Genomic DNA, 44679 nt, shown 5'->3' with positions numbered 1-44679 from the left:
CGCCGAATTTTTTCGACAAGACTGTTGCAATCGCTGCTGTCAGTGTGGTTTTGCCGTGATCAACGTGACCAATTGTGCCAACGTTTACGTGCGGCTTGGTGCGCTCGAACTTACCTTTTGCCATTTTGGACTCCTAACGATTTTGATGAGAATGCTCAGGCACGCGCCCGACAAATCAGACTTGAAAACACCAGACTAAATGGTGCCCTTGACGTGGATTGAACACGTGGCCTCTCCCTTACCAAGGGAGTGCTCTACCACTGAGCTACAAGGGCAGCTTGCTGCGCAAAACCCCGCGCAAGTAAAACTGGAGCGGGTGAAGGGAATCGAACCCTCGTCATAAGCTTGGAAGGCTTCAGCTCTACCATTGAGCTACACCCGCAAAGGCCACCACTTCAGCCGCTAATTTCTTAATTCAATTCTTTACCTGTGGTGGAGAGGGCTGGATTCGAACCAGCGTACTCGTAAGAGAACAGATTTACAGTCTGTCGCCTTTAACCACTCGGCCACCCCTCCGCAGGGAACCCCGGATTATGGAGATACTCCCTCCATCTGTCAACACCTATTTGCAAATTCCTTCTCATGATGCCTGAAGCATTCGCCAAAAACAACAATAAGTGCTTGATTTTATTCAATATTATTAAAATGATATGAATGAAGTAGCTCAACTGGAATTTCAAGCGCAATAAAAAAATGTCTTCTTGCACTCACGTGTTTGTTGTAATTTTCCCTACAGGCGCCAACACGAATAAGATCAAGCTATGATGCAGGCAACTATCGAAAACTGACAATATGGCCCGCACCCTCGCATCCGACTATCAATTGCAGCGCGACGATATCCTGGAAAAGGCGGCCACCGCCTTTGCCAACCATAGCTACCCCGGCACGTCCATGAGCTTGCTGGCGCAAACCTGTGGCACTTCCAAGGCCAGGCTCTACCATTACTACCCCAGCAAAGAGGCGATCCTGTTCGATTTACTGGATCGCTATACCAGAGTCTTGATCAGCCTGGCAGAAAGCCATGCTGACTTGCCTGCCTTGATCGCAGCCTTCCTGGCCGAATATGAACATTCCCAGACCCGGCATATCGCTTTGCTGAATGATGTGAAATTCCTGGAAGCACCGCAACGCCAGTTGATACTCGATGCACAGAGAAAAATTGTTGATTTGTTTGCCGCCGCCATACAGCGCAGCTTTCCCGAACGCACCACGGCACAAAACCGCAGCGCCATCACCATGCTTTTGTTTGGCATGATCAACTGGACTTTTACCTGGCTAAAACCACATCAGGATGCCGATAAAATTTCCTATGCCGACTTTGCTGTGCTGGTAACGCAGATTTTCATGCAGGGCATGTTGGGATTGCCTGCGACGACAGAAAAAAATCCTTAAGCAGCCTGCCTTTTTGTGGTCATGGCTTAATTACGGGCATGCGCAATCTGGTAGAACTCCATCCCCTCAAACGCGCCCAGTTCCAGCGACAATTCGCTGATGCGAGTGGCCAGTTTACGGCTCAGGCCCACAGCGACAAAACGCCATTCTGCGCGCCCGTCGCGGCAACTGATGTTCAAAGTACCAGTAGCAATTTCATAACCGCGCTCCAAAGCCATTTTGCGCAAGGCATCTTCTCTGGGTATGTAGCCTTGCTTGAATTGCATGGTGATGGCTACTGCGGGCCGTGACGGCAACCACGACTCCAGCCTGGATACCCAGATCATGCAGGCGGCGGATAAAAATGCCAGCAAAATGGCGGCCGCATAAAAGCCCACGCCGACCATGACCCCGATCGCTGAAGAAGCCCACAAAGAAGCGGCAGTGGTCAGGCCGCTGATGGTAAAACCCTCACGCATGATGACGCCAGCACCAAGAAAACCTATGCCTGTGACTATGCCCTGTATGGTGCGGGAAGGATCAAGATTGACGGGGTAAAGTGCCCGCGCACCAAACCAGAAATCCGGGTAACCGGAAATCACTACCAGTGCCGCCGAAGCCATGCAGACCAGACCATAAGTACGCATGCCAGCCGCACGGCCATGATAAGAGCGCTCATAGCCAACCACAAATCCCAGCAGCATGGCACCGGCCAGATTCAAGAAGATAATGGCATTGGCGTGCAATTCAGAAGCTGACCAAAAACTCATGAAATAACTGGAGAGAGATACGCTCATAAGTCCGCCCTGAAATTAACTAACTTGAACATCATTTAAAATGTTAGAAACATTGAAAATAGAAGCGCATAAATAAATTGAGGCTCGTTAGTTTATACACTTAAGCAGGCAGCAGATGGAAAAAATCATCAAAAAAATTGAAAAGAAATTCGGCAAATTACCAGAGGCATATCGCCAATGGATTTTACTTGGCGTGACCAGCGACGAAAGATTTACCTTGTGTTCTGTCGACTGGATAGAAGCTGCCTCTGTACTGGACGTGCATGTCGTGCAAGAGCCGGAACAAGGATTACCAGGTATTTTCCCCATCGCCTCGTTTTATAGTGTTTGCCTTTGGTGTATTGATAATCACATGGGTGGGCGCGTCATTCTTTGCCCGCATGATGAGGTGATGGCGAAGCTGTATGCGCCTTCCGTTGTCGCATGGGCATACAGAATGGGTCTTGAAGAGGCCGCCAATTTTACCGATGAGGACGATATCGTCAGGGGAAAGCTGGTACTTTGGGCTGGCTTGATACAAGACAGTCAGCCTGAGTGGGCTGCACACATCGTCCAGCTGGCTGGCTTGCCGGAACAGAGATTTGAATATGGCACAGGCGTGATCAGCCGCCAGGAAGTTGACGAGATCATCCTGAAAAGCTTTGGCCAGGTATATCTCGATGGCGAAGTTGAATTTTTGCTGCCGGAAGAGGAAGATGATGAATACAGTGAGGAAGACGATGATTAAGGTCAGCCTGGTGGCATGGCCTGACTCCCGGGCAGAATAAACTGAATAAGGCGGGCATCTTAATTGTATGCATGATTTATCTTGATAGTGTAGCAATCAGGACCCTGCAGAACCAGTAAAACATCGTCAAATCAATCGACTGCTGACCTGTCGGTGAGTATGCGTTATAATCGCATCTCTCTTTCATTGGGGAGTAGCCTGCTCCGGTTTAATCCGGGGAAGACGCATCAACATACTTGGCCATCTGGTCATGGTGCGTTTGATACGATGAGCAGCGATGATGCTGACCGTATTGGGCAAGACCTTTGATAGTTATATTTCTGCTGACCAGGGATGGGGCGGGATATGGCTGTCATTGGACAAATCGCCCCATCCCGCCTATATCCATGGAAGCTTTCCTCGTCTCTGCACTCGCTGTCACCGTTGGCGAAATTGGTGATAAAACACAATTACTGGCCCTGTTATTGGCAGCCCGCTATAAAAAGCCCGGCCCCATCATACTTGGCATCCTGGTAGCCACATTGGCCAACCATACTCTGGCTGGTTTGTTAGGGCAATTGGTTGCCACGCATATCGATGCTACAGTCATGCGCTATTTGCTGGGTCTGTCATTTTTGGCAATTGCCGCCTGGACGCTGAAACCGGATGAGATCGATGATGGTGGCATCAGCGAAAGGCCTTATGGCGTTTTCATGCTGACTTGCGTGACTTTTTTCCTGGCAGAAATTGGCGACAAAACCCAGCTGGCAACCGTGGCGCTGGCGGCAAAGTATAGCGACCTGACCATGGTCATCGCTGGCACGACTTTGGGCATGTTGATAGCCGATGTACCGGCAGTCTTCCTGGGCAAGATCGCGGCACCGAATTTCCCTTTCAAATACGTGCGCTGGTGTGCGGCGGCAGTGTTTGCGGTACTCGGCGTGCTGGTATTGTTGGGCATGGAACTCAAATTTTGATAAGTAATGCAAATAAGGTAAATAAGCCATGTTGACATGGCGACACCATAGAATGATGATAGATAGATGATTACGATTTACCACAATCCACGCTGTTCCAAATCGCGCGAAACCCTGGCGCTGGTACAGTCCTATGCCGATCAGGCACAGTTAAACCTGCAAGTGATTGATTATCAAAAAACACCTTTGAATTTTGATGAATTACAAAAACTGCTGACTGCATTGGGGACAGGTGATGACAATGGTGACGTGCAGGCCATGCTGCGCAATAATGAGCCTGAATATGCCAGCCTGAACCTGGCAACTGCCGATACGGCAAGCGCCTTGTCTGCCATCGCAGCCCACCCGCATTTATTGCAAAGACCGATCGTCAGCTATCAAAATAATGCGGCCATAGGACGTCCGCCGGAACACGTCCTCTCTCTGTTCAAGAAAGCCTGAGCCGTCATGTCAGAATTCAAACTTGCCGCTGGCAGTCATATTAAATTTGGTGGCATTTCCACCCAGCTCTACCCTATCTTGCGTCAGGGTTTGGCAGCAGACATGCCACACCAGAATTTCCAGGAAGAAGAACCAGCCGCCCATGGCATCATGGTCGGCGAATTGATGGCTTATTTTGCTGCCTGCGCGGCATTTTGCAAAGCCACCAGCAAGCTGCATCATGAACATCAGCAAGTGCTGGGGGAGTTCGTTAATGCCCTGCAAAATCAGCTGGGTGAAAAACCACAGATGCCAGAACTGGAAAACATCGCTGTGGGTGCGGGCTTGCCGGTGATACTGGAAATAGAACTGCAAGAAGATTGCGTGCTGCTGGCAGATACGCACTTTGTGGCCGACAATGAAGCAGAAAAAAGCTGGAAGCTGTGGCGTAGCGGGATCTTGCTGCGGGAAGGCGGTATACCGGCAAGCTGGATCAATAAGTTTTACTTCCCGCGCCTGCTGGATTATCGTGACGTTGCCAGCTCACGCAGCCCGCGCTCGCTGGAACAAACGACCGATACCGCCTTGATGGTGGGTGGCCTCATGCAATCCTGGCATAAGGATACGCCAGCCGATTTACTGCATGCCTTCCGCAAGCAGTATGGACGCATCAACTTTTCTCAGCATAGCAATTTTGATGAAACGGCTCTTGAGCGTTTCTTCAATTTAAATCCCATGCTGGATCCGGCAACACGCCTGTTGAATCAAATGACGATCTGGCAAGACATTGATGCCCTGGCCAAGAAACAGCAGATACCTCTGGCTTAAGAAGCGGAAAAAATGCCGCCGTGAGTTTTTTCACAGCGGCATTTTTTAACTGGCTGGATTGCGCTTGACGAAGAACAAGGCTGTGCCTATTGCCATCAAGATTCCGCCAAAAAAACGGTTCTGGCTCTTCAGCCATTTGGGGTCGCGAAAATAACGCTGCATGCTGGATGCTGCAAAGGCTTAGCCATGCATGACCACCAGGTCTATCGCGCACATGGTCACGCCCAGTATCAATAACTGCGGCAAGAGCGGTGCATCGTGCGAGATAAATTGCGGTAATACCGCCACCATGAAGATGATGCCTTTGGGATTGGTGGCGTTCGTCAAAAAGCCCGTCAAAAAACGTTTGGACATGCTGGGCACCGGATTACCGGCCATCTGAGTGGCATCATTTTCTGCCTTGACTTCCACCCTGGCACGCCATTGATTGATGCCCAGATAGATCAGGTACAGTGCACCTACGGTTTTAACCACACTGAAGGCCATTTCCGAAGCCATCAGGATAGAACCCACCCCGGCACCAGCAATCGCCAGTATCAGCAATAAACCTGCCTGCAAACCCATGATGGTGCCGCTGGCTTTTTTAAGTCCATAGTTCAAACCATGCGACATGGATAGCACGGCACCGGAACCGGGTGAAATAGCGATGACGCAAGCGGCAAAGAAGAAAGTGAGCCAGGTAGTGAAGTGCATGGAACATCCTTTAAGCATGAGGTGAAAACATTGTAAGCCACCCACCTCATTCTTGCAGTGCGGCTATCACTTAACCTCGCATCATGGCTGCCAGCAATTGGCTTTTCAGGGTCTTGATGAGCGCGGTTTCATCTGGTGGCACGCCTTCATCGGCATTAACCGCTCGGTCTGCATAAAACAGGCCCAGGGGTTTTTTCTGTATCACCAGGGGCAGGATGATGAAGCTGCGTGCATCCGGCAATAATTGCTTATGCCAGTCAGGTAACAGGTTTTGTATCTTGGGGACAGAGGCATCGGAGATCATCAGGTCGACATTATTGCTCATCGCCAGATGGAACAGGTTTTGGTCAGGCTTACCGCTGAAGGCAAAGCCTCTTTGCCTTTCCTGGTAATTTTCACCTATGGCCAGCCTGGCCACATAGCGTACCGTTTGCAGGTCGCGCAGGCAGACGGTGGCAAAGCGAAAGCCCATGCTGCTGTACAGGGTTTCCAGTACCAGCAGGATCAGGTCATTCAGTTTGAAACTGTCAGATGCCAGCATTTGCGTGACATCCTGCACACCCGCCAGCAAAAGATCACGCGCATGCTTGGGCTTGCCACTGGCATGTCGCTCATCATTCTGGATTTCACCCGCTTCATAATTCTTGAGCAAGAGGTCATTCGGCACACCATTGGTAGTATTCGCATCGGCGTCACCGATATGAATATCCCCCATGGCGATATCCATGCTCTTGGCTAATTGCCTGGTCTCGGTTTCCACCTTGCTGAGCATCTCATCGAGGATAGCCTGGTCGAAATCCAGTGCCTTGCCATAACGCTGCAACAAGGTTTTGGCTTTTTCATTGAGATTGCCACCACTGGAACTCATGATCATGGTCGCCATCGCATCGCTGAAGCTGGCGACCTGCCGTAGCCACTCGGCACGGGTATTCACCTTCTTCAATTCACCAGCGGGCAGAGGGACCAGCGATTGTATGATGGTGTCCGGTATCTTCCATTCCTGCAAAGCCATTTCACCAAAGCGTTCATAGCTGCAGCCCAACAGTGTGGAGGCAGCTTCCTGCGAGGTGGTCTGCCCAGTCTGCAGCATGGCTTGTACGCGGCTGTACAGGGGATGATCAAAGGAAGCCACCAATATCTTGCCGACATTCTTGAACAAGGCCGCCACTGCCGCTTCTTCGCCATCCTGGAAACGTCCGCGCTGGGCCATTTCGCGGCCGACTATGCTGGCGCACAGTGCTTGCACCAACTCGCGCCTGACGCTATTGGCGTGGCTTTTATCCTTAAAACAATCGACCAGCAACATGGCCATGGCACTGGTCTTGATGCTGTTAAAACCCAGCAGGAATATCGCCCTGGAAATAGTAGTGACGGGAGCGCCAGAACTGGTGCGGTAGTGGATAGTATTGGAGAGTCTGAGTATTTTTTGCGTCAGGGCAACATCGGCCAGTACAAAATGCGCAAGCTTGGCCACCGGATCTTCGCTGGAAGAAGTAATTTCCACCACCTTGGTAATCGACACCCCCAAAGTCGGCAAATTACTTTCTTCATTGATTTGCTTGATCAAACGGTCACGCGGCAGTTCTGGCGCGTGTTGATCCAGGTGTACTGATGATTGTATGGCCATGGTCTCCGCAACTACAAATTTATACTAAGGAACCTCTGATTAAGTTACTGCGCGACGCTATTTTGAGCCTGCGATGCTCGCCGTACAGTCGTACGACTGCGCTTCCGGGTTGTCAATGCGTCAAACTAACGCCGCTCGCTACACTTAATCAGAGATTCCATAATCCATATTTGAACCTGATGATTGATGTTTTATTTTGTTACACGGGCGGTATTGATACCGTATTTTTTCTGCAATTCATCATACAGGCCGCGTATCGCTTTCAGGCGTGGGTTCATGGGGTCCAGGCGACGGGCAGATTCAATCAAATTGCGCGCCAGCTCACCGGTCGCATGATCCCAACCCATGTTTTCCAGGCATTTCAAGGCGGCCAGTGCCGCATTCAAGATCACTTGCGGATTATCCGGTGACTTGCGTGCCGCTGCCGCCATCAATTCTACCGAGCCACGGAAATCGCCCTGCTTGGCTTTTTGCACACCCATGGCCACCAGATCCATGACTTCTTTCTGGCTGCGTTGTGCCAATTCCTTGCCCAGGTGGCCTTTACCAGCGCTCTCAAATACCCCCAGTGCCTTATTCATGACTTGCTGGTTGCTGGCGTTTTTCATGACGTCGAGAATAATCTCGGAAGCATTGTCTTCCTGGTCATTTTCAAGACAACTTTTAGCCAGGCCCAGCTTGGCATCGGTAGACAGGCCTATATCTTCGCGCGAAGCCGCCACGGCATTACCCAGTTCTTCCCCCAACCTGGCATCACCCGTCTTGGCATGGATCATGGCAGCAGAAATGGCGCGCACCGCCGCCGTTTTCTTGAGGCCGGACATATTCTTTTCCAGGTCACGCACAACGGACTTGGCTTGTTCCATATCGCCTTTTTTAACCAGAGCATCGACCAGGTTCAAATGATCTTCAGGGTCGCGGAATTCAGAAAACTTGGCCTTGCTGACGACTTTTTTCAAGACATTTTCAGCCGTTTCTATGTCACCGGTTTCCAGCGCGATCTTGCCCAGTTTGCGCAAGCGCCTGACTGCATGCGGCGAAACGCTGACAGCAACATCCAGCACCTCTTTTGCCTCTGGCAGCTCGCCCACCATTTCATGGGTCTTGGCCAGCCAGTCATAGGCATCCATATACTTATTGTTTTCTGCCACCAGGTTTTTCAGTATTTCTTCAGCTTCCTGGTATTTGCCCTGCATGAACAGGGTTTTCGCCAGACCCAGGCGGGCCCAGGCGACGGCTTTTAATTCAAATAAATATTTATATAATTCTTCAGCCTCGGGAGCCTCACCCTGCACCACATGTAACTCTGCACGCAGACGCATGAAGTCAATGGCATATTTGGGGTGGTCGCGCTCACCATGATGACAAGCCATGATGGCTTCAGGGATGGAACCCTGCTCCATGAGATTATGGACATCGACAAAGGCCTTGCGCTTTTCCAGGGCGCGGATGACGCGCTCCAGCAACATGTCGGCGGTGAAGGGCTTCAGCAGATAATCGGAAGGGGCCAGTTCGGCAGCGCTGACTACCTTGGCGTAAGAGCGCTCTGCCGTCACCATGATGAAGATGGTCGACAAGGGGGCCAGCTTATGGTGGCGCATGTCTTCCAGTAATTGCTGGCCATCCTGGCCTACACCCAGATCGTATTCGCACAAGATCAGGTCAAACACCTTGGCTTGTATGGTGCGCACAGCTGTACCGGCCGACAGGCCGTGTTCTATCTTGGTAATGCCGCACAGATTCAGCATATTGTGCAAACTGACCCGCATGCCTGCATGCGGTTCAACGAGCAATGCCCTGATATCGCTGAGTTCGCTCATTTCAACCTTTAGCGTAATTTATTGTTGATCTCGCTGTAGTGCGTACCAACCTGTCATCCCCGGCCGGCAAACCCCGTCAAGCCTGAATTGGCCGATATGACCTTATATGACCATTTCATTATATTAAAGTGACGGCGCATTGATATGGAAACTTTACCCCCTTGCGGCAACAATGTTGCAAGGCTTTAACATATTTAACGGATTTACTTGAATATCCTGGCTAATAACAGCACGAACAGGGAAATCAATATGGTGGAAGCGAAAGGAAAGGAGAAGCTGCGGCCAAACAGTTTAAAACGTACATCACCCGGCAAACGACCTATGCCCAGCTTTTCCAGCCAGGGCAGCAGGCTGGAGAACACCACGACAGCAATAAAGATGGTCAATACCCAGCGTAACAAAGCCTGCTCCTGTTTAATTGCAAAAAGGCAATTTACTATGATTTAAATCAATTCCCCAGCCATCATAAGCGGTGACTGCGGTCCAGGCGCAATAAATTTTCTGGCAATTCCACACCATGTCCCATCACCAGCACTTTGAACAACTCGCCCATTTCTGCTGGCGATACCAGTTTTTGCAGGGCATTTGCCTGTGGAAGATAGGCCATGACTTGTTCTGCCGGGGTGCGTGCCAACAACTCGGCAATGCCTGCCGCCGTCAAGAAACTGGCCTGGCTGGTGTAATTCAATAAGTCCAGCCCCGCTGCCAGGCCTGCCCTGACCATGGCGGTAAAGTCAACATGGGCGGTGATGTCCTGCAAGCCAGGCAAATAGAAAGGATCAGGGTGGGCATGATGGCGGTAGTGGCACATCAAGCTGCCTTGCAGTCGTTGCGGGTGATAATACTCGGCTGCCGGGAAACCATAATCTATCAGTATCGCTGCTGCCGGCTTGCCGCTGGCGAGCAGCATGGATGCCAGGCTATGCATGAAGCCGCTTGCGATCGCATGGACTTCCGTCAGATAACCGGCTGGTAATTCATCGGCATAAGGAATTTGCGCAATCTTGTCAGGACTGCATGCCTGAGTCTGGTCACGGAAAATCAGTCTGGGCATACTATCTTCATCCACCACTGCCACGCCGACTTCATGCCAGCCATCTGCCGTCTTGATGACGAGATCAACGGGCATGGCATCGAGCACCTCATTTCCCAGTACAATGCCAGAAAAAGAGTCTGGCATTTTTTGCAACCATTGCACTTGTGGAAAGTCTTTCAGCAATTCTTCCTGACGTGCGCGCAGTTCGCCGGACAATTCCACGATAAAATAGCGGTCTATCGCGATTCCAGACAATTGACATTCCGACAAAAAATCCAGGGCCAGCTTGCCCGTGCCTGCACCGAACTCCATGACTTCGGCCGCAGTTTGACTGAATAACTGACTTGCCAGCCTGGCCAGGGTGGCAGCAAATAGCGGCGACATTTCCGGTGCGGTTGTAAAATCACCGTCTTTGCCTAATTTTGTGGCACCACCGCTGTAATAGCCAAGGTCGGGCGCATATAGCGCCAGTTCCATGTAGCGCGAAAACGGTATCCAGCCCTGATGTTGGTGGATGTCGTCGATAATCAGTTGTTGCAAAGCAGATGAGGCAGCCAGCGCATCATCGCCAGGCACAGGTAGAGATAATTTATGCATAGCCGCATTGTATTGAAAACGCAGTAATCCTTGTTAAGAATTTCCATGAACGACATAACAGGTAATCAAACCACAAACCGCACAGCACTGATCACAGGTGCCGCCAAACGTATAGGGCGGCATATCGCCCTGCATATGGCGCGGCAGGGTTGGGATATTCTTGTGCATTATGGCAATTCAGCAGCAGAAGCGCAGACCCTGGTGACAGAAATCCAGGCGTTGGGCCGCCGCGCACTTGCCTTGCAGGCCGACCTGGCAAATGAAACAGCAACACATGCCTTGCTACCCGCAGCGATAGCTGCCATGGGCAAGATAGATTGCATCGTCAATAATGCCTCGCTGTTTGCAGAAGATGATGTACACAGCTTCAGCCAGGCCAGCCTGGACAGGCATATGCATGCCAACCTGGCCGCGCCCATCATACTGGCGCAAGCCCTGCATGCAGCAACCGCAGATGGCGAACAGACTTGCGTCATCAATCTGCTGGATCAAAAGCTGTACAACCTGAATCCCGACTTTTTGTCATACACCTTGTCCAAGGCAGCACTGCAATGTGCGACGACGACACTGGCGCAGGCATTGGCCCCTAAAGTGCGGGTCGTTGGTGTTGCGCCAGGCATCACCATGGAATCCGGCCATCAAAGCACGGCAGATTTCCAGCAGGCGCACCAGGTCACGCCGCTGGGCAGGTCCAGCACGCCTGAAGATATTGCCCGTACCGTCTGCTTTCTGGCGGACAGCCCTGCCATGACCGGCACTACCATCCTCGTTGATGGTGGCCAGCACCTTATTCCCTTGCAGCGCGATGTCATGTTTCTGGCGACTGCAAATCAAGCTATTTCACCTTAATCCCGGGACCACCATGTTATCCATCCTGCACCACCCCCAGCTCTCAGACTGCCGCCGCCTGTTCTTGCGCAATTATGAAATCTCCATCAACATCGGCGTGCATGAGTTCGAGAAAAAGGGCGAGCAACGTGTGCTCTTCAATGTGGACCTGTATATTCCGCTGGCCCTGTCTACACCCAAGGATGACCAGCTGGAAGAAGTCGTCGATTATGACTTCATGCGCTGCACGATAGCCGACCGTATTTCCAAAGGCCATGTACACCTGCAGGAAACCCTGTGTGATGATGTCGCAGCTATCATGCTGGCACATCCGAAAGTACGCGCCGTGCGCATCTCTACCATGAAGCCGGATGTCTACGCAGATTGCGAAGGCGTAGGCGTAGAAGTATTCAAGATCAAAACAGATATTTAAACATTATCATGCAAGCCCTTACTGAAACACTCACTGAAACATTGATGGACGCCCCGGCTGACGCAAAAGCCACGGCCACCACTACCGCCAAATCACAGGAAAAAATCACCTACGAAAACAATAAGCTGCACAAGCGCTTATGCCGCCTGGTTGGCCAGGCGATAGGTGATTTCAATATGATAGAAGAAGGCGACAAGGTCATGGTCTGTCTGTCTGGCGGCAAGGATAGCTATGCCCTGCTGGATATCTTGATGACCTTGCGTGAACGTGCGCCCATCAATTTCGATATCGTCGCCGTCAATCTCGATCAGAAGCAGCCTAACTTCCCCGACCATATCCTGCCAGCCTATCTGGAAAAACTGGGCATACCCTACCATATAGAAAATCAGGATACCTATAGCATCGTCAAGCGTCTGATCCCTGAGGGCAAGACAACCTGCTCACTCTGTTCACGCCTGCGCCGTGGTATTTTATACCGCGTGGCCGATGAACTGGGCGCGACCAAGATCGCGCTAGGCCATCACCGTGACGATATCCTGGAAACTTTTTTCCTGAATATGTTCTTTGGTGGCAAACTCAAGGGCATGCCAGCCAAGCTGCAATCTGACGACGGAAAACACATCGTCATCCGCCCCCTGGCCTATGTCAAAGAATCTGATACTGAACGCTATGCCGAAGTCAAAAACTTCCCCATCATCCCCTGCGATTTATGCGGCTCGCAAGAGAATCTGCAACGCAAACAAATCAAGGGTCTGATGCGCGAATGGGACAAAAAATTCCCTGGCCGCGTGGACAATATTTTTGCATCCCTGTCCACCGTCGCACCTTCACATTTGATGGACAAGAACCTGTTCAATTTCACTGATTTGAAAGTTGATGGCGAAGCGAATCCAAATGGCGATATCGCCTTTGATGATGAGCCTTGTGCAACACCTGCTGCGGGTGTGATTTCGCTGCATCTGGATCAGGACTGATTTAATACTTGAAATTAATCGCCATAAAATCTGAGACACAGAATCATTTCAGTTTTTCTCTGAATTTTCTCTGTGTCTCTGTGCCTCTGTGGTGAGAGGTTTTAGGTTTTAATCGATTCAAGCAATCCTGTTACCGGCTTTCCACACACCCATAACCACAGGAATACCGCTCACCACGCGCACACGCATATAGTCAGCCCGCAATCCCACGGCAATCTCACCCCTGTCATGCAGCCCTATCATGCGCGCCGGATTACGCGTCACGGTCGCCACAGCTTTGGGCAAACTGAAGCCTTCATTTTGCAGCAGGAAAGCTGCATGCAAAAGACTGGCTGGTACATAGTCTGAAGACAGTACGTCCAGTAAATCCAGACGCGCCAGTTCTGCTGCAGACACATTGCCGGAATGTGAACCACCGCGCACCATATTTGGTGCGCCCATGATAATGCCCAAGCCCTGTTCACGGGCAGCCCTGGCGGCAGCAACGGTGGTGGGAAATTCAGATATCGTCACACCATCATCGACACCTTCAGCCACATGTTCTACCGTTGTATCATCATGGGTAGCCAGTGGAACTGGCACATCCAGTTCACGGCAACTGGCGACGATGGCGCGGCGGTTTGAGGCGGCATACGCGACTTGCCTGAGTAACAAACGCTCCAGCATGGAATCGACTTTTTCTTCACTCCAGCCACGCTTGCCGGAAACATAGACACGGTAATGCGTCAGGTCTGTCCACTGTCTTTGGCCGGGCGTATGGTCCATCAGGGAAACCAGCTTCAGGCGCTCGTCATGCAGATAAGGGGCGAACATGTCCAGCAAGCCTTCTTCTGCCAGCTCCAGACGCATATGCAAAAAGTGGTCTGCGCGCAAGATGCCTGAGTCTGCTGCCATGCGCAAACCTTGCGTGCATGATTCGAGGCTGTCATTACGCAGACTGTCAGAATCGATATCACCGACTGAAATTGCGTCGAGCACGGTGGTGATGCCGGATGCCGCGATCTGGGCATCATGCGCCAAAATAGCAGGTAGTGTAGGCCAGACCACCTTGGGACGTGGCATCAGGTGTTTTTCCAGATTGTCGGTATGCAGCTCTACCATGCCGGGCAAGAGATAATCTCCCTGCCAGTCATCTGTACCTGTAACACTGGAAGTACGAGCTGCCTCTGTCAAATCAGCTATCCTGCCCTGCTCTACCAGCATGGAGCCGCCGATGACTTCATCGGCCAGGACAATTTGTGCATTTTCTATTCTGTTCATCATGCTGCCACCAAAGAAACTGCTGCGGGGATGGAGAAAATTCTGGTTGCCAACGCCTGGCGTACTACTTCATCATGGAAGATGCCGACGACAGCAGCACCGCGTTCACGCGCGCCATTGATCATGTCGATGACGGTGGCGCGATTGGCTTCATCCAGCGAGGCAGTTGGTTCATCAAGCAAGAGTATGGGGTAATCGTAAATCATGGTGCGGGCGATATTTACGCGCTGTTGTTCACCGCCAGAAAAAGTCGCAGGCGGGATTTGCCACAGGCGCTTGGGTATGCGCAGGCGTGACAATAATTCTTCGGCCTGTTCATAGGCGGCCTGCTTTTCTACGCCGCGCATGAGCAAAGGCTCAGCCACCAGATCGAGTGTGCTGATGCGTGGTATCACGCGCAGGAACTGGGTCACGAAACCCAGAGTACTATGTCTGACTGCCAGCACCTGTTGCGCAGGGGCAGATTGTACATCGACCCAAGCGCCTTCATCAGAGTCACTCTTGTGCCAGATCTTCACACTGCCACTGCTGGCGCGATAATTGGCATACAGACAGCGCAACAGAGTACTCTTGCCTGCACCCGATGGCGCGTGGATGACCACGCATTCACCGGCATCTACCTGCATGTCTATTTTGGACAGGATGGACATTTCCTGCCCGCCTTGCAGATGCAGGGTAAAGTCTTTGGACAGAGCTTCAACTACGATACGTTTCAACATGTGTTCCTCAAGCCTGCAAGACGGATGACACCAGCAACTGGGTGTAAGGATGTTGCGGATCATCGAGTACCTGATCAGTCAAACCCTCTTCGACTACCTGCCCCTGGCGCATGACCATGAGGCGATGCGCCAGCAAACGCGCCACTGCCAGGTCATGGGTGACGATGACGGCGGCTACCTGCAATTGCGAAACCAGCTGGCGCAATAAGTCTAGCAAGCGCGCCTGCACAGAAACGTCGAGGCTGGCTGTAGGTTCATCCATGAAAATCAGACGCGGTTTGGTCACCAGGTTACGGGCGATCTGCAAGCGCTGTTGCATGCCGCCCGAGAAATCGCGTGGCAAGTCATCAATGCGGGCAGCATCAATTTCCACCCTGTGCAACCAGTCCTGCGCCTCGGCGCGTATCTGGCCATAATGCCGGGCACCAACCGCCATCAGGCGCTCACCGACATTGGCACCGGCAGAGACTTCTACCCGCAGACCATCCCTGGCACTTTGGTGGACAAAGCCCCAGTCTGTGCGCGCCAGCAAGCGGCGGCGTGCCTCGCTGATGGTGAACAACTCGACCATGCCTTCATCGCGGGTATTGAACAAGACTTCGCCCTGCTCTGGTTGCAACTGGCCTGCCAGGCAATTCAACAGGGTAGATTTGCCGGAGCCGGATTCACCAACTATGCCAAGCACTTCACCGGGATACAGGCTCAGATTGACTTGTTCGCAAGCCGTCTTGCCGCCGTAGAATTTGCTGACATTGCGTGCCTGTAGCAAGGGTTCGTTGTTATCCATATTCTTATCAATATTCATCTTGCTCATGCCTGTTCTTCCCTGCGGCTGCGGCAATAATCAGTATCGCTGCAGACAAACATGCGTGAACCCTGGTCATCGACGATAACTTCATCAAGGAAGCTGTCGTTCGCATCGCACATGGCGCAGCGGTGATCCCAGTGTTCTATCTCGAAAGGATAATCTTCAAAGTCCAGGCTCTTCACTGGTGTATAAGGCGGCACGGCGTAGATGCGTTTTTCGCGGCCTGCGCCAAATAATTGCAGGGCGGGATTCTTATCCATCTTGGGGTTATCAAACTTGGGTATTGGTGAAGGGCGCATCAGGTAGCGTTCATTGACGATGACAGGATAATCATAGGCAGTTTCTATCTTGCCCAGCCTGGCGATATCTTCATACAGTTTGACGCTCATGAGACCATAGTCGGCCATCGCATGATATTTGCGTGTTTCTGTTTCGCTGGGTTCCAGCCAGCGCAGGGGTTCAGGGATAGGCACCTGATACACCATGATCTGGCCTTCAGCCAAAGGCGTTTCCGGGATACGGTGGCGGGTTTGTATGACAGTCGCCGCCGTGGTTTTTTCCGTCGTTGCCACACCCGTGGTGCGGCGGAAGAAGCGGCGTATATTGACCGCGTTGGTAGTGTCGTCAGACCCCTGGTCTATGACTTTCAAGACATCATCCTGACCTATGATGGCAGCAGTGACTTGTATGCCGCCTGTGCCCCAGCCATAAGGCAGGGGCATTTCACGCCCGCCGAATGGTACCTGGTAACCGGGTATGGCAACTGCTTTCAAAATGGCACGCCTGATCATGCGCTTGGTTTGCTCATCGAGATAAGCAAAATTATAGCCAGCTTCAGGCTCAGCTCTGGCAGGCGCATTTTGCGTTGGTGTCTCTTGATATTCCTGAGTTTCCATGGTGTCCATCTCCATCATCATGCTGCCTTCTTGCCAGATTTTTCAGCAGCTTGTTCATCTGTTGTTTCAAGCTTGTCAGCTTCAGCAGCCTTGGCATCGATAGCTGCACGTATGCCACGCAAAAGGCTGAGTTCAGCCTGAAAATCCACATAATGTGGCAGCTTCAGATGTTGCAAGAAACCAGATGCTTCTACATTGTCGGCATGGTAGAGCACGAATTCTTCCATCTGTGCTGGTGCCGTGATTTCTTCTTTCAGCTCGCTGGCACGCAAGGCTCTATCCACGACGCCCATGGCCATGGTCTTGCGTTCGCAATGACCAAAGCCCAGGCCATAACCGCGGGTAAATTTCGGTGCTTCGTTTTGTGAACCGACGAACTGATTCACCATCTGGCATTCGGTGATATCGATCTCGCCTATATCTATGGCAAAACCCAGTTCTTCAGGCACGACTTGCACGCTGACCTTGCCATAACGTATTTCACCAGCGAAGGGATGGTTGCGGGCATAACCGCGCTGCGTAGAATAGGCCAGTGCCAGCAGAAAACCTTCATCGCCACGTGCCAGGCTTTGCAGGCGCAAGGCGCGGCTGGCAGGGAATTGCAGAGGCTCACGTGTCAGGTCAAAAGGCTCGGGGTCACCTTCAGGTATCAGTTCAGGTTCTATCAAACCTTCTGCATTCAGGAAGTCGAGTACACGCGGGCAGGCTTCTGCTGTTATGTTTTCCTGTGCTACAGGTTCAGTACCACCACTACTCATGGCATCTGCCGCCAGTGAAAAATCCAGCAGGCGCTGGGTATAGTCATAAGTCGCGCCCAATACCTGACCACCCGGCACATCCTTGAAGGTCGCCGAGATGCGTCTTTGTATCAGCATATTGGCGGTATCCACAGGCACAGTCGCCATAAGGCGTGGCAAGGTTGTGCGGTAGGCGCGCAGCAGGAAGATGGCTTCTATCAAATCGCCACTGGCTTGCTTGATGGCAAGTGCCGCCAGGTCTTTGTCATACAACGAAGCCTCACCCATGACACGGGCCACGGCCAGCGACATTTGTTCGCGTATCTGGGCTATGCTGAGTTCAGGTACGGCAGTATCGCCGCGGCGCATTTTTGCCAGCGCTTCATATGACTGGGCAATGGCTTTTTCGCCACCTTTGACGGCTACGTACATGGTAACTCCTCAGACTGCACTGCCGCTATCTTGCTGGTGCGCGGCAAGCCGAGTACTGCGTCGCCACTGCAAAAAATCACATCCACACCTTGCGGGAAGCCGGCATGATTGACTTGCCATTTGCTGACAAAATCCGCAGGCAAGCCATTGATATAGATACTGCGCTTGTCCTTGATGCCTGGGCCTGTCAGTTGATATTCAGGGCCATTGAAAAAATCATCGACCTGTATCAGCAAGGTCGCAGACTTGTCAGGATAAGTCATGCTGCCCTGGGCAAAGCCCTGCAGATTCAGTTGCTGCAATGAGCTACCCAATACTGCAAAATTCGCCGAAGATTTCTCACTCACCAGCGGCAAACCACAATGGAAGCGCAGATAAGTACGCACTGCATCATTATCAAGTTCTTCTGCCAGCCAGGCTGTGGTTTCATAATCCATCAGGGCCAGGCAGGCTGCTGCTGTTGCCATATGCAGAGGTGCAGGTGCTTGCAGCTTCACTCGAAGGCGCTGGATAGTGCCGGGCTCGGACAGCGCTTTCAGCAAGCTACGGAAGACAGTCTGGGCATCATGTACCGTGTCTTCCCACGCGGGCAAAAGTTGCTGCATGGATGAAGCTGCAGTGTCCAGTGTATATGTCATGCATCTTCTCCTCTGACCATGGTCATGAATTCCACCCTGGTGGCCTGCGCTTCAGCCTGTAATTGCTGGCGCTTCTGCTGCAATAATAATTCCAAAGGCTTGATGATATTTTCTTCGACCGCTGGCCTGTGTTCGCCTTGCATCAGCGCATCAAAAATCGCTGCCCATTCTGCATGGCGCTGGTCACGGCCAGCCACATAGGCCACGCCAGTTTCACCTGTCGCCAGGCGCAAGGCACAGCGCGTCACCGACATTTCACCGAGATTAAACTGGCTGCCGCTGCCACCAGTTCTGGCTCTGACCATGGCGAGGCCGGTTTCGGGTTTTCTTAACCATAAATAGGAAGGTAGTTCACCGAACTGGCGCACACTGGCAGCGAGTTCTGGAGCAGGCGCTTTCGCTAATATGGACATCCAGCGAGCACGCTCTTGCTGGGCAGAGTTGGGGGTTTGATCAGCGTTCATAGCCTCACATTACAACAGGCAAAAATGAAGTCTTGATGACATTTAGCGTGGAATTTAACGTGAGATTTTCTTGTCAATTTCCAGTCATATTTCAGGTTTATGATTTGTCATCCAGACCAAGAGGCTCAAGATGGAAACGCATATCGCTATACAAGGTGGCAAGTATCTGCAACAAGACCAGAATGGTCACGCTGGCTGGTCTGAAGACAGACTGCATCTGCAAGGTTTGCACATTGCCAGCACAGGCGGCAATCACTTCCAGCATCATAGCAAGCAACAGTTTTTTGATGCCACAGGTTTGCTGATATTGCCCGGCCTGGTCGATATCCATGGCGATGCTTTTGAGCGCCAGTTGCAACCACGCCCGGCAACCAGTTTTGCCTATGATATCGCTTTTGCCGATACCGACAGACAGCTAATCAGCAATGGTATTACCACAGCTTGCCACGGCCTGACCTTCTCCTGGGAAGGTGGTTTGCGCGGACGTGAAGCAGCATTGGCTACGCTAGAACAAGTGGCTGCGCAAAAATCCCGCGTACATGCCGATCACTTGATACATCTGCGTTTTGAGAACCACCATCTGGATGGCTTGAATGATGCATTGAACTGGATAGAGTCTGGCCTGATTGCCTTCTTTGCCTTCAATGAACACCTACCTTCCATCCTGAAGAAAAGTGCGTCGCCAGAGAAACTGGTGACTTACGCGGAACGTGCGCGTTGTGATGTTGCCGGTTTTCTGGAGCGCCTGCACAAGGCACAATCGCGCTCCCCAAAAGTAGCACAGGCGATCAGCCAGCTTGCTGCAGCTTGCCGTCAGCACGGCATCGCGATGGCATCGCATGATGATGAAACCCGCATGGACAGGGAGCGCTTCCAGGAACTGGGCGTCGATGTCAGTGAATTTCCCAAAACAGAAGAAGCTTTGCAGGCTGCTAAGGCATTAGGCAACCATGTCGTCATGGGTGCACCGAATGTCTTGCTCGGTGGCAGCCACTGTGGCGGCCTGTCAGCCAGTGATGCGGTGCGCCGTGGCCTGTGTGACACACTGGCATCTGATTATTACTATCCGGCTCTATTGCATGCGCCTTTCCGCCTGGAGCAGGAAGATGTTTGCAGCCTGGCACAAGCCTGGCAGTTGGTGTCGCTTAATCCTGCCCGCGTACTGGGTTTACATGACAGGGGCGATATTGCTACTGGTCAGCGTGCTGACCTCATCATGATAGAAAAGCAGGCTGATGGTAGCCCACGTCTGATTGCCACTATCGCCGCAGGCAAGCTGGTATTTTGCGCCGAGCCACAACGCTTGCAATATCAGCAGTCTCTGGAACTGGCAGCCTGATGCGCTATGCCCTCTACTTTTCCCCAGCGCCAGATAGCCCATGGTGGCAGGCTGGTGCCAACTGGCTGGGGCGCGACCCCATGCATGCAGGGAAAATGCCGCAAGCACATATCAATGGCGTGCCAGATATCCTGCTCAGTCAGCTCACCAGTGAAGCCAGACGCTATGGCTTTCATGCGACGCTGAAAGCCCCTTTCAACTTGCTGGGAGGTTTTCAGGAAGCGGACCTGATACAGATGGCTAGCGCCTTTGCCCAGGTGCAGCCCGTCATCAGCATCAGGGAAATGCAGGTGCGCATGATGGGCAATTTCCTGGCATTACGCCCGCAAGGTGATGAAGCCGAAATCAATGCCCTGGCCATGCGTTGCGTCAGTTATTTTGATTTATTGCGCCGCGCCCCTGATGCGACTTATCTGGCCAAGCGCCGTCATGCTGGTCTCAGTACCAGGCAGGAAGCGCTATTGCAGCAATGGGGTTATCCCTATACTGAAGAAGAATACCGCTTCCACCTGACACTCAGTGATGATTTACTGGATGTAGATGCTGATGCACAGTACGCCTTGCGCAAGGCAGCAGAACAGCAGTTCTCACGCTTGCTGGATAATACACCGCTCGATATAGATGCATTGACGATATTCCGTGAAGAACGGCACGGTGCGCCTTTGAACTTCTGGATGCGTTTCCCTTTCCAGGCCAGGGTACAACAAAAATCCCTGCCAGCGGCTGGCCGCCTGTATTTTGTCGTCGGCCCTTCAGGGGCTGGCAAGGATACCCTGCTGCACTGGGTCAAAGACAACCTGCCTGCCAATGCTGCACTGGAATTTGCGCAGCGGGCCATCACCCGCCCCGCCCACGACAGCGAAGCGCATGAAGTCTTGAACCAGGAAGCTTACTGGCAAGCAGCCGCTGCCGGTCATTTTTGCATGCAGTGGCAAGCCAATGGTCTCAGCTATGGCATACGCAGGAATATAGAAGCCAAACTCAAATGCGGCCAGGACGTGGTTGTTAATGGTTCGCGTGAATACCTGCCACAACTGCGCCAGCTATTCCCGGATGCGCGCATTATCTGGATCATGGCTGACCCCGAACAAATCAGGCAGCGCATGGAAAAACGCCAGCGTGAGTCTGGTGCAGCTCTATTGAACCGTCTTGACCGGGGTTTGAAATTCACTGTGCCTGATGACCAGGATATTGTCTGCATAGACAATAGCGGGCCTATACACATTGCAGGACAAAAGCTGTTAAAGATATTTGCTAAAGAATAGAAGAATGCTGTTATTACAGCATCGTGTGCAGCCAAGATGGGCTGCACATGTTTGCTTTACACAGTTACTGCCTGGGTGAATTCCAGATTCAGTTTTTCCATCATCACGACGAAAACCTGCAGGTCCACAGTCTTCGCGCCTACCACTTTTGCCGTATCATCCCACTGACGCAATCTGACTGCATCTTCGGCATAGTCCTGATCTATGAATTCTGTCGCTTGCGTCACCGAGAAAGGGCCACCCTGCCATATCAGGCTGCGTTGTGATGCATGTGACAGGCTAGACCAGTACAGGGGATCTGCCGCGCACAGATAACGTTTGGCAGCGACATGCATACGTATGGGTTCAGTCACATCCCTGTCAAACAATTCTGCCAGTAACAAGGCTGCCAGCTCACCATGCGGGAAAGTCTCATCGGTTTCATCGTCAGCCATATGCGCCAGGTCGTGCAAGAGCGCAGCAATCACCAGGGCATCGCCTGCACCTTCCTGCATGGCCAGGCTGGCGCATTGCAGGGCATGCTCCAGCTGGGTAATGGCTTCGCCACCATACAAACCGCCAGCGCGGTTTTGCAACCAGTCTATGACTTGCGGGAGCTTGATCCCTTGAACAATTTGACGGTTCTGTGTTTGCATATCAGACATATCAGATGAAGACTTTTCTGAGACGGGAAGAAATCACATCTATCATGCTGACCGTCAGCACGATCATCAATAAGACTGCGCAGGTTTGCGCATACTGGAAAGCGCGTATGACCTCCCACAGGATCACACCTATGCCACCAGCACCGACCATGCCAACTACAGTGGCAGAGCGCACATTTGATTCAAAGCGGTACAGCGCGAACGACACCCACAGTGGCATGACTTGCGGCAAGACACCATAGACTATCTCTTCCAGCGCATGCGCACCTGTAGCACGTATGCCTTCTACCGGTTGCGGATCGATAGCTTCTACCGCTTCAGAAAACAACTTGGACAAGATACCAGTCGTATGCACGAACAAAGCCAGCACACCAGCAAAAGGGCCAAGACCCACCGCCACGACAAACAACATGGCGAACACCATTTCATTGATGGCACGTGCAGCATCCATGAGACGGCGCACAGGCTGACTGACCCAGGCTGGTGCAATATTTGATGAGCTCAGCAAACCCAAGGGGATAGAGCAGACTACTGCCAGCGCAGTACCCCAGGCAGCGATCTGTAAAGTCACCAACAGCTCTTGCAAGTAAATACGCCATTCATGAAAGTCTGGCGGAAAAAAACTGGCGGCATAAGTCAGCATATTGCCGCTGTCGCGCAGTAATTCCAGGGGGCGCATATCAGCCCCCTGCCAGGACATGGCAAGGATGGCGAGAACTATGCCCCAGACCAGTAATTTGCCGGTATCGCGTTTTGGTGCTTCAGGCAAATTCATGACGACTTGCGGGCGAGCTGTTGGTGTATTGTTCATGCGATCAAGACTTGGTGATGTCGTTCAGTTTGCGGTTGATATCATCCAGCTTGATTTTCTTTTCATCAGCATTCAGGGCGACGTCTGCTTCTATCTTGACTTTTTCCTTGAACAATTCAAGCTGGCGTACAGGCTTCAACTGGGCATTGCTGGAATCCTGGAAACCACCCAAAGTCAGCTTGGCCAATTGTGCTTTTTCACGCGCGGCATCAGGGCCAGTCTTGCCATAGTTGACGAAGAAATCCTTGATCTTGTTTTTCATATCAGCTGGCAAGTCCTTGCGCCATACCAGAGGATCAGCAGCGATCAAAGGAGATTTCCAGACCTGGCGCAATTGGCTGGCTGTTTCTGGCTGGCGTGCCTTGATACGGTCCAGCGTATCAGAACTATGCACGGCGGCATCTACCTGTTTGTTGGCGACGGCCAGGATATTGGTTTCGTGATTGGCACCACGCACAGTCTTGAAGGCGGTTTTTGGATTCACATTGTTTTGTGCGAATACATAATAGCTGGGCACCAGGTAGCCGGAAGTGGAATTGGGGTCACCTATGCCAAAATTGAGGTTCTTGGCGTTTTTCAAGACATCTTCTACAGTCTGGTAAGAGCTGTCTTTATGTACGCTGATCATGCTGTAGTAACCGAGAGTGCCATCTGCATTGATCATCTGTGCAAACACTTCAGAGTTGGCACGGTCAACAGCTTCGATGGCTGATTTATTACCCAGCCAGGCGAACTGCACTTTGTTGAAACGCATGCCTTCAATGACACCTGCATAGTCAGAAGCAAAATAGGCCGTGACCTTGATGCCCAGTTTTTTGCTCATGTCATCCAGCACAGGCTGCCAGTCCTGTTTCAGGTTTTGTGAAGATTCGGTAGAGATGAGGCCAAAGTTCAAAGTCTTGACTGCATCTTCTGCCATGACGGCAGTAGCCGTTGCGGCCATCACCAGGCCCAGAGTCAGACTGCGCGCGAATTGACGAAACATGGAAATACTCCTGAAGGGAAAAGAAACTCAGGCGGCAGCCGCGAGAGTGGGTAAAGAGAGTGCGTCAGTAGCGGGGGCGGTACTTGCCGTATTGACTGGTACAGGATTGAGCAATTCTTCGGCCTCTGCACCATACAGGTCACGCAACATGGACACTGTCAGTTCACTGGAAGGGCCGTCATAGACGACACGGCCACGCGAGAGCGCAACAGTGCGCGGGCAAAAACGAAAAGCCACATCGACCTGGTGCAAAGAGACAACAACGGTAGTACCGTCCTGACGATTCAGGTCAGCAAGAGTCTGCATGACACGACGGGCAGACTCAGGGTCCAGCGAGGCGATCGGTTCATCTGCAAGGATTACCTTGGCTTGTTGCACGATGGTGCGGGCAATCGCTGCACGCTGTTGCTGACCGCCAGACAAGGCTGAAGCGCGTTTATAAGCATGTTCAGCAATACCCACACGCGCCAGCGCAGCCAGGCCCAGGGCTTTTTCTTCCTGGGTAAAAATACGGAAACAACTACGCCACAGCGGGATACGGGCGATACCACCAGTGAGTACATTGGTCAGCACAGGTAAACGCCCGACCAGATTGAATTGCTGGAAAACAAAACCGATTTGCGAACGCAGATGGCGGATCTGCTTGCCGACCACACCATTGGCCTGCAAGACTTGTTCACCAAGGCGAATATCATTCTTCTCGGCATTGGCCGTGATCAAACCAGAAATATGGCGCAATAAAGTTGACTTGCCAGAACCGGAAGCACCGATGAGTGCAACCATTTCACCGGGCGAAAAAGTCAGGTCTATATTGTCCAATGCCTGATAACCACCTTTAAAGGTTTTGGAAAGACCATTGATTTCTATCTTCATCGCATTTACCCCGCCTGGACAATTGAGCTAATCCACGGGAGTATTGGACAAAAATATGTCAGGCGTATGAAGCTTTGATTACAGCACGATGAAACGACGACAGGGCCTGTAAAAAAATAGCGGATTTGCCGTCAGACAAATCCGCTATTTTAACTATTGAAACTGTGCAAAATATTCCTGATCAGGCTTTACGTCCATCCAGGCTCCAGCCACCACTGCCATGTATCAGTACATATAACAGGCCACCCGCCATGGAGATATTTTTCATGAAATGTATCATCTGGTTTTGTGCGGCATCTGCTGGTACGCCCCAGAAATTATGGAAGATGACAGCCGCTGCCAGCGTGAACAGTATCATTGCCGCTGCGGCCCAGCGTGCGCGCCAGCCAACGATGAGCATGAGGCCGCCACCCAGCTCCACCACGATGGCGGCAATTGCACCCAGCGCAGGCAAAGGCAGGCCCTTGCTGGCGATATAGCCTACGGTTTGCTCAAAGCCAGAGATCTTGCTGGCACCGGATGCCACGAAGATCAGGGCGATCAAGACGCGGGCGATGAAGGAACCGAAGACGGGTCCTATGGTTTCTGTTTGTTTCATTTTTTCCTTATATGTAGAATTTTTTATCGATAGGGTCGTAGGTTGGGCCGGGCCTCGCTAGGCTACGCTTCATCAGCCCAACACTCGGCGTTTATATGACGTATACGTTTGCAGAGGCACAGTGTTGGGGTGATAACCCGTAGCCCAACCTACGAAGCTCCCCGTTCAGCCTCGCTCTTGCATCAAACGACATCCGCTAGTTTTCCCTCGCGAAAATCACTAATCGCCTTGAATATCTCCGCCTGACTATTCATCACAAACGGCCCATACTGAACAATCGTTTCACCCAGGGGCTGACCGGCAATCAACAACAAGCGGCTATCAACTTTGGCATTAATCACCACCCCATCGGCATCCGGCGATTTTTTCAAAATCGCCATGCGTTGCACCGACACCTCGCGCTCGCCTATCTGCACTTCACCTTCATAGACATACACAAAGGCATTGAAACTGGCTGGCAGGCTGTGGCTAAAATTGCTACCGGCTGGCATGTGTATATCCAGATACAAAGGCTGGGTCATTTCACGTTGCACGGCACCTGCCACACCGTGGCTGCTACCTGCGATGATGCGCACTTTGACACCGGCTGCAGTCAGCAATTCAGGGATGGTGTCGCTCTGGATATCGCGGTACCAGGGGGCGATCATCTTGTCTTTTGCTGGCAGATTCAGCCAAAGCTGGAAGCCAGCCATACGGCCGTCTTCCTGCTCAGGCATTTCTGAGTGAATCACACCACGACCGGCAGTCATCCACTGCACACCGCCGTTTTGCAGCAAGCCTTCATTACCGGCACTGTCGCGATGGCGCATGCGTCCCGCCAGCATATAGGTGATGGTTTCAAAACCACGATGCGGATGGCTGGGGAAACCGGCGATGTAGTCACCTGCCTCATCACTACCGAACGCATCCAGCATGAGGAAGGGGTCCAGCCGGTATTGCAGAGGCTGCGTTAATACCCGTGTCAGCTTGACACCGGCACCATCTGAAGTAGGCTGCCCGGCGACCAGTTGTTCTACCGTGCGTGAAGTGTTCACGCGTTCAGCCTGTTGAACTGTGCTGCTTGCAACTACATCTGTCGTTTCCATGATCCATCGTCCTTATAGATAGCCTGTTAATGTTGTCGATTAAGCAGGCAGTAAATCATTAATTTGCTGGTGGGCTGAAGCCAGGGATGCTTTTTCTGCATCCGGGCCCATGGCCAGACCTTCTGCATAGACAAACTCTACATCGGTCATGCCCAGGAAGCCAAAGAAGGTTTTCAGGTAAGGCATTTGCGTGTCGTTTGGTGTATTGCGATACAGGCCACCACGTGTCAGTACCACGTACACTTTCTTGCCAGTCAACAAGCCTTCAGGGCCATTGGCGGTATAGCGGAAAGTCACCTGGGCGCGGGAAATCGCATCTATCCAGTTTTTCAATTGGGCCGAGATACCAAAGTTATACATCGGTGCACCGAGTACCACTACGTTGGCAGCCTGGATTTCTGCAATCAGTGCATCATCGAGGGCAACGCGGGCTTGTTGTTCTGCAGTACGCTGATCTGCCGGGGTGAACAGGGCTTGCAGTGCTGTTTCATCAAGAATCGGATGAGGATTACTACCCAGGTCACGGACATTCACGGTGGCACCAGAAGATGTTTCCAGCAAAGCCTCAACCAGGCTGTTCGCTAGTTGAGTGGAATGAGAAGCTTGGGCACGGGCGCTGGAGTTGATTTGCAGGATGTTCATTTTGTGTTCCTTTCGGATAAAGAGTTGATGGAGCTACTTTAATCGTTCCAAAAACAAACCGGAAGGCGTTAAAATGGATATCATTGTTCCAAAAATAGGAAAATAGCATGGAGGTACGACCATGACTCTCGAAGCCAATGACCTTTTGCTATTTGCCTGTGTGGTTGAAGAAGGCAGCTTCAGCAAGGCGGCAGAAAAGCTGGGCGTGCCTAAGTCAACCTTGTCACGCCGTATATCTGCCCTTGAGGCCCAGCTGGGCGAGCGCCTGATCTTGCGCACCACCCGCAAGCTGACGGTGACTGACCTGGGGCAAAATGTCTTGCTGCATGCCCAACATGTGCAGGAAGAAGTGAATGCCACGCTGGCGCTGACCCAGCACAGGCAGGTGGAACCGAATGGCAGGCTGAAGATATCCATGCCTGGCGATTTTGGCAATCACCAGATGGGTGAGTTGTTATCTGACTTCATCGGCAAATACCCTGCAGTGAATCTGGAGCTGGATCTGTCACCACGCCGGGTGGATTTGATAGGGGAGAATTTTGATGTGGCCATACGTGTTGGCGACCTGCCGGACGATGCCTCACTGGCAGCACGCGGGCTGGTACGTTTCAGTGTGGGTTTGTATGCGTCACCTGCCTACCTGAAACTGCATGGTGCGCCAGCAGAACCCGAAGCGCTGATGGAACATGACTGCCTGCGACTGAATACCCGCAATGGCGAAGCCTCGGTCTGGCGTATGGAAAAAGATGGCGCAGTCTGGGAAGGCATACCGCCGGGCCGGGCCAGCGCCAATTCACCTGAACTGTTGACACGTCTGGCTGTGCGTGGCAAAGGCATCACCATGCTGGCGGATCACTTCGCCGGCCAACATGTGCACAAGGGTGAACTGGTACCCTTGCTGGAAGACTGGAAACTGCCTGAAGTCACTGTCTGGGCCGTATTCCCGGGTCGTCGTCTGATGCCAGCCCGCACCAGGGTCTTCCTCGATGCCCTGCAGGCTGAATTCTCAGGCCCGCGCTGTCAAAAGATGCTGGAAGAAGTCAATGATTGCAAGACTGGACGCATAAGCATCAAGTCTTTCTAAGCAAGACTTAAGTCAGGTTTCGGTGCTGACCTTGTCCCAGTCATTTTCTTCTTCATACTGACAGAGCCAGTTGGCCGCCTGATGCCATTCGCGCACAGCATCTGCATTCAGATTACCCGGTGCATCGCGGCCAGTGATATGTGCGTGGCGAACCGCCCAGTGCAGGCGGTACAATAAATCCGACCAATCCAGCACCTGGCCCTTGCGGCGCGGCTTCAGGGCTGACTGCAAACGCTCGGGGGCTTCCATTGCATGCGGGAAGAGTTTCAGAATTTGTTTCAGGTTTGCTGCCTGCGTAGGGACCGCCAGCTTGTCGGTCAAACCCGCGGCCCAGGCGAGGAAATACAGGGCTTCCTGCCTTTGCAGAAATTGCGCACGCAATTCTTCAGTGATGTCATCTGCAAACAAAAATGCCTGTTCCTGCGCCGACAAACAGGGCTTCAGGCTATGTGTTTCCAGATAAGAGCGATAGTGTGCAACATCGCCACCAGCCGCTACAGCCGTCACCGCCCACAAGGCCAGCATGCGCTGCATCAGCTCTTCAGGCGTGCGCAATTCCACTTCTTCATCAGACTCAATCACATGCAATTGCACATTGATGCGGATACCACGTTTATGCAATTCCAGTTCGGAGGCTTCTTTGCGTTGCTCTGGGCTCATTATTTCTTCAATATTGTTAATCAATTCACTCGCTGATAAGGAGCAGGCGAATTATCCCAGATTTTGCTATCGCGAGGAGTACAAGAACAAGGCAGCCCCATGTCTCAACTGGCATTAGAATGTCTAAAGTCACCAGTTATTGCAAAGCTTATATGCCTGAAACCAAAGTATTTCCCGTATTACAGACAGCAAACTTTCAACTGCGCCGCATCGTCGCCGCCGACATGCCTGCCATTTTTCGCGGCTTGTCCGACCCGCGCGTCACTGAATACTATGGCGTCAGCTATGCAACTCTGGCATCCACCCAGGCGCAAATGGATTGGTATGAGCAAGTCTGGCAAGACGGTACAGGCCTGTGGTGGGGCATCTGCAGCATGGAATCACCAGCGCAATTGATAGGCACTTGTGGCCTGCATGAATGGGAGCAGGAACACCATTGCGCCGAAACTGGCTTCTGGCTTGCACCCGACCACTGGGGCAAGGCCGTCATACCTGAATGCATGAACGCCATGATCCCCCACTGCTTTCAGCACCTGGGCCTGCATCGCTTGCAAGCCATGGTCGAACCAGAAAACATCGCCAGCTGGCGTTTGATAGAAAAACTGGGCTTCCAGTTAGAGGGCGTGCTGCGGGAATGTGAATACAAACATGGCCGCTATGTGGACCTGAAATGCTACTCCATGCTGGAGAGGGAGTTTCACCCTGCGCAGGTTTGAAGCAGCCCCGGCTCTTTCTTGCCATGGATGCAGAAAGCAACAATTCCTGATGTACATTATGTGTACAAATTGGAAATCGACTAAAATCAGCCCATGTCTGAGAATTGTCAGACCCCTGCCTAATGACCGCCAAGATTGGATAAGCAATTGCCCACTGCCGCTCTGGATACCAGCCAGTTACAAAATTGGCTAGCCGCCGTCGCCCGCAAAGACGCTCAGGCATTTAAATTTCTGTATGACGCCACTTCAGCGAAACTGTTTGGCTTTGCGCTGCGTATATTAGTTAAGCGTGAGTTGGCAGAAGAGGTTTTACAAGAGAGTTTTGTCAACATCTGGAATAACGCGGGCAGTTATCAGGCAGGTCTGGCAGCACCGATGACCTGGATGACAACGATCGTACGCAATCGCGCTTTCGATCTTTTGCGTCGTGTTGATCACGATGTGGAAATCGATGCTGATAATTTTGATATGGGAATCATGCAAGCCATGGAAAGCACTGAAACTACACCGGCACGGGCGCTGGAATTGACTGAGGATGCCAGGGCACTGGCTTCCTGCATGTCACGCCTGGAAGGTTTGCACAGGCAGGCAATGGCGATGGCGTTTTTTCATGATCTCTCACATAGCGAAGTCGCAGACCACATGAAATTGCCGATAGGGACGGTGAAAACCTGGATCAGGCGTGGACTAGACAAATTACGCACCTGCCTCACACGTCTGGAGGCATGATGAATTTACAGCAGATAAAAAATAATCCAGGCCTGCAAGAAAAACTGGCATCTGAATATGTACTCGGCACCTTGCGCGGTGGCGCACGCCGCCGCTTTGAAGCCTGGCTCAAGCAGGATGCCGCCCTGCGCCAGGTGGTAGGCCAATGGGAAGCACATCTGGTGCCAATGGCAGAATTCGCTCCTGCAGTAACAGCACCTGCCACGGTCTGGCCAGCACTTGAAAAACGCCTGAACCTGAGCACCACCAAAGACCCATGGGCCTACTGGCGCAACTGGGGTAAATTGCGCGAAGACCTGGCTTTCTGGCGCGGCCTGGGCATGTTCTCCACCACTGCCGCCGTGGTGCTGGTGTCTGTCTTGCTGAGCAAACAGGCGGATCAACAGCAAGCGGCACCGCAAAGCAATTATGTCGCCACGTTGTCAGATGACAAGGCACAAGCTATTGCAGTGATTACTGGAGATACCAAACGCGGCCAGTTACAGATACGCATGCTGACAGCGCAAAACATCGCTGCCGACAAGAGCCTGGAACTATGGGCTGTGGGCAAGGATGGCAAAGTCAAATCCCTGGGCCTGGTGGCCGACAAGGGCATCATCACCCTGCCCATGCCTAAGGACATGACAGCAGACAGCGTGCCTTTGCTGGCAGTGACGCTGGAACCCAAGGGCGGATCGGGTAATCCTGAAAAACCATCTGGTCCGATTATCTTTAAAGGTAACTGGGTGCAGATCTGACATGGACGTCATTTGATGACAGAGAGAATAAGCAGGGCATCTTGATACAAGCTGTAGCAGTTGAAACAAAAATGAAGAGCGCGGGTGCGGCGGGCAGGCTCTTCTTGACTGCTACAGTTCAGTCTGGTTCTCTCTCTGCTTTTAGGTAGTATCTGCGGCCATGCGAATGTGTTGATGAATCGTCATTCGCTTGGTAACGCTTTTTAGCGCTTTTCTTGTTATCGCAGATCAGGAAAGCTGCGTGGCTTCACGCCGCTTTGTCACGCTGCAAGTGCGGCAATTCTTCACTTCATCATATGGCTCGGGAACATATCAATTCATTTTGAAATTCCTGAATTCCTCGCTCAGTTTTCTAAATCAATTCCCAATTTTTCATGCTGCTGCATCAATGCAAAGGCAGTTTTTCTGGCATGTTTATTCCCAGCTTATAAAAAAATTCCACGCTTAATTGACGCTGAAATTACCTCTGGATTTCACCCTATTTATTTTCCTATTTTATTTATTAAAATGTTGTGACGATCATCACAACACTACATGGTTTCAGGTGCTACTATCCGGCCAGAATTTGGAAGCAATATGGCAATGTATTCATTGCAGACTTCCTCACAATAAAATTTTTTAACGGAAAATTTCATGTCCAACACAGCCTCAGATATACAAAAAATATACATTGCTTACTTCGGCCGACCAGCAGATCCTGAAGGCCTGGAGTACTGGATGAAGCAGAATTTTTCACTGACACAGATCGCAGATAGTTTTGCACAGCAAGTTGAATACAAAAGAAATTTTGACGGTCAAACTATAGAAGCCACACTCAAGCTTATTTATAAAAACCTGTTCCTGCATGATGCCGATGCTTCTGGTCTGGCGTATTGGAGCGGGCAGATTAATAAAGGTGTATTCAGCATAGGTCAGGCTGCACTGGCTATTGCCAATGGCGCTATCGGTGCTGATGCCATCACTCTGGCCAGCAAGGGTAGTGCGGCAGCATCATTTACCGCTGAGCTGAAGGGAATTGACCTGCTGGTTGCTTACCAATACGATGTCACAGGAGTACGCGGCCCAAGTATAGGCAGAGATTTTCTGAGCCTGGTAAGCAGCCCTGCAACAGCCAGCTTATTGACAGGATATGCACATTCCATCGTGACTGATTTAGCTATTATCCCAGGGGGCTACGGACGCGACCTGATTAATGTCCTGGGCCAGGATCTGGCTCAGGGTACACACTTTTTCAAAGGCGATGTCAGTCTGGTTGGTGGACCAGGGGACGATGTCTTTCACATTACGGATGCACAATATGCCATGGGCACCACTATCGATGGCGGCGCTGGTGCGGATACACTGGATCTGGGCGTATTGACCGACAGCAGAAACCTCAGCAGGGTCAGCAATATTGAAACCATCGTAGTCAATGGCGGTAATGCCGACATTTTTGTCAATGCGAATGGTGCCGGGATCACGCTCAATATCACCAAAGATATCAGCCTCAGAATTCTCCAGCTAGGTAGCGGCGGACAAACTCTGAATCTGCTAGGCACAGGTAGCAGCCATGTCGGCATCATCGGCAGCACATCGGCGGATACCATCAAACTATCTGCCACTGGGGCAGGCATAGACAGAATCATTGCCAAAGGTTCCTTATTGGGTGATGGCACACCGGATACCATATTCAATTTCAAGGCCGCCGGTGCCGATCTGTTCTCGACGGGTGTCAAGGCTACGAGCCTGGACAATCTCACGATCGCGGCGGCTGATACTGCACAATTAGCCAGCGTCATTAATGAGGCCGCCGCCAGCGCAGGTAGTCCCTTGAATACTGCCAGCCAGGCTTTTTACATTACGATTAAATCAGGCACGGCCGCAGGCAACTACGCCTTTGAAAACATAGGCAGCAACTTGAATGCAGTCGATGCTGGTGACTTCATCGTAAAACTGGTAGGCAATGGCAGCATCGTCGTGACTGACTTTGTGCTTTGATCTGAATTTTTTCGAAACAAAAGAAAATGTCCCGGCTGTCCGGCCGAGACATGGTTTGTAACCGCAGAAGGCAAGCGTTTCAATAAAGTACGGCATGCGACGAACGCCCCTAGGCTCCTGCCTGCGCAGGAGCGACGATAATTAGAGCACGGTCATTTAAACTCTGGCTGGCAACAAAGTGCCCACAACCTCACCAAAGCCTATCCGTGCACAACCTTCTTTCTGTGCCCAGCCGCGCATGATGATGGCATCGCCATCTTCCATGAAAATGCGCTGCTCACCGTTACTGAAAGTCAGTGCCTTCTTGCCACCTTCAGTGAGTTCCAGCAAGGAACCAGCTTCGTCTGCCAATGGACCGGATTGCGTGCCCGAGCCCAGCAAATCACCAGGATTCAGGTTGCAACCATTGACCGTATGATGGGTAATCAACTGCGCTATCGTCCAGTATGAATGACGGAAATTCGACAAGGATAAACGTTCGGCAGGCACACCTGCTGCACGCATTTTTTCCGTCTGCAGCAAGACTTCAAGCTGCACATCAAAGGCACCGCTGTCACGCAAATCTGGTGCGTCCAGATACGCCATGGGTTGCGGGTCTTCTGCATCGCGCGTCCAGGCATGGCGGTAAGGTGCCAGGGCTTCCAGCGTCACTACCCAGGGGGAAATGGTGGAGGCAAAATTCTTGGCCAGGAAAGGGCCCAGCGGCTGGTATTCCCAGGCCTGCACATCACGGGCTGACCAGTCATTCAACAGGCACAGGCCAAAGATATGCGATTCTGCCTTGTCCATATTGATGACATCGCCAAGGGCATTGCCGGGGCCGACGAAGATGCCAATTTCCATTTCATAATCCATGCGTTTGGCCGGGCCAAACACCGGTGTCTCAGATGTCGGTGGTTTGGTCTGACCTATAGGGCGGCGGAATTGCTGGCCCGATACGCCTATGGAAGATGCACGGCCATGGTAGCCGATAGGCACCCATTTGTAATTCGGCAGCAAAGGATTATCCGGGCGGAACAACTTACCAACTGCCGTCGCATGATGGACAGAGGTATAAAAGTCAGTGTAATCCCCGATATGCGCAGGCAAGGCAAATTCTGCCGCACTTTGCGCCAGCAGGCAGGCTTGCAATGCACCTTGCAGGCTTGCACCTTCGCGCAAGACACGTGACAGGGCCAGGCGCAATGCCGCCCAGACCGGTGCGCCCAAACCCATCAGGGCATTGAGGTTGCTGGCATTGACAGCATTGGTGAAATGCCCACCCTGCAATTCTGTATAACCGGCAAAGGCATGGGCAGCGTGCGCTGCTGCCAGATCCAGGATCTGATCACCAATCGCAATACCGATGCGAAATGCCTGGCTGCTACCCTGGCGACGAAATACGCCATATGGCAGGTTTTGCAGAGGAAAATCCGTGTCAGCCTGGTTGGCTGATGCTACCCAGCTGCGCAAGCCTACATCATGGGTTTCGTTAAGTTGTACCGTCATTTATTTTTGCTCCGGATTGAAATTTTTCTTGATACCTTGCCAGCACTGATAATAGTCAGCCTGCAATTGCGGCGCTTCCATAGCGGCGCGGGTAGGTTTGATGATATTACGCGTTTCTATCATGAACGCCATCGTATCATCGACTTTATGTGGTTTGCTGGTATCTGCTGCGGATGCCTTGTCAAAAGTCGGCGCATCCGGGCCATGGCCGCTCATGCAATTATGCAGGCTGGCACCACCAGGGCGGAAACCGGTGGACTTGGCATCATACTGGCCATGGATAAGCCCCATGAATTCACTGGCGATATTGCGATGGAACCAGGGTGGGCGGAAGGTATTTTCTGCTGCCAGCCAGCGTGGTGGGAAGATCACGAAATCTATGGTATCCACGCCCGGTGTATCGCTGGCAGCCTGCAAGACCAAAAAGATCGATGGATCAGGATGGTCATAACTGATGGAGCCTATAGTATTGAAGTGGCGCAAATCATATTTATAAGGCGCAAAATTGCCATGCCAGGCCACCACATCCAAAGGTGAGTGACCTATTTTTGCCGACCACAGATTACCGCTGAACTTTGCCAGCAATTCAAAATCACCTTCCTTGTCTTCATACCAGGCAACCGGGGTCTGGAAATCACGCGGATTGGCCAGACCATTGGAGCCGATGACACCAAGGTCAGGCAACTTCAAGATGGAGCCAAAGTTTTCACATACATAGCCACGCGCCTCGCCATCTGGCAGATGCACCTGGAAGCGCACGCCACGCGGTATCACGGCGATTTCTTGTGGCTCTATATCAAGCAAACCCATTTCAGTGCGGATATGCAGGCGACCCTGCTGGGGGATGATGAGCAGCTCAGCATCGGCGTCATAAAAGAAACGTGACGTCATGTCACGGTTGGCTGTGTAGATATGGATGGCACAGCCGGTCTGGGCATCAGCCGAACCATTGCCTGCCATGGTCATCCAGCCATCGACAAAATCAGTTGCCTCAGTTGGTATGGGCATGGGGTCCCAGCGCAATTGATTTGGCGTAGTTGGTGTCGCGCCGAAATCATTTGTCATGCGGCCATTGCTGGCTTGCTGGAAGGGCTGGTGCATGGCAGCCGGGCGAATGCGGTATGCCCAGGAACGGCGATTCACATGGCGCGGGGCAGTAAAGGCCGTGCCTGAGATTTGCTCGGCATACAGGCCATAGGCGCATTTCTGTGGGGAATTCTGGCTCTTGGGCAAGGCATCTGGCAATGCCTCGGTGGCGAACTCATTCGCGAAACCAGTCTGATATTGAAGTTGAACTTCTCTTGTGTCGTGCTTGCTCATCGCTGATCCTGCCATTTGTGTTTGAACAGACCTGAACTTTAATGCAAAGCGCCGTGTTTTACGATATAAATACAAAAATGTACTACATTCATATTATGAATAATACTGCGCAATAATATTGAACAATAAGGCTGGAATAATATGCTGGAACCCAAAGACATAGACTTGAACCTGCTGGTGGTCTTCCAGGAAGTGTACCAAGACCGCCAGATATCTTCCGTCGCTCGCAAGCTGGGCTTGTCGCAACCAGCGGTCAGCAATGCCCTGGCACGGTTAAGACGCAGTTTTGATGATGAATTATTTGTACGTACGGCAACAGGCATGCAACCCACGGCGCTGGCCGAGCAACTGGCCGAGCCTGTGGCACTGGCACTCACCCATATCACCCAGGCCCTGAACCGTCAGGAAAATTTTGACCCCACCAGCAGCAAGCGCCATTTCACGATCGCCATGACAGACGTGGGAGAGGTGTATTTCATGCCTATACTGGCAGAATTCCTGCATACCCAGGCACCACAAGTACAGCTGTCCACCGTGCGTGCCAGTGATATTGATTTGAAAACAGAAATGGAATCAGGCCGTGTGGATCTGGCCATAGGCGCTTTTGATCATTTGTCAGATGCCTGGTACCAGCGCCGCCTGTTCAAGCAAAACTATGTCTGCCTGTTCCGGCAAAGCCATCCACTGGCGGCTGACAGGCTGGAGATGAAGGATTTTCTGGCCGCACGCCATTTGATTGTTGCATCAAATGAAAACCCTTATGCCAAAGTCAACCAAAGCCTGGAAAAAGCAGGCATCAGCGCAGCCGCCCATTTGCGCGTCCCCCATTTTGTTGCCGTGCCATATATTGTTAGTAGCAATGATCTGCTGGTGACCGTGCCGCAAAAACTGGCTGAGCGAGCAGCCGCCCCCTTTGGTTTGCGCTACGTCAAGCCACCCTTGCGCCTGCCTGCTCTGCAAACCAATATGTTCTGGCACAGACGCTATAATCAGGATGCAGGTAATCAATGGCTGCGCGGGCTGATCTCTGCACGTTTCCTTGAATAGTTTCCCGCAATGCTGAAAATCCTTCATGCAAAGTCTGAAAGCTTTTCTGCCATGCAATGATGCTTATCCCCTACACTAGATCCATATTATATTTATTTAGCTGGAGTCATCCCTCATGCCCGTCATTACCTGTGTAGAAGACCTGCGCCTGCTGGCAAAAAAACGTGTACCCAAGGCATTTTATGATTACGCAGACAGCGGCTCTTACACAGAAGCGACTTACAAGGCCAATACCAGTGACCTGGCAGCCATCAAGCTGAGGCAGCGAGTTGCCATCAATGTGGAACACCGTTCTACCCGCACCACCATGATAGGCCAGGAAGTAGCCATGCCAGTGGCGATAGCACCTACCGGCCTGACAGGCATGCAATGGGCCAATGGTGAAATGCTGGGGGCGATTGCGGCAGAAAAATTCGGCATCCCCTTTACCTTATCGACCATGAGCATCTGTTCGATAGAAGATGTCGCCAGTGTCACCAGCAAGCCGTTCTGGTTTCAGCTGTATGTCATGCGCGACCGCGGCTTCGTCAAGGAACTCATACAAAGAGCAAAGAATGCCAAATGCTCGGCCTTGGTGCTGACACTGGATTTGCAGATTTTGGGACAACGTCACAAAGACTTGAAAAACGGTATGTCGGTACCGCCCAGGCTGACCCTGGCAAACGTCATCGATCTCGCCACCAAACCAGCCTGGGCTTTGCGTGCCCTGACTGGTCGCAAGACTTTTGGCAACCTCGTCGGCCATGTCAAAGGCGGTGATGGCATAGTCACCTTGAGCCAATGGACCGCAAGCCAGTTCGACCCCACGCTGAGCTGGGATGATGTGGCCTGGATCAAGAAAGAATGGGGCGGCAAGCTGATACTGAAAGGCATACTTGATGTCGAAGATGCCAGACTGGCAGTCGCTGCCGGTGCTGATGCCATCGTCGTCAGTAACCACGGTGGTCGCCAGCTTGATGGTGCGATGTCATCGATACAGGCATTGCCAGCGATCGTCGATGCGGTCGGTCACCAGACGGAAGTCTGGTTTGACGGTGGCATACGCACAGGACAAGACATACTCAAGGCCACTGCCCTGGGTGCCAAGGGCAGCATGATAGGCCGTGCTTTTTTGTATAGCCTGGGTGCCATGGGTGAGGCAGGTGTCACTAAAATGCTGGAAATCCTGCAGAGTGAACTGGATGTCAGCATGGCCTTGACGGGGACCAAAGATATCCGTGAAGTCAATGCATCAAACATCATACGCTCTTAAATCATACGGACTTAATGGCAACACCCGGTATAAAACAATACGCGTTGCGCTTTAGTTTTTATACCGGGGAAAGATCACCTCAAAAATTGTTCCCTGTCCCTGGCTGCCAGTCAGCACCTTGATCTCCGCCTTATGGTCTGTTGCAATATCCCTGACGATGGCCAGCCCCAGGCCACTGCCGTTTGACTGATCACTGACACGATAAAAACGGTTGAAGATCAACTCCTGATCTGAAGGCGCAATGCCGGGGCCGGAATCTTCGACTTGCAGCAGTACCTGATCTTGCAGGCTCAGACAACTGACAGTGATGGTTCCCTGTGCCGGGGTATAACGAATCGCATTGTCGATCAGGTTATCTATCAGGTCGCGCAACAAAAAGCGGTTTCCCATGATATCGCCGGGCGATAAATCAAAGCCCAGATCAATATTCTTTTTGTCGGCCTCTTCTATGAAGTGCTGTATGGCTTCTTCCACCAGTTTGTTCAGTGTCACCTTCTCCAGATAAGCTTCAACAAACTGGCTGGGCTCTGCCCTGGCCAGTGACAGGAATTGATTGGTCTGTCGTATCACGCGCTCGCTGGACGACAGCATCAATTCTATGGAGCGACTGGTTTCTTCATCGGCTACATAGCGCTGCTGCAACCATTCGATCTGCATTTTCAGGCCAGCCAGTGGTGTTCTCAACTGATGCGCCACGTTCGCAACAAAATCACGTTGCGCAGCAGCGCCCACCTGTACTTTAGCCAGCAAATCATTGAGTGCCATTACCAATGGCTGCAATTCCAGTGCGTTATGCTCGACGTCAATCAGGGACAAATCATCATAACTGCGCGAATCCAGGTCAGCGCGCATTTTCTTCAAAGGCAACAAACCTTTAGATACCGCAAACCAGACGATGAGGATGGACATGACTGCCAGCAAACCTTCCATCAGCAGCAGAGTGGTAAAAATCTCGGAACGGATATTATTCCTGCGTCTCAGGGTCTCGCCTACGCCGATAAAGACTGGCTTGCCATCGACCATGGCCTTGAGTGAAATGACACGTATCCCGCCGCCGCGCATCATGCCATCGTAGGCCAGGGGTTCATTCAATTGCTCGGAAGTGCGCAAGGAAGGGAAATCGGCATCACCGGCAATAGTTTTGCCTGCGGCATTCCTGACAATGAAATAGATGGGATCAAAATGGCCAACGCGCAATACCTGTTCCGCTTGCGGTGGCAAGTCAATAGCGACATCGGCACTGGCCAGTTTCAACCTCGGCACCAGTGCCCAGGCAGTATCTGTCAGGCCTTCATCAAAAGCGGCATTGGCAGGTTCCCAGGCCAGACGATAAATCAGGATGGCACCGAGGATGTTGGTGATCAACAAGGGTGCGATCAGCCATTTCAGCAATCGCAGGCGTATGCTGGCATTCATCAACTGGCTTTCTCCAGCATATAGCCAAAGCCCCTGATGGTCCTGATGGTGACACCAGCGTCGAGGATTTTACTGCGTATGCGTGAGACATACACTTCCACCGCATTGAGCGTGATGTCCTCGCCCCAGGGCAGGATGGCATCAATAATTTGCTGCTTGGACACCACACGGGCGACCTGCAGCATCAGGTATTCCAGCACAGCCCATTCCCGTACCGACAATTCAATTGTCTGGCCATTCACACGGGCGCGCTTGGCATTCTGGTCCAGTGTCAATCCGGCCAGTTGCATGGCCGTGGCTTCTGGTGAACTGCGCCTGACCAGGGCCTTGATACGCGCCACCAATTCTGGTGTAGCGAAGGGTTTGACCAGATAATCATCGGCGCCCAGTTCCAGCCCATGCACACGGTCCTGGATGGAATCTCTTGCTGTCAGCAACAACACCGGCAAATTAGCATTCTGACTACGCAAACGCCTGACGACCTCAAAGCCATCAATGCCGGGAATGCCAATATCGAGCACCATGATGGAAATTTCTGAACGCTGTAATGCCGCCAGCGCGTCGAGACCATTATGGACAACGTCAATCACCATACCGTGGGCTTTGAGATTTTTGGAGATGCCATCCGCAATCACGGTGTCATCTTCAACTAACAAGACATGCATAAAATATCCGAATGAGCATATGAACAACCCGGACATTCTACCTCTTTGACCTCTATTCCAAGCCTGCTCCCGCTTATTTTTCATTGTCAGCTTATTGTCAGCCTCCTGTCATGTTGACGACAGAATGCCTTGCTATCCTGCCCCAAAATTTGTAATTGACTATTTGCTGCGGCAAACACCTGGCTGCCTTGGTTTGCTTTGCTGTCAGGTGAATTCCCTTGAGGTGGAAATGAATAAAAACAATACCAGTTTGCATACGCTAGGCGTACTGCTCGCCCCCGTCTGTCTGAGCATGCTGCTGTCTGGCTGCAACAAGGCAGAGGCACCGGCATCCAAAAAAGAAGCGGCAGATGAAGCCAAGTTGCCCCTGGTCAGGGAGGCAACTGGCATACGCCTGCCTGAGGCATCGCCCTTGCGCAAGTCTATCGTGGTTGCCGCGGTCACTGAACAGACGGTAGAACGCGCCATCATCATACCCGGCACGATAGAGCTGGACGCGGCAACGTCCATCAAGGTAGTCCCCCCGGTAGCCGGGCGCATACTGCAGTTGAACAAACGTCTGGGCGACAAAGTCAGCGTGGGCGATGTGCTGTTTTCCATAGATTCTGCAGATATTGCCACAGCCTATAGCGATGCCAGCAAGGCACAAAGCGCGCTTTTATTGTCTAAACGCAATCTGCAGCGCCAGAAAGACCTGGTCGATGCAGAAATTGCTGCACGCAAAGATTATGAACAGGCCGAAGCAGATTATTCCCAGGCCAGCTCAGAAGTGGGCAGGACCAAAGCCCGGCTGGCACAACTGGGCGTCAGCCAGGATAGTGGTGCCGGTCACCATTATCAGTTGCGTTCGCCGATTGCCGGACGTGTCATCGAATTAAGCGCCGCGCAAGGTGGTTTCTGGAATGACACCAACGCCCCCTTGATGACCGTGGCTGACTTGTCAACTGTCTGGATGACGGCCAGTGTCTCTGAAAAAGACCTGTCACTGGTGTTTGCCGGACAAGCCGCCAAAATCACGCTGAATGCCTATGACAATGAAGTCTTCGAAGGCAAGATACGTTATGTCGGCGATGTCATTGATGCAGATACCCGCAGCGTCAAGCTCAGGATTGCGATTGACAACAAGGCCGGGCGTTTCAAACCTGGCATGTATGCCAAGGTCAATCTCAGCGGACAAGCCCATCAGGCACCTGCCATCCCTGCCTCAGCCGTAGTGCAGAATGGTTTCAATACCCGTGTATTTGTAGAAAAAACACCCTGGGTGTTTGAACCGCGCATCGTCAAGACCGGTGCGCAAGTCGGCGATAAACTGGAAATCCTGTCTGGCCTGAAAGCGGGCGAGCGTATTGTCATCAAAGAGGGAGTGCTACTCAATGATTGAAAATATCGTCAAAGTCAGTTTCGCCCGGCGCGGCATCGTCTGGCTGGTCTTTATCCTGGTCGCCATGTATGGCATCTACTGCTGGAACCAGTTGCCGCTGGAAGCGTATCCGGATATCGCCGATACCACTTCGCAGGTGGTGACACAAGTCAGTGGCCTGGCAGCGGAAGAAGTTGAAAAACAGATCACGATACCGCTGGAACGCGAAATCATGGGCACGCCCGGCATGCACGTGATGCGTTCCAAAAGCACTTTTGGCCTGTCCCTGATCACCGTCGTGTTCCAGGATGGTACCGAAGATTACTGGTCACGCCAGCGTTTGCAGGAGCGCATCAGCGCCGTTACCCTGCCCTATGGTGCGCAGCCTGGTCTTGACCCGCTGACCTCACCTATAGGGGAGATATATCGCTACACGCTGGAATCGAAAAGTCGTGACTTGCGTGAATTGTCCGAACTGCAGTTCTGGAAAGTGATCCCACGTCTGAAGCAGGTGGCGGGTGTGGCCGATGTCACCAATTTTGGAGGTATCACCACCCAGTTCCAGCTGGAATTTGAACCTGAAAAACTCAGTAAATATAATCTGAGCCTCGCGCAAATCACGCAAGCCATCAATGCCAATAACGCCAGTGCCGGCGGCAGCATATTGACACGCGGGCAGCAAGGTTTTGTGGTACGCGGCATAGGCCTGATCAGTGGCCTCGATGATCTGGGCAATATCATGATCACGCAAAAAAATGGCGTGCCAGTCTTGCTGAAAGACCTCGGTGAAGTCAAGCTGGGCAATCAGGAACGCAGTGGCATACTCGGCAAGAATGAAAACCCCGATACGGTAGAGGGCATCACTTTGCTGCTCAAAGGCCAAAATCCATCCAAGGTACTGGAAGGCGTGCATGCGGCGGTCAAGGATTTGAATGAGAATGTCTTGCCCAAGGATGTCAAGGTCGTACCTTATCTGGACCGCACCATGCTGGTAGAGGCGACTCTGCACACAGTAGGCAGAACCCTGCTCGAAGGCATGGTACTGGTGACGCTGGTGTTACTGCTCTTCCTTGGTAGCCCGCGTGCCGCGCTGATTGTTGCGGTGACGATACCCATGTCTTTGCTGACTGCTTTCATCTTCATGCATCACTTCAAGATACCGGCCAATTTGCTGTCACTCGGTTCCATCGATTTCGGTATCGTGGTGGATGGTGCGATTGTGGTCATGGAACAGATACTGCGCAAGTTTGAAGAAGATGGCGGCAAACCCCTGACAGCCAAAGATGTCATGACAGCCGCCCTGCAAGTCAGCAAACCCATCTTTTTCGGTATGGTCGTGATTATCACGGCTTACCTGCCGCTGTTCATGTTTCAGCGCATAGAGTACAAGTTATTTTCACCTATGGCATTTGCGATAGGCTTTGCCCTGCTCGGTGCACTGGTGGTTTCACTGGTACTGATACCCGGACTGGCCTATGTAGCCTATAAAAAACCGCGCAAGGTATTCCATAATCCGGTGTTGGAAAAATTTGCCTCCATTTATAAACCAGTCCTGGAGAAAGTTGTCAACTCACCCCGGTTAACGATTGCGGCTTTTGTGTTTGCCTTCGCCGCCGTCGTTGGCCTCGGTGCCAGCATAGGCCGTGATTTCTTACCTACCCTGGATGAGGGTTCGATCTGGCTGCAAGTCACTTTGCCACCCGGGATTTCTCTGGAAAAAGCTAGCAGCATGTCTGATGAACTCAGGAAAGCCACGATGGAGTTCAAAGAAGTGTCTGCCATCGTCACGCAACTGGGGCGCAACGATGAAGGCACGGACCCGTGGACGCCTTCCCATATCGAGGTCAGTGTCACCCTGCACCCGTATGACACCTGGAAATCTGGCTGGAGCAAACAGGAACTCATAGAAAAAATGGCACAGCGCTTTGAGAAGTTGCCCGGCACCCATGTCGGCTTCACACAACCGATGATAGATGGTGTACTGGACAAACTCGCCGGCGCCCACAGTGATCTGGTCGCCAAAGTGTATGGCAATGATTTCAAGGAATCACGCCGTATTGCCAGGGAAGTAGAAAACACCCTGAAAGCCGTACCTGGTGCAGAAAATGTCATTATCGAACAGGAACCACCTTTGCCGCAGATACGCATAGAAGTCGATCGCGCCGCGTCTGCACGATATGGCGTTAATGTCGCCGATATCACCGACCTGATAGGCACGGGCATAGGTGGCAAGCCCATAGCCCAGTTGTTTATTGACGAACGCCACTATGACATAGGCATACGCTTCAATAAGGCATCGCGCAGTACGCCGGATGCCCTGGGCAACCTGATGCTGACCTCCTCCAGCGGTGCCAAAATCCCGCTGGCGCAGGTAGCCAGCATACGCCTGGATGATGGCGAAAGCACCATCACGCGGGAAATGGGCAAGCGTCACCTGACTGTAGGTTTGGGCCTGAAAGGGCGTGATCTGGCTTCTTTCCTCGATGATGCCAAGGAACAGGTGGAATCCAAAGTCAACTACGATCATTCCAAATTCCAGATTACCTGGGGTGGCCAGTTCGAGAACCAGCAGCGGGCCCAGGCCAGGCTGGCAGTGATTTTGCCTGTCGTGGTGGCCTTGATGTTTATTTTGCTGTTCGGGCAATTCAGGAACCTGCGTCAACCGGCGCTGATACTGATGGCCGTGCCCCTCGGTGCTATCGGTGGTTTGTGCGCACTGCATTTGCGCGGCATGACACTGAATGTATCGAGCGCGGTTGGCTTTATCGCCCTGTTTGGGGTGGCCGTGATGGATGGGATTTTGATGGTATCAAATCTGAATCGCCTGCGTGCCGAAGGCAAACTGTCTCTACAGGATGTGGTACTGCATGGCGCACGCGAACGCTTCCGTCCAGTCTTGATGACGGCCAGTGTTGCCGCGCTGGG

At 52.1% G+C, this 44679-nt stretch carries 44 protein-coding genes, 3 tRNA genes, 1 pseudogene and 1 riboswitch (1 of these 49 cut by a window edge); of the genes and pseudogenes, 19 read left to right on the top strand and 29 right to left on the bottom strand.

Going from position 1 to position 44679, the window contains the following annotated elements; translation table 11 throughout:
* From ACO0LF_RS20625 to ACO0LF_RS20610, 4 genes are all read right to left on the bottom strand, one after another.
* Positions 1-124: GTP-binding protein (locus ACO0LF_RS20625; RefSeq protein WP_017454492.1), on the bottom strand; the 124-nt coding region annotated here is incomplete at its 3' end.
* Positions 125-200: 76 nt separating this feature from the next.
* Positions 201-275: transfer RNA gene (locus ACO0LF_RS20620), tRNA-Thr, on the bottom strand.
* A gap of 33 nt (positions 276-308) precedes the next feature.
* A tRNA-Gly gene (locus ACO0LF_RS20615) sits at positions 309-382 on the bottom strand.
* A gap of 48 nt (positions 383-430) precedes the next feature.
* Positions 431-516, bottom strand: a tRNA-Tyr gene (locus tag ACO0LF_RS20610).
* Between the two features lie 276 nt (positions 517-792).
* On the opposite strand from ACO0LF_RS20610, the gene ACO0LF_RS20605 reads away from it, so the two are divergent.
* A complete protein-coding gene (locus ACO0LF_RS20605) occupies positions 793-1392 on the top strand; it encodes a TetR/AcrR family transcriptional regulator (RefSeq protein WP_423017406.1) in 600 nt (199 codons plus the stop codon).
* 26 nt (positions 1393-1418) lie between these two features.
* Here ACO0LF_RS20605 and ACO0LF_RS20600 read toward each other — a convergent pair whose 3' ends face one another.
* Positions 1419-2168 (bottom strand): MgtC/SapB family protein, encoded by a 750-nt coding sequence (locus ACO0LF_RS20600; protein ID WP_423017404.1) that lies wholly within the window; start codon positions 2166-2168, stop codon positions 1419-1421.
* A gap of 115 nt (positions 2169-2283) precedes the next feature.
* On the opposite strand from ACO0LF_RS20600, the gene ACO0LF_RS20595 reads away from it, so the two are divergent.
* The 4 genes from ACO0LF_RS20595 to ACO0LF_RS20580 all read left to right on the top strand — a co-directional run bounded on the left by ACO0LF_RS20595 (position 2284) and on the right by ACO0LF_RS20580 (position 5099).
* A complete protein-coding gene (locus tag ACO0LF_RS20595; RefSeq protein ID WP_423017402.1) occupies positions 2284-2895 on the top strand; it encodes an SMI1/KNR4 family protein in 612 nt (203 codons plus the stop codon).
* Between the two features lie 176 nt (positions 2896-3071).
* Positions 3072-3189: riboswitch (yybP-ykoY riboswitch) on the top strand.
* An 11-nt stretch (positions 3190-3200) separates the two neighbouring features.
* Complete coding sequence (locus ACO0LF_RS20590) at positions 3201-3851, top strand: TMEM165/GDT1 family protein (protein WP_423017400.1); 651 nt, start codon at positions 3201-3203, stop codon at positions 3849-3851.
* Between the two features lie 66 nt (positions 3852-3917).
* Positions 3918-4292: an arsenate reductase family protein gene (locus ACO0LF_RS20585; RefSeq protein WP_423017398.1), complete on the top strand. Its 375-nt coding sequence runs from the start codon at positions 3918-3920 to the stop codon at positions 4290-4292.
* Positions 4293-4298: 6 nt separating this feature from the next.
* On the top strand, positions 4299-5099 hold the full coding sequence (locus tag ACO0LF_RS20580) for a hypothetical protein (protein WP_423017396.1): 801 nt from the start codon (positions 4299-4301) through the stop codon (positions 5097-5099).
* Between the two features lie 45 nt (positions 5100-5144).
* On the opposite strand, the pseudogene ACO0LF_RS20575 reads toward ACO0LF_RS20580, so the two are convergent.
* The 5 genes and pseudogenes from ACO0LF_RS20575 to ACO0LF_RS20555 form a co-directional block, all read right to left on the bottom strand.
* Positions 5145-5792 (bottom strand): annotated as a pseudogene (locus ACO0LF_RS20575) (LysE family transporter).
* Between the two features lie 70 nt (positions 5793-5862).
* Positions 5863-7419, bottom strand: coding sequence for an HDOD domain-containing protein (locus tag ACO0LF_RS20570; protein WP_423017394.1), 1557 nt, complete (start codon positions 7417-7419; stop codon positions 5863-5865).
* Positions 7420-7610: 191 nt separating this feature from the next.
* Positions 7611-9239: a tetratricopeptide repeat protein gene (locus ACO0LF_RS20565; protein WP_423017392.1), complete on the bottom strand. Its 1629-nt coding sequence runs from the start codon at positions 9237-9239 to the stop codon at positions 7611-7613.
* 203 nt (positions 9240-9442) lie between these two features.
* The gene (locus ACO0LF_RS20560; protein ID WP_423005308.1) at positions 9443-9640 is read right to left on the bottom strand and encodes a DUF2905 domain-containing protein; all 198 of its coding nucleotides are present in this window, start codon (positions 9638-9640) and stop codon (positions 9443-9445) included.
* Positions 9641-9702: 62 nt separating this feature from the next.
* On the bottom strand, positions 9703-10872 hold the full coding sequence (locus tag ACO0LF_RS20555; protein WP_423017390.1) for a class I SAM-dependent methyltransferase: 1170 nt from the start codon (positions 10870-10872) through the stop codon (positions 9703-9705).
* Positions 10873-10917: 45 nt separating this feature from the next.
* Here ACO0LF_RS20555 and ACO0LF_RS20550 point away from each other — a divergent pair, with 45 nt between their 5' ends.
* From ACO0LF_RS20550 to ttcA, 3 genes are read left to right on the top strand one after another with little or no spacing between them, the layout of a single operon-like run.
* Positions 10918-11721 carry an SDR family oxidoreductase gene (locus ACO0LF_RS20550; RefSeq protein WP_423017388.1) on the top strand — a complete coding sequence of 268 codons (804 nt, stop codon included), beginning with the start codon at positions 10918-10920 and terminating at the stop codon, positions 11719-11721.
* Between the two features lie 13 nt (positions 11722-11734).
* Positions 11735-12133 carry a dihydroneopterin aldolase gene (locus ACO0LF_RS20545; RefSeq protein WP_423005314.1) on the top strand — a complete coding sequence of 133 codons (399 nt, stop codon included), beginning with the start codon at positions 11735-11737 and terminating at the stop codon, positions 12131-12133.
* Between the two features lie 44 nt (positions 12134-12177).
* A complete protein-coding gene (gene ttcA, locus ACO0LF_RS20540; RefSeq protein WP_423017420.1) occupies positions 12178-13107 on the top strand; it encodes a tRNA 2-thiocytidine(32) synthetase TtcA in 930 nt (309 codons plus the stop codon).
* Between the two features lie 117 nt (positions 13108-13224).
* Here ttcA and ACO0LF_RS20535 read toward each other — a convergent pair whose 3' ends face one another.
* The 7 genes from ACO0LF_RS20535 to phnG are packed head-to-tail and all read right to left on the bottom strand — an operon-like array spanning position 13225 to position 19061.
* Complete coding sequence (locus ACO0LF_RS20535; RefSeq protein ID WP_423017386.1) at positions 13225-14370, bottom strand: alpha-D-ribose 1-methylphosphonate 5-triphosphate diphosphatase; 1146 nt, start codon at positions 14368-14370, stop codon at positions 13225-13227.
* Positions 14367-15086, bottom strand: a complete 720-nt coding sequence (phnL, locus tag ACO0LF_RS20530; protein ID WP_423017384.1) for a phosphonate C-P lyase system protein PhnL — start codon at positions 15084-15086, stop codon at positions 14367-14369. The genes ACO0LF_RS20535 and phnL overlap by 4 nt, the downstream gene beginning before the upstream one ends.
* A 7-nt stretch (positions 15087-15093) precedes the next feature.
* On the bottom strand, positions 15094-15900 hold the full coding sequence (gene phnK / locus ACO0LF_RS20525; protein ID WP_423017382.1) for a phosphonate C-P lyase system protein PhnK: 807 nt from the start codon (positions 15898-15900) through the stop codon (positions 15094-15096).
* A complete protein-coding gene (locus ACO0LF_RS20520) occupies positions 15897-16790 on the bottom strand; it encodes an alpha-D-ribose 1-methylphosphonate 5-phosphate C-P-lyase PhnJ (protein ID WP_423017418.1) in 894 nt (297 codons plus the stop codon). The genes phnK and ACO0LF_RS20520 overlap by 4 nt, the downstream gene beginning before the upstream one ends.
* 17 nt (positions 16791-16807) lie before the next feature.
* Positions 16808-17959 (bottom strand): carbon-phosphorus lyase complex subunit PhnI, encoded by a 1152-nt coding sequence (locus ACO0LF_RS20515; protein ID WP_423017380.1) that lies wholly within the window; start codon positions 17957-17959, stop codon positions 16808-16810.
* The gene (gene phnH / locus ACO0LF_RS20510; protein WP_423017378.1) at positions 17950-18597 is read right to left on the bottom strand and encodes a phosphonate C-P lyase system protein PhnH; all 648 of its coding nucleotides are present in this window, start codon (positions 18595-18597) and stop codon (positions 17950-17952) included. The genes ACO0LF_RS20515 and phnH overlap by 10 nt, the downstream gene beginning before the upstream one ends.
* Positions 18594-19061, bottom strand: a complete 468-nt coding sequence (gene phnG, locus ACO0LF_RS20505; protein ID WP_423017376.1) for a phosphonate C-P lyase system protein PhnG — start codon at positions 19059-19061, stop codon at positions 18594-18596. The genes phnH and phnG overlap by 4 nt, the downstream gene beginning before the upstream one ends.
* Positions 19062-19191: 130 nt before the next feature.
* Between phnG and ACO0LF_RS20500 the strand changes: the two genes are divergently transcribed.
* Both ACO0LF_RS20500 and phnN read left to right on the top strand, forming a co-directional pair.
* Positions 19192-20400 carry an alpha-D-ribose 1-methylphosphonate 5-triphosphate diphosphatase gene (locus tag ACO0LF_RS20500; RefSeq protein WP_423017374.1) on the top strand — a complete coding sequence of 403 codons (1209 nt, stop codon included), beginning with the start codon at positions 19192-19194 and terminating at the stop codon, positions 20398-20400.
* Entirely contained in the window at positions 20400-21665 is a 1266-nt protein-coding gene (phnN, locus tag ACO0LF_RS20495) for a phosphonate metabolism protein/1,5-bisphosphokinase (PRPP-forming) PhnN (protein WP_423017372.1), read from the top strand. The genes ACO0LF_RS20500 and phnN overlap by 1 nt, the downstream gene beginning before the upstream one ends.
* A gap of 56 nt (positions 21666-21721) precedes the next feature.
* Here phnN and ACO0LF_RS20490 read toward each other — a convergent pair whose 3' ends face one another.
* From ACO0LF_RS20490 to ACO0LF_RS20460, 7 genes are all read right to left on the bottom strand, one after another.
* A complete protein-coding gene (locus ACO0LF_RS20490; RefSeq protein WP_423017370.1) occupies positions 21722-22300 on the bottom strand; it encodes an HD domain-containing protein in 579 nt (192 codons plus the stop codon).
* 10 nt (positions 22301-22310) lie between these two features.
* Entirely contained in the window at positions 22311-23084 is a 774-nt protein-coding gene (gene phnE, locus ACO0LF_RS20485; RefSeq protein WP_423017416.1) for a phosphonate ABC transporter, permease protein PhnE, read from the bottom strand.
* 40 nt (positions 23085-23124) lie between these two features.
* A complete protein-coding gene (gene phnD, locus ACO0LF_RS20480; protein ID WP_423017368.1) occupies positions 23125-24105 on the bottom strand; it encodes a phosphonate ABC transporter substrate-binding protein in 981 nt (326 codons plus the stop codon).
* A 27-nt stretch (positions 24106-24132) separates the two neighbouring features.
* Positions 24133-24978, bottom strand: coding sequence for a phosphonate ABC transporter ATP-binding protein (gene phnC, locus ACO0LF_RS20475; protein ID WP_423017366.1), 846 nt, complete (start codon positions 24976-24978; stop codon positions 24133-24135).
* A gap of 181 nt (positions 24979-25159) precedes the next feature.
* Entirely contained in the window at positions 25160-25576 is a 417-nt protein-coding gene (locus ACO0LF_RS20470) for a DoxX family protein (protein WP_423017364.1), read from the bottom strand.
* 182 nt (positions 25577-25758) lie between these two features.
* Positions 25759-26661: a pirin family protein gene (locus tag ACO0LF_RS20465; RefSeq protein WP_423017362.1), complete on the bottom strand. Its 903-nt coding sequence runs from the start codon at positions 26659-26661 to the stop codon at positions 25759-25761.
* A gap of 39 nt (positions 26662-26700) precedes the next feature.
* A complete protein-coding gene (locus ACO0LF_RS20460; protein WP_423017360.1) occupies positions 26701-27303 on the bottom strand; it encodes an FMN-dependent NADH-azoreductase in 603 nt (200 codons plus the stop codon).
* A gap of 121 nt (positions 27304-27424) precedes the next feature.
* Between ACO0LF_RS20460 and ACO0LF_RS20455 the strand changes: the two genes are divergently transcribed.
* A complete protein-coding gene (locus tag ACO0LF_RS20455; RefSeq protein WP_423017358.1) occupies positions 27425-28387 on the top strand; it encodes a LysR substrate-binding domain-containing protein in 963 nt (320 codons plus the stop codon).
* A 12-nt stretch (positions 28388-28399) separates the two neighbouring features.
* Here ACO0LF_RS20455 and ACO0LF_RS20450 read toward each other — a convergent pair whose 3' ends face one another.
* The gene (locus tag ACO0LF_RS20450) at positions 28400-29047 is read right to left on the bottom strand and encodes a DUF4272 domain-containing protein (protein ID WP_423017356.1); all 648 of its coding nucleotides are present in this window, start codon (positions 29045-29047) and stop codon (positions 28400-28402) included.
* A 152-nt stretch (positions 29048-29199) separates the two neighbouring features.
* On the opposite strand from ACO0LF_RS20450, the gene ACO0LF_RS20445 reads away from it, so the two are divergent.
* From ACO0LF_RS20445 to ACO0LF_RS20430, 4 genes are all read left to right on the top strand, one after another.
* Positions 29200-29763: a GNAT family N-acetyltransferase gene (locus ACO0LF_RS20445; protein WP_423017354.1), complete on the top strand. Its 564-nt coding sequence runs from the start codon at positions 29200-29202 to the stop codon at positions 29761-29763.
* A gap of 147 nt (positions 29764-29910) precedes the next feature.
* Complete coding sequence (locus ACO0LF_RS20440; protein ID WP_423017352.1) at positions 29911-30492, top strand: sigma-70 family RNA polymerase sigma factor; 582 nt, start codon at positions 29911-29913, stop codon at positions 30490-30492.
* On the top strand, positions 30489-31229 hold the full coding sequence (locus tag ACO0LF_RS20435; protein ID WP_423017350.1) for an anti-sigma factor: 741 nt from the start codon (positions 30489-30491) through the stop codon (positions 31227-31229). The genes ACO0LF_RS20440 and ACO0LF_RS20435 overlap by 4 nt, the downstream gene beginning before the upstream one ends.
* Before the next feature lie 633 nt (positions 31230-31862).
* Entirely contained in the window at positions 31863-33206 is a 1344-nt protein-coding gene (locus ACO0LF_RS20430; RefSeq protein WP_423017347.1) for a DUF4214 domain-containing protein, read from the top strand.
* Positions 33207-33362: 156 nt separating this feature from the next.
* Here the strand turns inward: ACO0LF_RS20430 and fahA are convergent, their stop codons facing one another.
* Entirely contained in the window at positions 33363-34694 is a 1332-nt protein-coding gene (fahA, locus tag ACO0LF_RS20425; protein WP_423017345.1) for a fumarylacetoacetase, read from the bottom strand.
* Positions 34695-36014 (bottom strand): homogentisate 1,2-dioxygenase, encoded by a 1320-nt coding sequence (gene hmgA / locus ACO0LF_RS20420; RefSeq protein WP_423017343.1) that lies wholly within the window; start codon positions 36012-36014, stop codon positions 34695-34697. It lies immediately after the preceding gene.
* A gap of 141 nt (positions 36015-36155) precedes the next feature.
* On the opposite strand from hmgA, the gene ACO0LF_RS20415 reads away from it, so the two are divergent.
* Entirely contained in the window at positions 36156-37061 is a 906-nt protein-coding gene (locus tag ACO0LF_RS20415; RefSeq protein ID WP_423017341.1) for a LysR family transcriptional regulator, read from the top strand.
* Positions 37062-37176: 115 nt separating this feature from the next.
* Positions 37177-38313, top strand: coding sequence for an alpha-hydroxy acid oxidase (locus ACO0LF_RS20410; RefSeq protein ID WP_423017339.1), 1137 nt, complete (start codon positions 37177-37179; stop codon positions 38311-38313).
* A gap of 51 nt (positions 38314-38364) precedes the next feature.
* Here the strand turns inward: ACO0LF_RS20410 and ACO0LF_RS20405 are convergent, their stop codons facing one another.
* Together ACO0LF_RS20405 and ACO0LF_RS20400 are read right to left on the bottom strand one after the other, a co-directional pair.
* Complete coding sequence (locus ACO0LF_RS20405; RefSeq protein WP_423017337.1) at positions 38365-39729, bottom strand: sensor histidine kinase N-terminal domain-containing protein; 1365 nt, start codon at positions 39727-39729, stop codon at positions 38365-38367.
* Positions 39729-40394: a response regulator transcription factor gene (locus ACO0LF_RS20400; protein WP_423017335.1), complete on the bottom strand. Its 666-nt coding sequence runs from the start codon at positions 40392-40394 to the stop codon at positions 39729-39731. Before ACO0LF_RS20400 ends, ACO0LF_RS20405 begins: the two co-directional genes overlap by 1 nt.
* Positions 40395-40623: 229 nt before the next feature.
* On the opposite strand from ACO0LF_RS20400, the gene ACO0LF_RS20395 reads away from it, so the two are divergent.
* Together ACO0LF_RS20395 and ACO0LF_RS20390 are read left to right on the top strand one after the other, a co-directional pair.
* Complete coding sequence (locus tag ACO0LF_RS20395; protein ID WP_423017333.1) at positions 40624-41775, top strand: efflux RND transporter periplasmic adaptor subunit; 1152 nt, start codon at positions 40624-40626, stop codon at positions 41773-41775.
* Positions 41768-44679: the 5' portion of an efflux RND transporter permease subunit gene (locus ACO0LF_RS20390; protein ID WP_423017331.1), read on the top strand. 205 nt of this gene lie beyond the right edge of the window; 2912 of the gene's 3117 nt are visible here — the first part of the coding sequence; its start codon is at positions 41768-41770; its stop codon lies off the right edge, out of view. The genes ACO0LF_RS20395 and ACO0LF_RS20390 overlap by 8 nt, the downstream gene beginning before the upstream one ends.

The sequence above is a fragment of the Undibacterium sp. Di27W genome (assembly GCF_049340345.1).
Taxonomy (GTDB): Bacteria; Pseudomonadota; Gammaproteobacteria; order Burkholderiales; family Burkholderiaceae_D; genus Undibacterium.
Note: the sequence above shows the minus strand (reverse complement) of the source record. Positions and strands in the feature narration are given on the sequence as shown.

Coding starts and splice junctions, on each gene's coding strand:
- ACO0LF_RS20450 (WP_423017356.1), bottom strand. CDS start 29,047: ATGAGCCCAGAGCAACGCAAAGAAGCCTCCGAACTGGAATTGCATAAA.
- ACO0LF_RS20435 (WP_423017350.1), top strand. CDS start 30,489: ATGATGAATTTACAGCAGATAAAAAATAATCCAGGCCTGCAAGAAAAA.
- ACO0LF_RS20405 (WP_423017337.1), bottom strand. CDS start 39,729: ATGAATGCCAGCATACGCCTGCGATTGCTGAAATGGCTGATCGCACCC.
- ACO0LF_RS20445 (WP_423017354.1), top strand. CDS start 29,200: ATGCCTGAAACCAAAGTATTTCCCGTATTACAGACAGCAAACTTTCAA.
- ACO0LF_RS20515 (WP_423017380.1), bottom strand. CDS start 17,959: ATGTACGTAGCCGTCAAAGGTGGCGAAAAAGCCATTGCCCAGTCATAT.
- ACO0LF_RS20430 (WP_423017347.1), top strand. CDS start 31,863: ATGTCCAACACAGCCTCAGATATACAAAAAATATACATTGCTTACTTC.
- ACO0LF_RS20520 (WP_423017418.1), bottom strand. CDS start 16,790: ATGGAAACTCAGGAATATCAAGAGACACCAACGCAAAATGCGCCTGCC.
- hmgA (WP_423017343.1), bottom strand. CDS start 36,014: ATGAGCAAGCACGACACAAGAGAAGTTCAACTTCAATATCAGACTGGT.
- phnG (WP_423017376.1), bottom strand. CDS start 19,061: ATGAACGCTGATCAAACCCCCAACTCTGCCCAGCAAGAGCGTGCTCGC.
- ACO0LF_RS20400 (WP_423017335.1), bottom strand. CDS start 40,394: ATGCATGTCTTGTTAGTTGAAGATGACACCGTGATTGCGGATGGCATC.
- phnH (WP_423017378.1), bottom strand. CDS start 18,597: ATGACATATACACTGGACACTGCAGCTTCATCCATGCAGCAACTTTTG.
- ACO0LF_RS20585 (WP_423017398.1), top strand. CDS start 3,918: ATGATTACGATTTACCACAATCCACGCTGTTCCAAATCGCGCGAAACC.
- ACO0LF_RS20580 (WP_423017396.1), top strand. CDS start 4,299: ATGTCAGAATTCAAACTTGCCGCTGGCAGTCATATTAAATTTGGTGGC.
- phnE (WP_423017416.1), bottom strand. CDS start 23,084: ATGAATTTGCCTGAAGCACCAAAACGCGATACCGGCAAATTACTGGTC.
- ACO0LF_RS20415 (WP_423017341.1), top strand. CDS start 36,156: ATGCTGGAACCCAAAGACATAGACTTGAACCTGCTGGTGGTCTTCCAG.
- ACO0LF_RS20465 (WP_423017362.1), bottom strand. CDS start 26,661: ATGGAAACGACAGATGTAGTTGCAAGCAGCACAGTTCAACAGGCTGAA.
- phnK (WP_423017382.1), bottom strand. CDS start 15,900: ATGAGCAAGATGAATATTGATAAGAATATGGATAACAACGAACCCTTG.
- phnD (WP_423017368.1), bottom strand. CDS start 24,105: ATGTTTCGTCAATTCGCGCGCAGTCTGACTCTGGGCCTGGTGATGGCC.
- ACO0LF_RS20490 (WP_423017370.1), bottom strand. CDS start 22,300: ATGCAAACACAGAACCGTCAAATTGTTCAAGGGATCAAGCTCCCGCAA.
- ACO0LF_RS20595 (WP_423017402.1), top strand. CDS start 2,284: ATGGAAAAAATCATCAAAAAAATTGAAAAGAAATTCGGCAAATTACCA.
- ACO0LF_RS20550 (WP_423017388.1), top strand. CDS start 10,918: ATGAACGACATAACAGGTAATCAAACCACAAACCGCACAGCACTGATC.
- ACO0LF_RS20605 (WP_423017406.1), top strand. CDS start 793: ATGGCCCGCACCCTCGCATCCGACTATCAATTGCAGCGCGACGATATC.
- ACO0LF_RS20500 (WP_423017374.1), top strand. CDS start 19,192: ATGGAAACGCATATCGCTATACAAGGTGGCAAGTATCTGCAACAAGAC.
- ACO0LF_RS20600 (WP_423017404.1), bottom strand. CDS start 2,168: ATGAGCGTATCTCTCTCCAGTTATTTCATGAGTTTTTGGTCAGCTTCT.
- ACO0LF_RS20395 (WP_423017333.1), top strand. CDS start 40,624: ATGAATAAAAACAATACCAGTTTGCATACGCTAGGCGTACTGCTCGCC.
- phnL (WP_423017384.1), bottom strand. CDS start 15,086: ATGTTGAAACGTATCGTAGTTGAAGCTCTGTCCAAAGACTTTACCCTG.
- ACO0LF_RS20555 (WP_423017390.1), bottom strand. CDS start 10,872: ATGCATAAATTATCTCTACCTGTGCCTGGCGATGATGCGCTGGCTGCC.
- ACO0LF_RS20410 (WP_423017339.1), top strand. CDS start 37,177: ATGCCCGTCATTACCTGTGTAGAAGACCTGCGCCTGCTGGCAAAAAAA.
- phnC (WP_423017366.1), bottom strand. CDS start 24,978: ATGAAGATAGAAATCAATGGTCTTTCCAAAACCTTTAAAGGTGGTTAT.
- ACO0LF_RS20460 (WP_423017360.1), bottom strand. CDS start 27,303: ATGAACATCCTGCAAATCAACTCCAGCGCCCGTGCCCAAGCTTCTCAT.
- ACO0LF_RS20535 (WP_423017386.1), bottom strand. CDS start 14,370: ATGATGAACAGAATAGAAAATGCACAAATTGTCCTGGCCGATGAAGTC.
- ACO0LF_RS20470 (WP_423017364.1), bottom strand. CDS start 25,576: ATGAAACAAACAGAAACCATAGGACCCGTCTTCGGTTCCTTCATCGCC.
- phnN (WP_423017372.1), top strand. CDS start 20,400: ATGCGCTATGCCCTCTACTTTTCCCCAGCGCCAGATAGCCCATGGTGG.
- ACO0LF_RS20565 (WP_423017392.1), bottom strand. CDS start 9,239: ATGAGCGAACTCAGCGATATCAGGGCATTGCTCGTTGAACCGCATGCA.
- ACO0LF_RS20545 (WP_423005314.1), top strand. CDS start 11,735: ATGTTATCCATCCTGCACCACCCCCAGCTCTCAGACTGCCGCCGCCTG.
- fahA (WP_423017345.1), bottom strand. CDS start 34,694: ATGACGGTACAACTTAACGAAACCCATGATGTAGGCTTGCGCAGCTGG.
- ttcA (WP_423017420.1), top strand. CDS start 12,178: ATGGACGCCCCGGCTGACGCAAAAGCCACGGCCACCACTACCGCCAAA.
- ACO0LF_RS20455 (WP_423017358.1), top strand. CDS start 27,425: ATGACTCTCGAAGCCAATGACCTTTTGCTATTTGCCTGTGTGGTTGAA.
- ACO0LF_RS20570 (WP_423017394.1), bottom strand. CDS start 7,419: ATGGCCATACAATCATCAGTACACCTGGATCAACACGCGCCAGAACTG.